The sequence below is a fragment of the Colwellia sp. 12G3 genome (assembly GCF_002836775.1).
In the GTDB taxonomy this organism is placed as follows: Bacteria; Pseudomonadota; Gammaproteobacteria; order Enterobacterales; family Alteromonadaceae; genus Colwellia.
On the sequence record NZ_PJAQ01000068.1, the window covers coordinates 634,386 to 692,056 of the forward strand.

Consider the following 57,671-nt stretch of genomic DNA (forward strand, 5'->3'; position numbering starts at 1 on the left):
AATAAAAGCATTGATGGTACGAGTATCGCCAAAATACTCTCTAAAAGTTTTGGTTACCCTCAAATACAACTTAGCAACTTCGATACGACCCTTGTTCCTGAAGGTATACGAAATGAGAAATTAATATCTAAGCACAATGCTCTCCCACTATTTTTACGTGGTAAAGTGCTATTTGTTGCCATGTCAGACCCGACTAATTTAGATGCACTTGAAGAGATTCAATTTAATACTGGCTATAGCACAGAGTTAGTTTTATGTGATGAGAAAAGCCTGCAAACCTGTATTGAAAAAGTGCTTGAAGATGAAAGTGATGCCCTAAACATCAGTGATATTGATGCTGACGAGTTAGCAGGGATAGATGTCGCAGAGTCCAAAAAAGAGGAAGACAATACCAATAGCGAAGACGATGCACCTATTGTTGTTTTTATTAATAAAATATTACTCGATGCGATAAAAAAAGGTGCTTCCGACTTACACTTTGAGCCCTATGAAAAATCATTTCGCATTCGCTTCCGTATAGATGGAATTTTAAGTGAGATAGCTAGACCACCAGTAAGCTTAGCATCAAGAATGGCAGCACGCTTAAAGGTTATGTCTAAGTTGGACATTGCCGAGAGACGTGTACCACAAGATGGCAGGATAAAGCTGGCATTATCTAAGAAAAAGTCAATTGATTTTCGAGTAAGTACTTTACCCACCATGTGGGGTGAAAAAGTAGTTATGCGTATACTAGATTCATCAAGTGCTATGTTGGGCATTGATATGCTGGGTTATGAACCCGCTCAGAAAAAAATATACATGGAAGCACTTGAGCAACCCCAAGGAATGATTTTAGTTACTGGCCCAACAGGCTCAGGAAAAACGGTGTCCCTGTATACCGGTTTAAATATATTAAACACACAAGAACGTAATATATCTACAGCAGAAGATCCGGTCGAAATTAACCTTGAGGGCATTAACCAAGTCCAAATTAATAATCGTGCAGGTTTGACATTCCCCAGTGCGTTACGTTCATTCTTACGCCAAGATCCTGATATAGTCATGGTGGGTGAGATTCGAGATTTAGAAACCGCTGAGATTTCGATAAAAGCAGCACAAACCGGTCACTTGGTTCTATCAACACTGCACACTAACTCTGCAGCAGAAACTCTTACTCGTTTGCTGAACATGGGAGTGCCTTCTTATAATGTAGCAAGCTCTGTATCGATTATTATTGCTCAGCGACTTGCCAGGCGTTTGTGCCCACAATGTAAAGAAGAAGAACTTTTATCCGAAATGCAATTAGCCGAGCAAGGTTTTCCCGCAGATAAGTTAAGTGAAATAAAGCTATTTAAACCGGTAGGCTGTTCTCACTGCACAGGAGGCTACAAAGGGCGTGTTGGTATTTATGAAGTAATTAAAATTAGCCCAACTATAGCTTCGATCATTATGGAAGGCGGTAACTCGCTTGATATAGCAAAGCAGTGTCAAAAAGAAGGTTATAACAACCTTCGTCAATCCGGTTTAATAAAAGCAATGAGCGGCATGACAAGTTTGGCCGAAATTAACCGTGTCACTAGCGCTTAAGGGTAAATTCAGTTAACTTACCTATACTTAACGAATATTTACACTTAACTATATTTATATATTTAATATCTACACTTTATCTGCTTAAATATAGAGCAATAATAGTGTGATTCATGAATCAAGGTTACCTATGGCTATCACAAATAAAAAAAAATCAGCTAAAGATAAAATAAAAATAAAAGAGCCGGATATATTTATATGGGCTGGGGTTAATCGTAAAGGAAAAAAAATTAGCGGAGAACTTTCCGCGAATAGCATTAACGAACTAAAAACTCAACTGCGTAAGCAGGGTATAACACCCAGCCGAGTTAAGAAAAAAGCTAAGCCTTTATTCGGTCTTGGTGGCGATAAACCGATAACACCTATGGACATTGCGGTTCTCACCAGGCAAATTGCTACCATGCTAGGTGCTGGTGTACCTTTGGTGCAGACTATTGAAATGATAGGTAAGGGTCATAATAACGGCAATATGCGCAAGCTTCTGGCTGATATTGCCATTAAATTATCCTCTGGTATCCCGTTATCAGACTGTCTACGTGATCATCCCATTTATTTTGACGATCTCTATTGTGATTTAGTTGCATCCGGCGAGCAATCAGGTGCCTTAGAAACCATTTATGGTCGTATCGCTACTTATAAGGAAAAAGCGGAGGCGTTAAAAAGTAAAATTAAAAAAGCCATGGTTTATCCTATAGCGGTATTAGTCATTGCTTTTATTGTAACTTCAATTCTCCTTATTTTTGTTGTGCCGGTTTTTCAAGACATATTTGCTGGTTTTGGTGCTGAATTACCTGCATTTACTTTAATGGTAATTGCTCTATCAGAGTTTATGCAAGCTTATTGGTATTTTGGCTTAGCTGCATTCTACATAGCATTTTTCTTGTTTAAACGAGCGCATAGAAACAGTCAAAAGCTACGTGATAATGTCGATAAGAATATTTTAAAGTTACCCGTTATTGGTGATTTGTTAGAAAAAGCCGCCGTTGCCCGCTATGCCCGTACATTATCAACCACCTTTGCTGCTGGGGTTAACCTTATAGATGCCCTAGAATCTGCGGCAGGTGCTGCTGGTAATGCGGTATTCCGTGATGCCATTCTAGAAGTGCGCGCCGAAGTGACTTCAGGCATGCAAATGAACTTAGCGATGCGTAACTGTAATATATTCCCTGATATGGTTATTCAAATGGTTGCCATTGGCGAGGAATCAGGGGCTGTTGATGATATGCTTTCTAAAGTCGCTAATGTCTATGAACAACAAGTGGATGATGCTGTTGATGGTTTAACTGCCCTGTTAGAGCCAATGATTATGGCGGTATTAGGTGTTGTTATTGGTGGTTTAATTATCGCCATGTATCTACCAATATTTCAAATTGGTGCAATTGTATAAACCTATCTAAAAAGTGAAGCAGCAATATCTTTTGCTACTTCTCTTTTAATGTTCAAGTTCAAGTTCAATTCATTTATAACTTCAGTATTAAACGTGGAATCCACTTTGTTATACAATAATTTATTATCGATTATCGACAACTTATCCCAACTATTTATTCAACTTCCGACTTTCTTTTATATTACTGTGGGCTTTATATCTTTGGCTATAGGAAGTTTTCTTAATGTTGTCATTTATCGCATCCCTAAAATAATGGAATATAGCTGGTATCATGATTGCCGCGAGTTTCTAGCCGATGAAGTTGCCGATATTAAAGCAAAAGAACTCACAAAAATTACTTTATCCAAACCCGATTCTACTTGTCCACATTGTGGTCATAAAATACGATTTTACGAAAACATTCCTTTACTGAGTTGGTTAGTACTAAAGGGAAAATGTAGCCAGTGTACAAATAAAATATCTGCTCGCTATCCTTTAGTTGAGCTGTCAACAATGCTGCTAAGCCTTGTTGTTGCCTATCATTTTGGTCCTACAATAACGACATTTTGGGTTTTATTATTAACTTGGTGTTTGATTTCACTCACTATGATTGATTTTGACCATATGTTACTGCCCGATCAAATCACCTTGCCATTGTTATGGTTAGGTTTATTGATAAACATAAATGGAACTTTTGTGCCTTTAACCGATGCCGTTATTGGCGCAGCCGTTGGTTATATGAGCCTGTACTCTGTCTTTTGGCTATTTAAACTCTTTACAGGCAAGGAAGGCATGGGCTTTGGTGACTTTAAGTTATTTGCTGTTTTTGGAGCCTGGCTCGGTTGGCAATTGTTGCCGTTACTCATTTTAATGGCATCGGTAGTTGGCGCAATTGTTGGCATTACTTTAGTGTTATTTAAAAACCATCAAAGAGAACAAGGCATTCCTTTTGGACCCTATTTAGCAGTAGCGGGTTGGATCACGCTATTATGGGGTGAGGGCATTTGGTCATGGTACTTACAAAATATTCTTTGATTCACAAGTTAAGTTATAAGTTACTCTCAATATGTCTGAGTTTTTTTAATCATGTCTAAACTAGTTATTGGTCTTACTGGCGGCATAGGTAGCGGTAAGACTACAGTTACTAATTACTTTGCAGAATTAGGTGTTGATATTATTGATGCTGATATCATCGCTAGAGAAGTAGTAGCGATTAACAGCCCTGCATTAAAAGCAATAGCTCAACACTTTGGTGATGATTATATACAAGCCGACGGTCAACTTAACCGAGCATTATTGCGTAGTCGTATATTTTCCAATAATGACGACAAACTTTGGTTGAATAACCTTTTACACCCTTTAATCCGAAGTCATCTTATCGAGCAAACTAATAAGGCGAAGAGCCCTTATTGTATTTTAGTTGCCCCTTTATTGATTGAAAATAATTTACTGCCTCTTGTCAATCAAGTATTGGTAGTTGATGTTAATGAAAGCACCCAATTAGAGAGAACCATGCAAAGAGATGGTACTTCATTACAAGAAGTTAAAGCGATATTAGCGAGTCAAACAAATCGAACTAAAAGACTTAGCGTTGCCGATGATGTTATTAACAACGACACGACTAACCTAGCTGAAGTCAAAAAAATGGTTATATCATTGGATAAAAAGTATTTAGCCTTGACAAAAATGGTTTAAAAATCAACAATAAAATAATCCATTATTTATTTACACTTCAGGTTAACAGGTTTCAAAACGTTGTATGTCTACGGTCTTATATGAACATCCGCTCAATGAGCGCATACGAAATTATTTAAAAATTGAGCAACTATTCGCTCAGGCATATTCATGCCTTAGTGGAGACATCAGCATAAAGACGAGTCATCAAGTATTTTTTAATGCGTTATTTTCTATTTTAGATACTTTAGAGCGTAACGATGTGCGTGGTGATTTAATTAAAGACTTAGAAAAACTAGAACAAAACCTCGTTGTTTGGTCCAAAGCTCCTGATGTTGATACTAGCGCCCTTGAGAAAAATCTAACTGAGACGGTTAAATTAGTTAGTCACCTTAGAATTTCCCGCCCTACTTGGATGCAACTTAAAGAAGATAAATTGCTCTCCTGTTTGAAACAACGTTTTGCCATTCAAGGGGGAAGCTCAAGCTTTGATCTACCACAATTACATTTCTGGCTTCATCAAGATGAAGAGAAAATTAGACTAGAAATACAGCAATGGCTAAATTTACTGAGTGATATATCCTCTGCACTAGCCCTTGTGCTCAAATTCATCCGTCTACGCGCTGAGTTTGAAACTATTGAAGCTGATAGTGGCTTTTACCAAGATAATGGTGAAGGGCTTTTATTATTGCGAATAAAGTTAGCTAAAGATGCTGCATATTACCCAACAATAAGTGGTAACAAATTCCGATACTCGATACGTTTTATGCTACCTTGCCAACATACAGGTAGACGCTATGCCAACCAAGCAACGGTGTTTCAATTAGCGCGTTGCTAACATTATTGAAAGCAGGCTAATTATTCCATCGCCTAAAATTTCGTGTATAATTAGTATCACTTCACCCTTTAAATAAAATAAACCCATGACCTTAAAAGTTCCCTGTCCTCAATGTAAAACAGCTGTTGTCTGGCAAGAAAGTAGCGAATATCGACCTTTCTGCAGTAAACGATGCCAACTTATTGATCTAGGAGAATGGGCTGACGAAGGACACAAAATCAGCCAAAACATTCAAGTAGACACTGTTTTATCAGAAGAGATGTTAGATGCAATGGAAGATGAGTTTTTACTTAATAATAAGTTTTTTGTTGAACCAGAATAACGTTACCTGCACTAGAAAAAGCCTGCTAGAAGTGTTTTTCTAAGAGCTTGTCGATAATAGCTTTGTTAGCCTCTGGAAAATCTAACGTCTCAAAGTCATTCAATGTATACCAACCTTGACCTTGTCCTTCTTGTGCACTGGGCTCACCAATAAAGTTATCAACAATAAAAACCTCTAAACAGACACTTTTATCAGCCTTTCCACTTCCTTCTTTAGCTAGGTAAGTATGTTCAATTTTAATTAACGGCTGGCAAGATAAGACATCAATCGCCACTTCCTCTTTAAGCTCTCTAGCGAGCGCTTGAGCAACCGTTTCATCTTTTTCCACCTTACCACCTGGAAACTCCCATTTTCCTCCCTGATGAGCCTCTTGCAATCGCTTAGTTAAGAAATAGAGAGTACCTTCTTCTTCACAACATCTTGTAATAACCCCTACCGCAACGTGAACAACTTTATTCATAATTTCTCTACTGTATATAATAAAAAAGCCAGTCTATTGACTGGCTTTTATTGATAACAAGTTTAGCTATTAAGCTAACTTGCCATGACATTGTTTATATTTCTTACCTGAACCACACGGGCAAGGCTCATTTCGACCTACGCGAGGAGATTGAGCTTGCTCACTAGGGCTTGATGCCGATTGATGTTGAAAATCCATAGGAATTTCTTCAGACTTTCGATGTTGCTCTTCAACCGCTTCAACATCTGACTCAGCACGAATTTGTACTTTAGATAAAATGCCCACAACATCATATTTCAAGTTATCTAACATTTCTGTAAACAACTCAAAAGATTCACGCTTAAATTCTTGCTTTGGATTTTTTTGTGCATGAGCACGCAGTCCGATACCTTGACGAAGGTGATCCATCGCTGATAAATGTTCTTTCCAATGCGAATCTAAGCTTTGTAACATGACTGCTTTTTCAAACTGGCGTAAAACATCAGGACCAACAGCTTCTTCTTTATCTTTATAAGCTTGTTCAAATTCAGTAATGATCTTTTCGCGTAAGCTTTCTTCATGAAGTTTACTGTCTTCTTCAAGCCATTTTGCGATAGGTAACTCTGTTGAATAGTCACCTTTTAATTGTTCTTCAAGGCCCTGAACATCCCACATTTCGTCTAATGATTGTCGTGGAATGTGCTGATCAATAACTCCATTAATCACATCACCACGAATAGCACTAACGACTTCGCCAATTTCATCATTATCAAGTAATTCATTACGTTGCTCGTAGATAACACCACGTTGATCATTAGCAACGTCATCATATTCTAGTAACTGCTTACGCATATCAAAGTTACGACCTTCAACTTTGCGCTGAGCATTCTCAATACTACGAGTCACCCAAGGGTGTTCAATCGCTTCACCGTGTTCCATACCTAACTTACGCATCATATTAGAAATACGTTCAGAGGCAAATATACGCATCAATGAATCTTCCATTGATAAGTAAAAACGGGTAGAACCTTCATCACCTTGACGTCCCGAACGGCCACGAAGTTGATTATCGATACGTCTAGACTCATGTCTTTCTGTTGCGACTATATGCAAGCCACCTAACTCAAGTACACGATCATGGTCAATTTTCCACTGCGCTTTAGCTTTCGCTATATCATCTTCAGTAGGGTTTGTTAATTTAGCGATAATCGCATCTAAATTACCACCTAAAACGATATCCGTACCACGACCTGCCATATTGGTAGCGATAGTAACGGCGTTTTCTTTACCAGCATCAGCAACAATTTCGGCTTCCTGTTGGTGGAACTTAGCATTAAGCACTTTGTGTTTAATTTTTTCTTTTTTCAAGAAGTCAGATAAGAATTCCGAAGTTTCGATAGCAATAGTACCCACAAGTACTGGTTGTCCTCGCTTCACGCAATCTTGAATGTCAGCAAGAATAGCTTCAAATTTTTCGTCTGTTGTTAAGTAAATCAAATCAGCCATGTCCTTACGAATCATTGGTTGATTAGTAGGAATGATAACAGTCTCTAGACCATAAATGTGATTGAACTCGAAAGCTTCAGTATCCGCAGTACCCGTCATACCGGATAGCTTTTCATAAATTCTGAAATAGTTTTGGAAAGTTATAGAAGCGAGTGTTTGGTTTTCATTTTGAATATTAACGCCTTCTTTCGCTTCAACTGCTTGATGAAGACCTTCAGACCAACGACGTCCTTCCATCGTACGACCGGTGTGTTCATCAACAATAACTATTTCGTCATCTTTAACAATATAATCGACATCTTTATGAAATAACTTATGTGCACGAAGTGCGGCCATAACATGGTGCAATAAGGTTATATTAGCGGCTGAAAATAAAGTGTCGCCTTCTGTTAATAACTCTTTTTCTACCATGATCTCTTCAATATGAATTTGACCACGCTCTGTTAGATATACTTGTTTAGCTTTTTCATCAATAGTGAAGTCACCCGTGCTCTCTTCACCTTCTTTATCTTCTTCTTCTTGCTGTTCAAGCGTTGGCACTAGGGTATTAATGATTTTATATAATGCTGAACTATCTTCAGCTTGACCTGAAATAATAAGCGGTGTTCTAGCTTCATCAATTAAGATTGAATCTACTTCATCAATAATTGCAAAATGTAGTGGTTTTTGAGAGCGTTCTTGTGGAGAGAACACCATATTGTCACGTAAATAATCAAAACCAAATTCGTTATTAGTACCGTAAGTGATATCTGATTGATAAGCAGCTTGCTTACCTTCAGTTGTCATACCAGCAACGTTACAACCTACAGTCATCCCAAGAAATTCAAATAAAGGACGACTCCAATCTGCATCACGCGTAGCTAGGTAATCATTCACGGTAATAACATGCACACCTTTACCGGTTAGCGCATTAAGATATGATGGTAAAGTTGCCGTTAGGGTTTTACCTTCACCAGTACGCATTTCAGCAATTTTGCCGTCATTAAGTACCATGCCGCCAATCATTTGCACATCGAAATGACGCATACCAAAGACACGTTTACTCGCTTCCCTAACTACAGCAAAAGCTTCTGCTAATAATTGCTCTACCGTTTCACCTTGACTAAATCGCTCTTTAAACTCACTCGTTTTGGCTTTTAATTCTTCATCACTTAACGCTTCTAAAACAGGTTCAAGTGCGTTGATTTTATTTACTTCTTTGCCCATTTGTTTTAGTAATCTATCATTTCGACTACCAAATATTTTTGTTAACAAACTTCCAAACATCTTATTTAAACCATTTAGTGAGAATTATTAGTGGCTATAATTGCCACCATTCTTGAATTTATTATTATAACCGCTTAACGTTTTAGCTGGCTACTTCCCTTTGCGATAAACAAACTTAATTGGGTCAATTTGCTTATTATTTCGTAAAATTTCATAATGAACATGTGGCCCAGTGGAGCGGCCGGTACTACCCATACGTGCAATCTTTTGCCCTTTATTTACGACATCACCGACATTTACCAGTAAATTTTTATTATGACCATAGCGTGTAATTAAGCCATCACCATGATTAATTTCAATTAGATTTCCATAACCATAACGCTTACTTGCCCATGTGATAACTCCAGAAGCAGTAGCAATAATGGCGGTATCTTCTTTGCCTGCAAAATCGACACCTTTGTGCATGGTTGGTTTACCATTAAAGGGGTCTTTACGAACGCCATAGTAAGAGGATAACCAGCCTTTGACTATTGGTCGACCCGATAAGTAACCATTATTTTGTATATGGTGACCAAAGTTTAAAGATTCAAGCATTTGTAGTTGTTTTTCTTCATAATTTATCTTACTTTCAAAATGCTCGATTTCAATAAAGAGTTGTTCTAGTGTTTTATCATTGACTAAAAAGGTATTCGATACAGGGCCACCACTAACGGGTAGCTGATTGAAGTTAAATTCTTTTGCTGGAATGTTAGCGTCATCTGCTAAGCGTTCACCTAGCGCATTTAAACGCAACACTTGGCTTTGTAATTCGGCTAGCTTGATAGTTAAGGCGGTAATTTTTTGATCTTCAACATGTATTGGTGCTGAGTTAACTTGTGCTAAAACTTGGTATTTTTCGCCATTAGGTTGCAATTTATTACTAACAAGTAGATGAACAACTAGCCCTGAAATTAGCGCAAAGGCAAACACCGCGGATAACCAATGCAATTTAGTTAATCGCATTGAAAATCTGACGTTCTTTCCACGGTATAGTAGTGTTAAACTCATAGGACTCTATTTCGGTTAATTTGTTCAGTAGCTTTTATTACTGAATTTTGCTAATTTTTGGTGACAACAATGGCTAGAAAATCAAAAGTCCCTATTAATATGTCAGCCCTATTGCAAACTACGACAGGCACTTTGGCACATATTCAAACAAAAACCAACTCTTTGACTATTTTGGCGGACATTGTACGGCAAATTTGCCCTGATTTACCAGTTGATGCTTGGCATATTGCAAATTGCCGACATGACACCCTAATTATAGAGGTGAAATCACCGGTCTGGGGACAAAGATTACAGTTTGAACGTAATACCATTTGCAATGCATTAATGAAGAGTACTGACGGTACTTTTAGCAAAATTGAAATTAAAGTTAATCCGCAGGGTTTCCGCCAGCAGCGACATCAAGTTACCGAAAAAACGCGTGCTGATCTTTTACAACTTGCTCAAGCTGTGGCACCGAAAAATAATGCCGTGGTAAATGAAAAAACAGCAAAACAGTTTCTTGAAATAGCTAAAAATGCACCAAAAGGCTTGAAGGAAAAACTTGAAAAGTTAGCGAGAGTTGCAGGAAGAAGGTAGCTAGAGTCGACAATTAAACTCTGCGAACATTGTCGTCACTATTATTTAGGAGTGCTGAATGTTCGCATTTTAAAGCAGATTGATAATAGGTTAAAATGCTGTCGCATTTATCTCCTGATATTCTATAGGTGAGGCTTTATCACCTTCATATGTTACCCATTCCCATGAGTCAGTCTGTTTAAAAACTTCTCTAAGTAATAAGTTATTTAAGCCATGTCCAGATTTAAAGGCATTTAATTCACCTAAAATACTCGCACTGCACATATAAAGATCGCCAATAGCATCAAGTATCTTATGCTTTACGAACTCATCATCATAACGTAATTCATTTTTATTCAGCATACGATAATTATCAAGTACTATGGCATTTTCTAAACTGCCACCTAATGCTAAATTATGAGAGCGCAAAAATTCGATATCTTTCATAAAACCGAACGTTCGAGCACGACTAATTTCTTTAATATAAGAGCAACTAGAAAAGTCCATGCTCATGGTCTGGCAAGTTTTTTCTATTACAGGATGTTCAAATTCAATTGAAAAATTGACTCTAAAACCTTCATAAGGCAATAACTCTGCCCATTTGTCACCCTCTTCAACACGAATTGGCTTTTTAATACGTAGAAAACGTTTAGGCACATTTAATGTCTCAATGCCAACCGATTGTATCAAGTAAACGAAAGGTAAAGCACTGCCATCCATAATTGGGATTTCAGCCGAATCAACATCGACAATTAAATTATCAATGCCTAAGCCAGCAAGAGCAGAGAGTAAGTGCTCAACAGTTGATACTTTAACTTGCTGTTCGTTAACTAAACAGGTACATAACGTTGTTTCGCCCACAGCTTCTGGTGTCGCTTTGATATCAACCACAGGGTTAAGATCAATACGACGGAAAACAATACCGGTGTTTGCTGGTGCAGGACGGAGAGTAACCTGCACTTTTTCACCTTTATGTAAACCAACACCAACTGTTGACACACTTGTTTTTAATGTACGTTGCTTAATCATATCAGCCTTGCTTACTTTGCTTTATATTAGTTAATAAATGCAATTACTTAGGTGAAGGTTCTAATTAGCGACTTAAGCTATTTACAACACTTCACTCACCGCAATTTATCCCATCGTTAAGATGAACAAATCACCAACACCATTAAATTTAGGCATTAAGTCGCTAAATTTAATGATTAAAGCCGCTTTGCCACTTTAATCGGCGCATAATATATCAAAAAAAAGCGCTAAAATCAAAAATACCAATAACAACGCGAGTTAATTGATACCTTTTGAGTCATAGTTAGTCAGCTTGCTTACGTAAAAATGCCGGTATATCTAGATAAGTATCTAAGTCTGTTGCCGCTACTTTTTGTGCATTACTATCCGTCATGGCTATAGCATCAGTAGCTATTTTAACCTGCGGAGCTGCTGGTGTATAATCACCACCCACTACTTTTGGTTCTGCCATTGGCATAGGATTAACTAAGGTAATATCAGGTTTACTTTCAGCGCCAATACCCGTAGCAACAACCGTAACGCGAAGTTCATCAGTCATGTCCATATCAATGACAGCACCCACAACAACAGTAGCATTTTCAGAAGCAAACGCTTTAACGGCATTACCAACGGTTTCAAACTCATCGATGCTAATATCCATGCCTGCAGTAATGTTCACTAAAATACCGCGGGCACCTGCTAAATCGACATCTTCAAGTAAAGGACTCGAAATAGCTGCATCAGCTGCTTCTTGCGCTCTATCATCACCAGATGCAGTTCCAGATCCCATCATGGCAGTACCCATCTCAGACATTACCGTTTTCACATCCGCAAAATCGACGTTTATTAAACCTGGACGAGTAATTAGCTCCGCAATACCTTGCACTGCGCCAAGTAGCACATTATTTGCCGCTTTAAAGGCATCTAATAAACTTGTGCCAGGGCCAAGTACTTTCAGTAATTTTTCATTCGGAATAGTTATAAGTGAATCAACGCTTTTAGATAAAAACTCAATGCCTTGGTCGGCATAGTTCATTCGCTTTTTACCTTCAAATGGGAAGGGTTTAGTTACGACTGCAACCGTTAAAATCCCCATTTCTTTTGCAATTGCAGCAACCACTGGTGCTGCACCAGTACCTGTACCACCGCCCATACCAGCAGCGATAAAGACCATATCGGCACCTTGCAAAGCTTGCTTAATTGTTTCTCTGTCTTCTTCAGCTGCACAACGGCCAATTTCAGGATTAGCACCCGCACCTAAGCCTTTTGTTACATCGGCGCCAAGCTGTAGAGTGACATTGGCAGAAGAATTACGTAGCGCTTGAGAATCAGTGTTGGCCGTAATAAACTCTACACCTTCAATCGTTTGTAAAACCATGTGCTCAACAGCATTACCACCACCGCCACCAACACCAATAACTTTAATTGTTGCTTCTGCGCTATGGTCTTCCATTAATTCAAACATTATCTCTCTCCGTTTTACTTACAATAACTTAAAATTTTTAATAAACTGTTGTTAAATGTTACTTTCTTAACGACAACTCGATATAGCTGTTATTTCCATTATACAGCTCTCAACATAATTTCTTTAAAATTCGCCTTTAAACCAAGCATGTATTCTTGACCAAATATCGCCAACACTTTCACGTTTACTTTTAATACTCTCGACTTCACTTGTCGCCTGCATTCCGTAATGCAAAAGGCCAACAACCGTTGCGTAACTAGGGTCGTTTACATATTCTTTTAACCCTTGTACTGCTAATGGGTTGGCAATACGAACTGGCATTTGAAAAATTTCTTCTGCAAATTCAAGTACACCTTCCATTTTCGCCGTACCGCCTGTTAACACATAACCGGCAGCGATTTGATCTTCTAAACCTGACTCTCTAATTTCGTCTTGAATTAGCTCGAACAATTCTTGATATCTTGGTTCAACCACTTCACATAAAGTATGGCGTGACATTGAACGAGCAGGACGACCACCAACACTGGGTACATCTATGCTATCTTCCATGCTAACTAATTCTTTTAAAGCACAGGCGTATTGCACCTTAATATCTTCGGCATGACTTAATGGTGTTCGAAATATTTTCGAAATATCACTAGTCACTTGGTTACCCGCAACAGGTATTACCGCAGTATGTCGTAAAGTACCGCCAGTAAAAACTGAGATATCCATAGTGCCTGCGCCCATATCAACTACACACACACCTAACTCTTTTTCATCATCGGTCAACACAGCATAACTTGACGCTAGCGCTGAAAAAATCAACTGGTCAGCAGTTAAATCACAGCGTTCAACACACTTAACTAAATTCTTAGCCATATCATTAGCACAAGTAACGATATGTACTTTTGCTTCCATACGTACACCTGACATACCAATTGGGCTTTTAATACCGTCTTGACAATCAATACTGTACTCTTGAGGAAGTACGTGCAACATACGACGTTCAGCTGAAATAGGTACTGAGCGTGCAGTATGAATTACATTATCAATGTCTTCTTGAATGACTTCTTTGTCATTAATTGGCACCATGCCATTTTCATTTTGGCAACTAATATGTTTACCAGATATGCCTAAATAAATAGAGCTTATTTGACAGTCAGCCATTAATTCAGCTTCATTAATGGCGCGTTGTATTGCTTGAATAACTAAATTCAAGTCATTGACACCGCCCTTATCCATACCGCGAGCAGGTTGATTACCGACACCAATAATACTTAATTGATTGTCAGGTGTGATCTCCCCTACTGCGACAGATATTTTGGAGGTGCCTATATCAAGACCGACCACTAATTTTCTTTCTGCTGCTTTAGACATTTAACTTAAACTCTTAACTAATTGTGCTAGTTTTAGGTGATTATTATTGTTATTTTTTTGTAATTTATTTTGTGTCTTATGTTGGGTAATACTATCTACTGTTTTCCAACCAACAGCCAATCCAGTATCATACCGCAAATCTATGTAATCAACCGCCTGATTTTTCTGTTTTTCCGCAATTATTTTTGCTTTTAGCTGTGCTTTAATTATTGGATAAACGTCCATAAAGCGTTGAATACGCTCAACTCGCTCTTCTCGACCTAAATTAAGGGTCACGCCATCATTGAGCGTTAACTGCCAAGAGAAGCGTTCACTCAATACTAGTTCATCAATTTCTAGCGTTTCAAAATCAAGCAATGCATTGAAATTTCTATAATTTTCAAGCGCCACCATCTCAGTTCCCTCAGGGCCAAAGAAGTTAGGTAGATAATGATTTATACGTTCAAGATCCGCCTGAAAAACCTGTCCAAGTTGATTGATCAAAAAGTTGCCATTCCATAATGCAACCGGACTTTGATCAACCACATATATCTTTAGCTCATTTGGCCACTGTTTTCTAACGGCTACCGAGTAAACCCAAGGTAAGGCGAGTACATAGTTTTGTACTTCATTCACATCGACCTGAAAAAAGTTGCCCATATCAACCCCTTCTATGGCATTGATGATATCTTTTCGCTCACTATAGGGCATCTCCCCTGAAATGACGATTGAAGTTACTGGCGCACTTTCCTGGCCAATAAAATGCTGAGTAAGCCACCAACTAATCGTTATTAAGCTGAACAACACCACAACAAAAAAGACTAATCCCAAGCCAAACGACAAGGCACTAGCTTGGCCTTGCTGAATTGCTTTTTGAGATATTTTTTGTTGCTTAGTTGCCATAATATCTGTCTTAGCCTTTGACACTTAGTAATAATATTTTAGTCACTAACTCACTGAAATTTAATCCGTATACTTTCGCGGCTTTTGGCACTAGTGATGTTTCCGTCATGCCTGGTACCGTATTAACTTCTAATATCTGCCATTCGCCCTTCCTATTACGCATAATATCAACTCGCCCCCAGCCCTGAGCGCCTGTTGCATTGAATGCTTTAACTGATAAAGCTTTTATTTCATTTTCATCATGCTCACTTAATCCACATGGACAATGATATTGTGTAGTGGTGGACTGATATTTTGCCTCATAGTCATAAAATTCACGTGGTGTCTCCATGTGAATAGCGGGTAAAGCCTTACCACCTAAAATGGCGACAGTATATTCAGGGCCATCAATCCACGCTTCAAGTAATACTTGCGTGTCAAAACCAAAGGCTTCAATGAGTGCATTATGAAGTTCTTCAACTGTCTGCGCCTGCGCCATACCAATACTTGAACCTTCATTGGCTGGTTTTACCATTATCCTACCGCCTAATTCAGCAAGAATACTTGCTAGCGACAAGTTTTCAAAATCCGCTTTATTCACGACAATAAAAGGAGCTGTTGGTAAATCACATGCTTTAAATATTTGTTTGCTACGCACCTTATCCATTGAAAGCGCAGAGCCTAAAACATTAGAACCAGTATAAGGAATATTTAAGTATTCGAGCGCACCTTGCAAGCAGCCATCTTCACCACCTCTACCATGAAGGGCAATAAATACACGGTTTACTTTCTTAATTACTAAATCCGTCAATGGCGCGGTTTTAGTATCAATTAAAACAACATCAAATCCGGCCTCTTCTAAACCCTTAGCAATCGCCTGCCCTGAATTGAGTGAGACTTCACGCTCTGCTGAATTACCACCATAAAGCACAGCAATCTTTTCTTGCTTTAGCAATGCGAGTGCATCATCGATTGTATTAATCATTACTGGTCACCTTTAACTGCAGATTGAACTAAAGAGTTCATTTGCAACAAACTATGAACGGCTAAATTTCGAGCTACTGTACCGATACTGCCAGCTCCTTGCGTAATAACCATGTCGTTATCCTGCAATTGAGTCGCTAATAATTGTGGTAACTTATCTACATCACTGACGTAAACAGGTTCTATTTGGCCACGTTGACGAATTGAACGCGCTAAACTTTTACTATCTGCTGACGAGATAGGTGTTTCACCCGCCGCATAAACATCAAGTAAGAATAGACAGTCAACTTCTGAAAGTACTTCAACAAAGTCCTCATATAAATCGCGTGTTCTAGAATAACGATGCGGTTGGAAAACCATCACTAATCGTTTGTCCGGCCAACCTTGACGCATGGCTAAGATTGTCGCTTTGACTTCACTGGGATGATGACCATAATCGTCAACCAATACCATATTACCGGCATCGGTTGTTAATGTAGCTAGCTGCTCAAAACGTCTTCCAATACCTTGAAAATCAGTTAATGCCTGACAAATTGCGTCATCACTTACCCCTTCGTCTTTAGCAACGGCTACACCAGCTAAAGCATTTAGCACATTGTGCTGGCCTGGTAGATTTACACTCATATCAATAGGTTCTTGCCCTGCGATTTCTACAGTGAAATGACTAACGCCACCCTCTTGTTGATAATTTACCGCCCTTACATCGGCATCTTCGGAGAAACCATAGGTGATCACTTGTCTACTAATGCGTGGTAATAATTCACGTACTACCGGATTATCGATACATACCACCGCTAATCCATAAAAGGGCAAGTTATGTAAAAATTCGATGTAGGTATCTTTAAGCTTTTCAAAATCGCCTTGATAGGTTTCCATATGATCTTCATCAATATTGGTGATAACTGAGACCATAGGTTGCAAGTGTAAAAATGAAGCGTCACTTTCATCAGCTTCCGCGACCAAGTAACGACTGCTGCCTAATCTCGCATTAGTGCCAGCGCTATTAAGCAAACCACCGATAACAAAGGTAGGATCTAATTCTCCTTGGGCAAAAATGCTAGCAATTAAGCTCGTTGTTGTTGTTTTTCCGTGTGTACCCGCAATAGCAATACCGTGGCGAAAACGCATTAACTCCGCCAACATTTCGGCTCGTCTAACCACGGGTATACGTAATTCTTTAGCCGCAATAAGCTCTGGATTATCACTACTAATTGCGGTGGATACTACAATGACACTCGCCTGTGCTATGTTTTCTGCTTTGTGTCCGATGACAATAGAAGCACCTAACGCCGTTAAGCGTTTAACGACTTGGTTTTCACCAATATCTGAACCTGAAATTTGATAACCTTCATTAAGCAATACTTCTGCAATTCCGCCCATACCAGCACCACCTATGCCAACAAAGTGGATACGCTTTACTCGACGCATTTCAGGTGCCTTAGTTGCGTATGAGCTAGTATTATTATGTGAGTTAGTTTGCTTAATCATATTTTCTCTTCATTACTTCTTATTTGTTAGCGCTAAGTTCTGCGCCGTTAGTATTTAAAAGCTGTTGACACAATTTTGCTACGTTCATACTTGCATCACTATTTGCTGCACCAAAAGAAGCTTTAGCCATATTTGCTAAGGTTTCAGGCTGGTCAAATAGTTCGGTAATTAACGCTGTAATAGTTTCTTTATTCAATTTTTTCTGTGGCAATAATTTTGCCGCATCACGCTTAACCAGATAAAGTGCATTTTTGGTTTGATGATCATCTACCGCATGCGGTAGTGGCACAAAAATCGCTGGTTTTGCTGCCATCGCTAATTCTGAAACAGTTAAAGCTCCTGCTCGGCAAATGACAATATCAGCCCAATGATATGCTTCGGCCATATTGGTAATAAATTCGGTAATGTTTAGTTTATCACTCGCTACTTTATACTGAGCATACAACTCGTTCACCTGCTCTTTTTTGCCTTCACCCGTTTGATGCCAAATAGAAAAATGCTCATCACAACTCACTAAACTGGCAAAACTGCTGGGCATTATTTCGTTTAAAACTTGTGCGCCAAGGCTGCCACCAACCACTAATATATTTTTGCTTTTTTTATGCTTATGCCTAACGGACTTGGACAACAACGCTTGTTGACCAATTGATGCACGTAAAGGGTTACCCACTACTTCTGCATCAATTCCACTCGCAAAGGCATTAGGAAAAGCGCAGCATATTTTGTTAGCAATGCGTGCTAATAATCGATTACTTAATCCTGCTGCTGCATTTTGCTCATGCACAATTAGCGGTATTTTACTTAACCATGCAGCTAAACCACCCGGAGCACTGGCATAACCCCCCATGCCCAAAACGACATCAGGTTTCACTCTTTTGATAACACCTCTAGCTTGAATCACCGACCGTAGCAATTTAAAAGGCATAACAAACATGGCCATTAATTTTTTGCCACGTAGACCACTTATACTAATAAAAGAAATATCATAACCATGTTCAGGCACAATGCGAGCTTCCATACGATCAGCGGTTCCTAACCAATGGATATGCCAACCTTGCGCTTTAAGTTCATCGGCAACCGCAATGCCAGGAAATATATGTCCGCCGGTACCACCCGCCATAATAAGCAAGGTTGGTGATTTACCTTTATTCCCTTGGTTATCATTACCGGCCATTATTTATCACCACGTTGGGTAATACTTTTACTTCTTTTTGAACTAGTCGCCTGAATGCTCTGTAATCTAATTTCATGATCAATGCGTATTAAGATAACTAACGCTAATGTCATTATGATCATCGAACTGCCACCATAACTAATCAGTGGCATTGTTAATCCTTTGGTAGGCACAATGCCTGCGCTGGCACCAATATTTACCGCTGCCTGAAAACACATCCAAATACCAATAGCGTAAGCTAGGAACCCTTCAAAATATTTTTCTTTAGCCAGTGCATAACGCCCTAAAATAAGTGCTTTGTAGACCAAGGTCATACTCAGTAGTAACACCACACTTATACCGACAAAACCAAATTCCTCTGCCAAAACTGCCATAACAAAGTCAGTATGTGCTTCTGGCAAGTATTCTAATTTTTGTATACTGTTGCCTAAACCTTGCCCTAGCACTTCACCTCGACCATAGGCCATTAATGACTGCGTTAACTGATAACCACTACCAAACGGATCTTGCCAGGGGTCTAAAAAACTGGTCACTCGTCGCCAACGATAAGGTTCAAAATAAGCGAGCATTCCTAAAGATGTTGCTCCAACTAAGGCCATAGCAATAAATTGCCATAACTTAGCGCCAGCTAAAAATAATAAACCGAACGTGGTAACAAACATCACAATAACTGTGCCTAAATCAGGCTGTAATAATAACAGTGCAGCCATAACGCCAAATACAATTAACGGTTTTATAAAACCTTTTAAGTTTTCCATGACTTGTTCACGACGACGTACTAAATAGGCAGATAAGTAGCAAAAGAAAAACAATTTGGCTGGCTCTGCTGCTTGTAGGGTAATTGGGCCGAGCACAATCCAACGAGTCGAACCATTTACCGAACGGCCAATAAGCAATACGGTAACAAGTAAGACGATGGCAAAACCTAATAAATAACTACTGTTTTTATGCCACCAAGACATAGGGATTTGTAAAGCGACACCTGCTATAGCAAGGCTTAAGCCTATATAGATACCGTGGCGAATAACAAAGTGAAATGGATTATTAAATAATCGTTCAGCTACTGGTATAGAGGAAGATGCGACCATCACTAGCCCAACCATATACATAGTCAGTCCCAATACAATAAAGCTTCGATCAAAAGCGTTTGTGCCATATTGATTTGAGCGGGCCATAAAGCGGTTAATCCACTCAGGTAATGGCGGTACTGTCACTTGTGATAACGTCTTTGTTATTGCCTGTGTTGTTTCTAAAGACATTGTTCTTGCTAAAGTCATGGTTTTTTCTAATGACATGAGTCCTCCTTAGCTTGAACGGCAACAATAAATTGCTCACCCCGTACCTGATAGTTTTTGAACATATCAATACTTGCGCAAGCGGGTGATAATAAGACCATATCACCTGGTTTTGCTATTTTTTTAGCTTGAGCTACGGCCTCACTAAGGGTGTTAACCTCAATGGCACCACTCATTAAGTTGGCAACTTCAGCACCGTCTTGACCTAAGGTAATGAGCTGACTTACTTCACGGTTGAATATTGCTTTGAGTGGTGAAAAGTCAGCCCCTTTACCATCCCCGCCAGCGATCAGGATTAACTTATTATCACCGGTAAGTGTCGGAGCTAAACCAGTAATAGCGGCGAGTGTTGCCCCTACATTGGTCGCTTTAGAGTCATTAATCCATTGAATGCAATCATCACTCACCACGCGTTGACAGCGATGAGCTAAACCGATAAAACCGGCAAGATTTTCTGTCATGGCTGATAAGGACCAACCCGCACTGTAACCAAGGGCTAAAGCTGCCATATAATTAAGCGCATTGTGCATACCAGCAAGTGGTAATTCATCTATTGAAATAAGTGCTTGCTCACCAAACATCAGCATCTGCTTGTTATCAATAACACTCAGACCAAAATCACCTTGCTTTGGTTTCTTTAAGCCAAAAGTTATTGTTTCTTGTTCTGCAACTAAAGTGTTCGTTGCTTGATCTTCTCTATTAACCACAGCGATTTTTGCTTGTGGATAAATACCTTGTTTAATCGCCTGATAATTAGCTAAGGTCTTATGCCTATCTAGGTGGTCATCACTAAGATTAAGTACCGTAGCCGCAATAGCTTGCATACTCGTTAATGTTTCTAATTGAAAACTCGAAAGCTCCAAAATGACAGTGTCAGGCTGATTAGCCCGTTGAGTATCTTCGGCATTTTCTAGCTGTAATAGGTCTAGAATTGGCTCACCAATGTTACCTGCTAATGCAGTATTAGCGCCGATAACTTTAGCGAGATAAGCAAGTAGTGATACGACCGTAGATTTACCGTTAGAGCCGGTTACTGCCAATATACTCATAGGGTTAATACGACTATTATTGACTAGGCAAAATAACTCAATATCACCGATGACTTGGCAGTGCTCTGAAATAAGTGCAGCAATGCCCTCACTAACTAAATCTATCCCTGGACTGGCAATAATAATATCCGCAGTAGAAATTAAACTGTGCTGCCATTGACCAAAAATAAAACTAACTTTTGGATAGTCTTGCTCAAATTGAGCTTGCTCACTTGAATTTTCAAACGGCATAAGTCGTGAATCATTCACAGCAAATGACAAACCTTGTGCGTGCAAAAAGCGTAGGCATGACAAACCTGTCATTCCGGCACCTAACACAACAATATTTTTATCTTTAAACGCTGTTAACCAAGTCATAACTTATTTAAATTTACCTTATTGTACTTAACGCTATTTAACGTGCTGATTTAACGTGCTTATTTAACGTAATTTCAAGGTGGCTAAACCTATCAGTACTAATATCAATGAAATAATCCAGAAACGAACAATCACTCGTGGCTCTGGCCAGCCTTTTAATTCGTAATGGTGGTGAATTGGCGCCATACGGAAAATCCGTTGACCACGCATTTTATATGAGCCGACTTGCAAAATTACCGAGACCGTTTCCATCACAAAAACACCGCCCATAATAAATAACACTAACTCTTGACGAACAAGTACCGCAATTACGCCAAGTGCAGCACCCAAGGCTAGTGAGCCAACATCGCCCATAAAAACTTGTGCTGGGTAAGTGTTGAACCACAAAAAGCCTAATCCTGCTCCGACAATAGCGGTACACACCACCACTAATTCACTCGTTAAGGCAATATGTGGAATATTCAAGTAACTGGAAAAATTAACGTTACCTGTTACATAAGCAAATAAAGCAAACGCCCCCGCGACCATAATGGTTGGTACAATGGCTAAGCCATCAAGACCATCAGTTAAGTTAACTGCATTTGAGGTGCCGACAATAACGAAATAGGTCATCACCACATAAAATATGCCTAACTGTGGTAATAGTTCTTTGACAAAGGGTATTAATAAAGCGGTTTCATTTGGACCTTGCGCAATAAAAAATAAAAATAATGCCGTGCTTAAGCCGATAACGGTTTGCCAAAAATACTTCCAACGGGCGATTAAGCCGTTAGCGTCTTTACGGATCACTTTACGATAATCATCAACAAAGCCGACTATGCCAAAGCTTACGATGACGAATAACACCACCCAAACATAAATATTACTGAGATCTGCCCACAGTAAAACACTGACGACAATGGAAGCGAGTATTAACAAACCACCCATCGTAGGTGTACCCGATTTAGATAAATGACTTTCTGGACCATCATCTCTTACCGTTTGACCTATTTGCATTTTTTGCAAATAACGAATAAGTTTAGGGCCAAAATATAATGATATAAACAGCGCGGTAAGCGTGCTAATAATGGCGCGGAATGTTAAATAGGAAAAAACATTAAACGCTGAATAAAATTGAGTTAAATACTCACCTAACCACAATAACATTACGCAGTACCTTCTTTATTTTGATGTTTATTAACTTCATTTGTACTAGCGATATTCTTCTGGCTATTACCCTTTTTTATACTTGGATTTTGTTCTTGATTTATATCTTGCTGGGCATTCATTTGTTCAAACCATTTAATAATTTCTGTCACTACATGCTCCATATGTGCACTTCGAGAGCCTTTAACTAAAATAGCAATATCTTGCTGACCAGCACAGAACTGCTGATTGAGCATATTAAGTAAATGGGCCATCAAATCAGCTCTTTGATTAAAATGCTGACTGTGCTCATTTTTGTCATTGTCTTTGGCAAAAGCATCACTGGCACTTTGACTTAACACGCCTAATGACAATAAAGTATGTAACTGTAAGTGCTTAGCAAACTCGCCAACTTCTTGATGGTAGCTACGCGATTCGCTGCCTAACTCGCCCATATCACCTAGAATGAGTATTTGCTTACCCGGGTAATTTGATAATAATTGCGCGGCCGCTTTTGCTGATTCAAGATTGGCGTTATAGCTATCATCAATGAGTTTGATGTTACAGCCAGTTCTTGTATCTTTTAATTGATGTAAATTCAGCCGACCTTTTACCGGCTGCATTTGTGTTAAACCTAATTGGATGTCTTCAAGACTGGCGCCAAACTCCAGCGCGATACAAGCAGCAGCAACGGCATTACAAACATTATGCTTACCCGGAACTGTTAGCGTGACTTCACAATTACCTTGATCGGTATGTAAGCTAAAAGTTGCACAGCCATTTTCATCTAAATTGACATTTTCGCTATAACAGTTAGCTTTATTAAAACAAGAAAAAGTACGAACCGTTTTATCTGTTAAGCGCCATTGCCATTTACTGGTGTACTTGGTGTCTTGGTTATATAGGGCAACCCCCTTTTCGCCAAGACCTGAAAATATTTCGCCTTTAGCGCGAGCTACACCGCATAAATCGCCAAACCCTTCTAAATGCGCGGCAGCAATATTATTTATCACGGCAACGTCTGGTTGAGTTAACCCTGTGGTATAGGCAATTTCACCCATATGATTAGCGCCCATTTCTATAACAGCAAAGTCATGACTATGATCTAAACGCAGTAATGTTAAGGGCACGCCAATATCATTATTAAAGTTACCCCGAGTTGCTAATACCTTGCCTAAACGAGACAAAATAGCCGCAACCATTTCTTTAACGGTAGTTTTGCCGCTACTCCCGGTAATACCCACAGTTTTAGGCGCGACTTCTTTTTTAACAAAAGCGGCAATTTTACCTAGGGCAATACGCGTATCATCAACAATCAATTGCGCGACATCAGTCACTTCATTTAAGTGGTGATCAACGATGAGTAACTGACAACCTTGCTGGACAACTTTATTTGCAAAACGATGGCCATCAAAATTAGGCCCTTTAAGCGCAAGGAAGGCAGAAATTTTACCAGCGTTTTCATCAATAGCGCGACTATCGGTGACTAAATCATCAATAGTCAAATCGTCGATAACAAATTCATTGGGAGCTAAATCATCGATACTTAACGAAGCTTGTTTTTCTGGAAATATCAGCTCGCCATCAGTGACTTTAGCTAAAGTAGACAGTGAAAGTGTGATCATGAATTTGCCTCATTAGACAATGTGGCTAAGCCTGCGTGCTTCTGATAAAAAGTTGTCACTACTAAGCGTTCGTTGTAGGTTAATTTCTGTGTGCCAATAATTGCACCATGCTCATCATGTTTAGCAACAATGACGTAATCTTCGTGACCTTTGCCTGCCAATAATACAATATCGCCAGCTTTGGCTTTATTCAGGGTGTGCAATACCGCTTGCTCTCTTGCTAAAATGATCGTTATTTGCTCGGCATCTGGATTGGTAAAACCGGCAACAATATCGTTTGCAATCAACTGGGCATCTTCACTACGCGGGTTATCATTGGTAACGATCAAATAATCGGCATATTTTTCTGCCGCTTGCGCCATCAAAGGTCTTTTACCCTTATCTCGATCGCCGCCACAACCAAAAACGACATAAAGCTCTCCAGAGCAATGTTGACGACAAGCTTGCAGTGCTTTTTCCAACGCATCGGGAGTGTGGGCATAATCAACCACAGCAGTTGCCAGGTTGTCAGCACTGGTTGCTTCCATCCGACCAGCAATAGCACTCACTTGATTCACTAGATTAGGGAGTTCGTTTAATGGTATACCTTGAATAAGCAGTACACTGATAGCCGCCAATAAATTATCAATATTAAAATCGCCCAGTAATGGACTAGTAATGTCAATATCGCCTAAATGACTCGATAAAGTAAAAGAGACACCATGGCTATGACGATTAATAGCTTTCGCGGTAACAAAATGTTCATAGGCATTAATATTGGTATCACGGCCATATAACCAAAGCGGCTGTTGCTCAGGCCAGTTTTCTAACCATTGTTTTGCTTGTTGGTCATCAAAATTAACTACCGCAACTTGTTTGCTATCAGCAGTGAAAATCTGCTTTTTCGTCTCGCCATAACTTGCCATAGAACCATGATAATCAAGATGGTCTCGGCTTAAATTGGTAAAAAGTGCTATATCAAATAAATCTGCTTGCACGCGATTTTGTGATAACGCATGAGAAGACACTTCCATCGCTACATAGCTAAACTTGCCATGGACAGAGTGCTCATCACTAAAATGGTTAAATAATTGGTGTAACTCGCATGCGCCAGGGGTAGTATTTTCGATGGGATGTAAATTATCGATACTGCCGGCACCATTAGTACCTATAACAGCACAAGATTTATCGGAAACACTAAGCATTTGAGCTAATAATTGACTGGTGGTCGTTTTACCATTGGTACCAGTAATGCCCACAAGGGTCATATTATCCTGTGGCGCTTTATAGTAATTTTTTGTTAAGGTAAATAAATGCTGATTAAGTTGATAAAACTTAACAATCACGACGTCCTTTTCCGTTGACGACAAAACAACATCACCATGTTCAGTACTATTTTCACACTCAGCAAGTACCAACTTAGCACCTTGTTTTATTGCCTGTTCAATGTATTGGCGACCATCTTGATCGTGGCCAATAATAGCGCAGAAAATATCACCTTCAACAATGGCTCGACTATCGTTGTGAATATCACCATATAACCCAATAAAGTCATTTGGATTTGGTAACGTAATTGAGAACTGAGTTAAACAACTGATGATATTTTGGCTAGCAGGTTTAGGCATTATGCTCTCCTACTAAAGCTATTGTCTGCTCTGGATGCGTGAGCTTAATGTGCTTACTCGCTGTTCGTGATTTTTGAGCATCAGGGGCAACATTAAGCACACGTAAAGCACCTTTCATTACCCGTGAAAATACCGGTGCGGCGACTTCGCCACCATGATAAAGGTCACCACTGGGTTCGTTAATGACTACAACGACAACTATTTCAGGGTTAGAAATGGGGGCAATACCGGCAAATAAAGCGACATAATCATTACCATAACCACCCGCAACGGCTTTAATTGAAGTGCCTGTTTTACCACCGACACGATAGCCATCAACTTTAGCTTTTGGTACATGTTCATCGACCACAGCTTCGAGCATATGAGTAATAGCGAGACTATTCTTAGCAGAGAAAATTCTTTCCTGATCTCCTGGAGCAGTCGTTTTATCGCTATTTTTAACAATCGTTAATCTACGTTTTATGCCGCCATTGCCAAGCGCCATATAAAAGCGTGTTAATTGTGCGGGGGTTATGGCAAGTCCAGCGCCCCAAGAGAGTGTTGCTAATTCAAATTGTGACCAACGACTTCTATCATGCATCATGCCTGCGCTTTCACCGACTAGGTTAGTACCTGTGTCATCGGCAAAGCCAGCATCAAAAAACTTAGTTAACAGATAATCTTTTGGCACAGACAGCGCCAACTTAGTTGTGCCCATGTTTGATGAGGTGACCAATATTTCTTCAACAGATAATTTGCCACGATTAATCGGATCACTGACTCGGCGTCCGCCTAAACGCATCCATCCTGGGCTGGTATTTATAATCGAATTAGCTTTAGCTGAACCAAACTCTAACGCGGTTAACGCGGTGAGTGGCTTCATAGTAGAACCCGGCTCGTAAATATCAGTAATAGCACGATTTCTAAAGCGATGAATTGCGGTATTACGGCGATTATTTGGGTTATACGATGGGCTATTGGTCATTGCCAATATCTCACCCGTATGAATATTTGCCACCACTACCGTGCCAGAAGTCGCTTTAAATGCCTGTACCGCACCTTTTAGCTCTTTATAGGCAATGGCTTGAATACGTTGATCAATACTTAAGGTAATATCTTGTGCTTGCTCTGGCTCTTCAACTGAAATTATTTCAATTTTTCGCCCTTTGGCATCTTTTCTAAAACGTTTCGCACCACCCGTACCTGTGAGTAATTCATCGTACATACGCTCGATGCCTTCAATGCCTTTATCATCAACATTGGTAAAACCAATCAGGTGAGCACTAATTTCACCGGTAGGATAAAAACGCTTTGATTCTTTACGTAAATGTATCCCCGGGATTTTTAATTCTTTGATGTAATTTGCCATGGCTGGCGAAATTTTACGCTCTAGATAAATAAAACGTTTACTCGGACTTTTAACCACTCGAGCAATCAATTTATTGATATCTTGATCAAGCACATCCGCAAGGGCTTGCCAATGCTTTGTCATAGCGAGGGCATTATTGTCCATGATAATCTTAGGATCTGCCCACACCGTTTCAACCGGTACACTAATGGCAAGTTCTGCGCCGTTTCGATCAACAATAGAACCGCGTTGAACCGTATTAGCAGCAACGCGCAAAGAACGTAAGTCGCCTTGTTTCTTTAGCATTTCTGGTTCAATGATTTGTATGTAGGCCGTTCGTGCCATCAAACTGAGGTAAATAAGAGCAACAACAGCCAGCACTAAATAATAACGCCATGGAGCGGTATTTAGTGGATTGTTGTTTTTGGCTGCTTTTTTCTTCACACCGCTCTCATTTATATTATTTTTTACGCTTGTCTGACGAATATCCGACTAAAGCTGTTTTATTTCAAAGTAACAATCACTTCAGAATTTCCATTCGGGCGTTTCATATTCAATAATTTTGTTGCTTTACTCTCAATTGCACTGTGCTCGGCCAAACTACTTTGTTCTAATAATAAGTTGCGCCACTCAATATTTAATTCATCTTTTTTTGACAGTAAGACTTCTAGTTCACTGGTTGTTTGTCGGTTGACATGACTATAATAAATCACAGAAAACGCCGACATTACGACAAACAACAATAAAATATAGGTAACGCTATAACGGACAATATCTTGCCAAATATCAAAAACTAAGGCACGAGCAGCCATAACTAATCGATGTTTCTTGCTAAACGTTCTGCTACACGTAATACCGAACTACGCGAGCGTACATTTTCCTCAACTTCCGTTTGGCTTGGCTTTAATCTACGGCCAACTAAAGCAAATTTCTTACCTTTATTTAATTCTTCTTCACTAATAGGCAAGCCTCGTGGAACTTTTTTACCTTGTGAGTGCTTTTTCATAAACTGTTTAACCAAACGGTCTTCAAGTGAATGAAAGCTAATAACAACAAGACGTCCGCCTTCGGCTAACACATCAAGCGAAGCAACAAGCGCTTTTTCAATTTGGTCCAACTCACTATTGATATACATACGAATAGCTTGAAAGCTCCGTGTCGCTGGGTGCTTTTTTATTTCCCGTTGAGGGGCAGTGGTTTTGATAAGCTTTGCTAATTGACTTGTTCTAGTTAATGGTGATTCTTCTCGCGTATCTACAATCGCATTGGCAATTCGCCAAGCATGCTTCTCTTCACCAAAAGTACGTAATACCCAGGTAATATCTTCAACATCGGCAACAGCTAACCATTCTGCAGCTGTTTGACCCTTGCTGGTATCCATACGCATATCAAGTGGGCCATCTTTCATAAAACTAAAACCACGTTCAGCTTCATCTAGTTGCGGAGAAGAGACGCCAAGATCAAGCAATATACCGTCAACCTTACCGGTTAACTGGTGCTTTTCTGCAATTTCAGCTAGAGAGGCAAAGCCTTCATGTTCAATCAAAAAACGCGGATCATCTTTGAATTTTTCAGCAGCCACTATTGCTGTTGGATCACGGTCAATGGCAATTAAACGTCCATTAGGTGATAACTTAGAGAGAATTAATGACGAGTGTCCACCTCGACCGAAAGTACAATCGATAAAGCAACCGTCACCGGTTATAGCTAAGCCATCAACGGCTTCATTGAGCAGCACTGAGATATGAGAAGTGTCTAATTCCATGTTATTATTTTTATAACCTTTGTTCGCGAAAGTGTTAACGCATTTATTTTTATAAATCAACGACGGTAAAGACTAAAGAGATAAGTCTAGTAAGCGTTCTGTCAATTCAATTTCACCCGATTGTATTTTGCTAATGCCTTGTTGCATTTGCGCTTGCCATGCTGTGTCATGCCAAATTTCAAATTTTTTCAATTGGCCAACAAGCATGACATTTTTTCCTAAACTGGCATGTTGTCTTAAAGGCCCATTTATTAATAATCGACCATTTTTATCCATCTCGCAGTCACTAGCATTACCTAAAATAACTTGCTGCAATAAACGCTCTTGTGGGTTCATGCTTGATAAATTACACAGTTTTAGTTCAATTTCTTCCCATTCGGGCAGCGGATAAAGTAATAAGCACGGATGTTGAATATCAACCGTACAGACCATTTTTCCTTGGCAATCAGCAAATAGCTCTTCACGATACTTAGTTGGTATCGTGATCCTATTTTTGCTGTCAAGCGTGATTGCGCTAGTGCCTCTAAACATATTGGTTGTTACTTCACTCTTTTAAACGATAAATAAACAAGTGTTCGATAATGTGATTGTAAGATCCACATTTATCCACTTTTTTCCACATTGCTACAGTTTAGTGAAAAAAGCAACGTTCTGTCAAGTGAGTAAAACGAAAAATGAAGGTCTATACACTGGCTATAACACCAGTAAAATTAAGGCTTGTGAGGAAGTGGATGAAATTGTGGACTTTTGTGGCAAGTAATCCCAAAAAAGGACTAAAAAATAATTATTTTAACTGAAATGGTGTCTATTATTAGCGACAGGGGTGATAAAGGAGGTGTGTTAGGGGGCGTTTTTCCCAGAAAGAAAAATCGGCCCCTAACAGAAGTTATTTTAAACGTTTAAAATAACTCATCATCAATAGCAAACAAGCAATCACTGCCTGATTTTGCTGAGGCAATTAACGAAAGTCGACGTGGTAATAATCGCGTAAAGAAGTAACGAGCCGTATGCACTTTACTTTGATAAAAATCCTCACCGCTTTCACCATTACTGTGTTGCTGGGACAAAGAAACCTGTGCCATTTTCGCCCAAACAAATGCCATTGCCGTATAACCGAACACATGCAGATAGTCATTTGCTGATGCGCCTAACTCATTTATCTCATTTTGTGACTTAGCTAATAAATCAGTGGTTAAGTCGGTTAAATCAGTTAACGCTTCAGCTAACGGGGTAATAAATTCATTCATCGCTTGATCATGTGTATTACTTTCGATGAAAGTATGCACTTCATCAGTAAACACTTTTAACATAGCGCCTTTTGAACCCGCTACTTTTCGCATTAATAGGTCCATCGCTTGAATACCATTGGTGCCTTCATAAATTTGGGTAATTCGAGCATCTCGCACTAATTGTTCTTGACCCCATTCACGAATATAACCATGACCACCAAAAACTTGTTGACCAGTAACCGTATTTTCAAAGCCTAAATCGGTAAAAAATGCTTTAGCAACAGGTGTCATTAATGCCGCTAAGGTTTCACCTTTAGCTTGCTCTTCACCGGTGCCATAAGTAGCGTAATCAAGTTGCATAGCAATATAACTAGAAAGTGCGCGTGAACCTTCATTCAATGCTTTCATATTTAACAGCATGCGACGAACATCACCATGTACCATGATAGAATCGGCTTCTTGTGTAGGGTTTTTAACACCATTGGTTTTACTATCAAGTGCTCGACCTTGTAATCTGTCTTTCGCATACTCTAAGGCATTTTGATAAGAGCGTACTGCCGCACTTAAACCTTGAATACCTACACCAATACGTTCGAAGTTCATCATAGTGAACATACAGGCTAAGCCTTTATTTAACTCACCAATTAAGAAACCTTTTGACTCATCAAAATTCATTACACAGGTTGCCGATGCATGAATCCCCATTTTATGTTCTATAGAGCCACAACTAACATTGTTACGCTCACCCAGTGTTTCATCATCATTAACATTAAATTTAGGCACTAAAAACAAAGAAATACCACGAGGGCCTGCCGGCGCATCAGGTAATTTAGCTAAGACTAAATGAACTATGTTTTCAGTAAGATCATGCTCACCACCCGTGATAAATATTTTATTACCGGTAATATTATAACTACCATCCTCTTGTGGGATAGCTTTGGTGCGAATAAGACCAAGGTCAGTACCCGAATGTGATTCAGTTAAGCACATAGATGCAGACCAATCACCTGCATACATACGCGTTAAATAGCGCTGTTTTAATTCTTCACTACCATGCTTTGCTAATGATAGCGCAGCACCTGCGGTAAGCACAGGATAAAGCGCAAAAGATATATCGGCGCTACATAACATTTCTTCATGCATCGCAGTTAACATTTTTGGCATACCCATGCCGCCATACTTAACATCACCGCCAAGAGCAGTCCAGCCTCCTTCAGCATAAGTATTAAATGCTTCTTTATAACCAGGAGCAGTGGTAACGACACCGTCTTTAAAACTCACACCAATTTCATCACCTTGACGAGAAATAGGCGCAAGTTCTTGTTCGGCAATTTTGGCACACTCTTGCAAAATAGCTTGAGCAGTGTCTCTATCGACTTGCTCAGCTAATTTAGGTAATTGCTGCCACATCTTATCGGCATTAAACACCTGATATAGCAAAAAATTCATATCAGTTAATGGCGCTCTATATTCAGCCATGATGACCTCCTTTTTGAAGTTTGGATTACGTTTGGAATACCGTGTGGCAAACACACAATTAAAACACTTGTTTGAATATAGTATAAATGATGGCAATGTAACAGCGCTATTCATCAATAGCCCAATATTTTTTACTTGGTGGAGAGCTTATTCGCCTAAATCATTGGATTTTCTCGCTAGAACGATGCTAGTGTTTTGCTATTCTATGCAAAACTAAGTTAATGTGTTCTTTAGGGTTTATACTACTATTATCCGTATAAACTTTGTTTGGACTAAGCAAATTGGCAAGATGTGTCTGACAGAGCGTAGACTTTATGAAAACTAATCATAGGGATAGTAACGTTACTAACACCTATACTAACGAGTAAAAATACGTGACCTCTGACTTACCTTATTCATTGCTTAAAAAATATCAACTCCCTCTTGGGTTAGTTGCCTTTTTATTATTGTTTCTTGCTAAAGCACAGGCGCAGCAATTAAGTTTTAGTAAAACACAAGTAGAGCAAGGCTATAGCTTTCAATACCAATGGCTCGACCATACCAAGACTGAGCAAGCGATAAGCTTTACCTTAAATAATGAAGGCCTATTTGAACGCTTTAGAAATTTTAAAACCTACCAAAATAGTTATGCACAAAAAACAATCCTCCGGCGTATTAAGAAAAAAATGCAGCGAAATCCTATCCCCGGTGTGCAAATATTTTATCGACAACAACATGATAATTTTTTAATTGAAGCCAAAGGCTTAAATAAAGAAAAGGTAGAAAAAGCTTACCAAGCGTTAACTAGGCTTGAGAGTGAGGTTACGCAAACGTATCTTGAGGAAACTTACTATCAAGCTTTTACCAATCATGAACAGATAAACGGTATTAAAGTAGATCATGTCAGTATTGCGAATAATTCGGTTGCTGATTTAAAGACGTTAAAACCTTTAATTTTAGACCATGTCTCTATACAGAATATTAGGAAGGTCACCAATTATGTATTGAGCTTTGTACAAAGCATTCCTTATAGCACCTTAGAATCTCGCATTACCTCTTCCGGTGCAGGTTTTAATCCGCCACTACAAGTATTGTGGGAAAACCAAGGCGATTGTGATAGTAAGATGACGTTAACAGCGGCTTTATTACGGGCTTTAATGCCACGCATTGATATGGCGTTAATTTATATTGATGGCCATGCTTTTATTGGTATCGATATTCCAGGGGAACCAGGCGAAATAAGCATTGAGCATAATGACGTGACATATTTATTAGCTGAGCCTACAGGACCAGCATTGCTGCCTTTAGGTACACTCGCGCCAGAATCAGAGCTAGCAATTAATCAAGGGCACTATATTGCCCAAGATTATCACGAAATTTCATCTGAACAGCAGACAGAATAAGCATTAAAAAGTAAGCTAGAGCTCCTTTAGTACACCTTATTGCCGTTAGGAATTAGACGTTAGTCAATATCGGTCACCTGAGCAAGAAAGGTTAAACTGGGTGCAAAAAATGCACTTCCCGTTTCGGCTTGGGTATATTTAAGCAAATGGTCAGAGTTACCGTGGCCATCTCCATGAATCATACTCTTGAGTATTATTTCAAAGGGTTTAGGTGACTGACAATATGAGCTAAAGAATAAGCCTTTACGTTTCATGTCTCCATAAGGCATGCTTTGCCTTACAATTTCAATGTTTTTTCCTTGATCATCTTTAAGGTTGGCACGCTTAGTGTGTGCTGTTAACGCTTTATCAGCACTATCATATTCAACATTATCTAGCTTAGTCCGGCCATAAACATCTTCTTGTTCATGTTCAGCGAGAGAGTTCCAAAGCGTTAAATTATGCTGATAGCGTTGAGTATGCAAATAACTACCGCCAGCAAAGTTAAAATCATCTTGCTCTTTAACCAGCGCAACTTCTCGTCGATGAAGACCTTGGGGATTTTCAGTACCATCGACAAAGCCAGTTAAGTCTCGACCATCTAAAAACCTGAAAGCTTGTACTTGCTCTATTAATTCAACACTATCACCAAACAACTGGCAAACCTTGGTACTGACAATATGGTTAACATCGGCACGGTCACTGCGAATTTCGATATAAATATCAAAGCTATTTGTCGGTGCAACTCGATCATCACTATGCATAGCAGGAAATGGCGCTAACAAAGCAGGACGGGCTTGCGGATAAAACTCATCCCAATAAGCCTCACCTATTGCGACAACACCAATAAGATTCGCCTCCGAATATTGCTCTGCATAATTATCAAATAGCTTGGGTAAACGAGAGGTCGCAGCACGAATAAAGGCATTCTTATCATCGAGTACATTAAATAGTAGATAATTTCCATGTAAGTTTGGTTCAGCGCAGATACCAAATTGTTCTCTAGCCATTTTCCGTTCCTGTTAACATATTTTATGTTGCAAACTTATATTGTCGGTATTGTACACAATAAATATTGTCTTACCATGCTGATTTTGGTGATAAAAATCACATCACCTTCCATAGCCCTTTGTCGTCAATGCACATTAGCTCTGTGAGTGTTTCCTTCTCATTGCCAAAATGATTATTAAAAATGACATTCATACATTGTTGTTTGTTCCGCGTGGTGGTTTTTCCTTTCAGTATAGTGCCGCGATTACCACTCTTAACATTTTGCCAAACCGACTTAGTTTGATTGCTATCACTGAGTAAAACGACAACTTTTTCTTGCATCAGTGCGACATCTTGGGCGGTTAAATACTTAGCAGAACGCGAGTCAACATCAACAATACCCGTTAAACCTGAGACCATTTCAAAGGGCAGAGAGAACACGCCTTTAAAAAAACCAGAAACTAAACCGCTACTCGCTTCGGATCCAACAGTTTTAGCATCAACAACGGTATTTTCAATACGTGATAGATATTGAGGAATATACTCCCTGGAGAGTTTTACTTCTTCCAAATATCGAGTGGAATGCGGTCGCCACTGCGCAACTTCTGCAGTGGTATTATTTGTGGTTTTAACAACGGCATCAACACGCTTTAGGATGGCCGGCATAGATTTTTGCAATATTGCTACTTGCTGTTCAATACGCGCAAGTTGGCTTAGTATTGCTGGTAATTGCCTTGAATAATTTTCGCTTTCAACGACAACTTGCTGTACCACAGGAAGTGATGCTTGGACTTGCGATAAAATAGCAGGTGTTTGTTGGGAGACTAATTCCCTCACTTTGCCAACCTCAAGTCTGACGAGGGAAACTTCTTGAATGATATCTTCAACCCTAGGACTGACTAAATCGACTGTTCTTGTGGTCTTTTCGATAACACTGAGCATAGCAGGAACATGTAAAGTAAACTTAAATAAAGAAAAAGCTAAAAAGGCAATGGCTAAAGCCAGTAACGCCTGTGAATAAGAAAACTGTTTCATCATGGAAATATCACTGCTGCTCGATTAAATTAATTTCATCAACTAAACAATGAGTTAAATCACTAATCATTAAGTGGTCTGGTTTATCTGTCATTGATTCTTTTTTAATTATAGTCTCTAGCTCTTGTGCTGCCTGATTAAGCTCAATAAAGCCAAACATTTGTGCAGCCCCAGCCAAGCGATGTGCCAGACAAGCAATATTTTTAATATCGTTATTATCGCTATAGAGAATAAGACCTTGTTTATCGCGACTAAGATTAGCTTTAAACTCAACGACTAAATCACTCAAATCAACTTGAGAAAGACTCTCTTCAACTTTATTAACAAGTTCATTTTTTATTAAAGTTTGCTGTTTTTGCCTACCTAAGGAGTCAGTGAGTGGACTTTCATGGGGTTTAGTAGTGAAATATTTAGCTATGACGGCAATAAAATGTTTTCTTTCAATAGGTTTTTTTAAATGCCCGGTAAATCCCAGTTCTAGATACTGGCTAACTTCATGGGACATAGCGTTCGCCGTTAAAGCATAAATGGGTTTGTTACAGCCCAAAGCACGTAAAGCTTTAAAAGCTTCAACGCCATCCATTTCTGGCATTTGAATATCTAAGAGTACCAAGTTGGGTTGATGTTCAACGCAAAATTTCACCGCTTCCTTTCCATTACGGGCAACAATAACTTCTAAACCTAAACTCCTCAGTAAACGGGCAATCAATCGTCGGTTATCATCATGATCTTCAGCCAATAGGATTGTTCCGCTAAAGAATATGTCACTACTATCGAGAAGTGAGGAATCTGGTAATAGATTTACCTTATCATCAATATTATGCTGACAAGGTAGCGTTAAACAAAAGCGACTACCTTCGCCTAACACACTGGTTGCTGCAATATTACCTGACATTAATTTTGCTAACTGATTTGATAAAGTCAGCCCAAGACCTGAGCCACCAAAACGTCTACTGATACTATTGTCTGCTTGAGTGAATATTTCAAAGACTTGCGCTAAATGCTCTTTACTCAAACCAATGCCGGTGTCGGTTACCGTAAAAATCAGTTGCTCGTTTTGCCAATTAATATTTAGTGTTACCTTGCCTTGTTCCGTGAATTTTATCGCGTTGGCACATAAATTAAGTAAAATTTGCTTTAAACGTAAACTATCAACTTGAATAATAAAGGGTAAGCATAATTGATGCTCTATGGTAAAGCTTAGATGTTTCTGCTGAGCTTGTGCGCTAAACGTATGAGATAAATCTTGAATCAACTCACCTAAATCTAATGGCTGTATTTCTAACTCAAACTTATTAGCTTCAATACGGCTTAAATCCAAAATATCATTGATCAGTTCAAGTAAATGCAAGCTATTGCCGTGGATTACTTCAATATCTTCTTTTACTTTATGTTTATCAATATCGTCATGAATAATAGCTTCTGCATGACCAACAATAGCGGTGAGTGGTGTACGAATTTCATGACTCATATTTGCCAAGAATTGGCTTTTAACTTTGTCAGCTTTTTCTAGCTCTTTAGTCAAATTTTCAAGCTCACGAGTACGTTGCTTAACGCGTAATTCTAATTCTTGTGTTAAGCGTTGCTCAAGGTAGCGACGATAGATAAAAAACACCACAACAAGAATGAGCACCAAGGTTAAAATAATAACATTACGTTGCTGTTCGGTTTTAGCCGATTGTAATATTTGCAGCTTTCTGCGCTGCTCTAAATCCACTATTTTTTGTTTTAGTTGCTCAGACTCAAACTCTGCCAATTTAGCATTAAGGGTATTATTAGAAGTGCGTGAATAACTTTTTTCATACTGTTGCTGCTCCCTTAGTGCTTTAATAAACTGTTGGTTACTGGCACTGATCAAGGCAGAAATAGCTAAATTTTCGGTGAGTAGTATTTGGTAGTCAATTTTTTTACCTACGGCAATAGACCGTTCTATGTATTGCTCAGCTTCTATTAAATCACCGGAATAAAAAAAGGCTTTTGCTAAACTTTGTAAGCTACCTGCATAGGCTTTTTGGTGACCAACCTCTTTACTTATAATTAGTGCTTTTTTACCATAAAAAATTGCCTGCTCCACATTAAACATATCATTATAGAGCTCAGACATATTATGCAGCTGTGCAGCAATATCATGCTTTAATCCATGTTGTTGAAAATATTCTAGTGCAGCTAATAGATTCGCCTTAGCTAACTTAAATTGTCCTGAATGTTTGTAAGCTATACCTAAGTCAGCTTTCGCTGAAGCGACACCATGATTATCTTTTAACTGCTGACGTTTTTCTATTACCACCCTCAGCATTCCAATCGCACTATCAAAACGCCTTAAGCTAATATGCAAAGCAGCAATATTATATCTAACATCAATTTTGTCTGTTTCATCGCCATAACGGGCATATAAAGGTTCGGCAAGTTGATAATTTATCAAGGCTAAATCTGATTGCCCTAATGAGGTATAAACAAGGGCAATATTATTTAATAAATTTGCCCGTTCAATGGCAAAATCATTTATGTCCTCAGCTTTGTGGACATCATAATAATCAAAAGATAATTGATAAGCATTTAATGCTTTTTGCAACTCACCCTGATAATAAAACAACACGCCAAGCATTTTGTTTGTTTGTGCTGTTAAGCGGTATTCTTTTGCTTCATTCGCGATATCCCTAGCCTGTAATAAAGCTTCAACCCCACGATTGTATTGATAAAGAGTAGATAAAACTTTACCTTGCTGAAGCAGTATTTCCGCTTGGTCAGTCCCATTAAACCTATTCGATTTAATTAATATCGACAATTCTGCTAGTACTTGTTTTTTATCTTCTTTTTGATTTATTTCGTTTAGCTGTATTTGTAATGGGCTATCCTGCGCCCAAGCTTTATGGATGATCCCTAGATTACTTATGGCGAGTAAACAAAATAGCAATATTGTTTGATTTATTCTTACCATCATGGGTACTTAAGGCTCATTTTCGCTATTACGGGGTACTGCATTTTATAAACAGTAATAAAGGTCATTATTTATAACATTAATTGCTATTAAAAAACATCATATCAATATATTGCATCTTACTCGCTTATACTCAAGTAATACCAGTTTCATTAAATAATTGTTCTACTTTTTGGTGAGGAAAAATGGATAAGAACAAGGCATAAATTTTACTAAGTAGTTATTCTACTTATGAAATTTATAACGCTGTTATTATTTATTTTAACCATCAAAAATGATCACTTAATTAGTGAGATTGGTATAAGTTAACTGATAGCAATTGCATTAAGCTTCTTTCCATTCAATGATATTTAAAAACTTAAACACTAGGAATTCATTGAAGATAATGGTTAATCAAGAAAATATCCTCCTACATTATCTAATAAGCTACATGCTAGTGGAGCTATGCAAGATATTGGTATTAATTGGAATTATCCCTTTTGACAACAGTAAGTTCATTACCTAAAATTCATGCTAAACAGTAGTACTGACTACCACCGACTCATTTAAGGATAATCTTATGATTAAAAAACTTACGCCACTGATATTCATGTTAATGGGTACCATCAGCTCTCTTTCCTTTGCACATAATGATCAAAGGCAGTTTGAAGAAATCGAAATTCATTCATTAGATGACTTAATGTCTTTGTTCAAGAAGCACCATTACACCAGCAAAGACTGGCAAAATGGTAACAGAGAAGTACCAAGATTAACCTTTTCAGGAGTAAGTGAAAATTGGAAAACAACCTCTAATCAAATTACAGTAAAACAAAAAAAACAGGTGTTTTTCCGGTTAATGGCCCCCTTAGTTTTAATTTCTAATGAAAACATTACTGCTGAACGAGAAGTTATAAAGTCTGCACCTTTGTCATCAAAAATTTTGCTAGCCATAGCCAAAAAGTACCGATTAATTAACACTACAACTGCAAGTTTAACAAGTGATCAGCGCCAACAGTTGTTGCAACAAGTAGACATTATGCCGCCATCTCTTGCCTTGGCTCAAGCGGCAGAGGAAAGTGGCTGGGCTAACTCACGGTTTACCGAGGAAGGCAATGCTTTTTTTGGTCAGTGGGATTTTTCTGGTAAAGGCATGACGCCTAAACAGCAACGTAAAGAGTTAGGCAATTATGGTTTAGCGCGTTTTGACAGTCCATTAGCTTCTGTTGAAGGTTATATGTTTAACATCAATATTACTGGTGCTTATAAAAAACTTCGCGTATTGCGGGCTAAGTTACGCCAAGAGAATAAAGCGATTACGGGTTTAGAATTAGCGGGAACGTTAGATAAGTACTCTGAACGTGGACAAGCTTATATTGATGGCCTGCGCTCAATGATCCGCTATAACAAACTAGAAGATGTTGATGAGGCATTCTTATCAGATACTATTTTAATTAAACTGGTATCGCCTAAATCATAAGTTTCTAGCTATACATAAAGATTCACTATCTCAGTAACAAAAAAGGCAATGTTAAATAACATTGCCTTTTGTTTTTTAAAGCTTAGCTTTACGCCAAATGATAACTTCAACTATTAGCTTGAAGGTAACTCTTTCGCTGTAACCATATCCGCTTCATTCTGTTTATTTTTCTTCCTAGAAAATACACGTTTAATATCTTCAATAATCATATATAAACTTGGAATGAGTACTAAAGTTACAATCGTAGCAAACAGAACACCAAAGGACAGTGATACCGCCATTGGAATAACAATCATCGCCTGCATACTGGTTTCAAAAAAGACAATAGGTACTAGGCCAACAAAGGTGGTGATTGACGTTAGCATGATAGCGCGAAAACGTTTAGTACCTGCATGCATAACTGCATTCTTCAAGGTTTCTCCACGTTTTCTAGCACTGTTAACATAATCCACCATTACCAAAGAATCATTTACTACAACCCCCGCAGCGGCGAGAATACCAAATACGGAGAAGGTATTTAAATCCATACCTAAGATTAAATGCCCTAATACTGAGCCGATAACCCCAAACGGAATGACTATCATAATCATCACAGCTTGCGCATAAGACTTTAACGGTATTGCCAATAATGAAAAAATAACCATTAATGAGATCATAAAATCACGGAGTGTCTTGCTAGCACTTTCCATTTCTTCTTGAATTCGGCCCGACACTTCGCTTTTCACTAGTGGATATTTACGCAATAACTGTGGCACAAAGTTATCGCGAATATCTTTGGTGACTTCAAAAGGTTCGACTTGTTCTGCATCGACACTAGCCCAAACATTAATAGTACGATTGCCATTTTCACGGCGTATACGAGTAACACCATCGGTAAGTATAATTTCAGCTAATTCAGATAATGGTAATTCTGCACCGTTTGGTGCTTGAATCATCACATCATCAACATGGCCCACAGAACTACGTTCTGCTAGTGGGTAACGCACCATAACCTTAATTTCTTCACTATCACGCAGAATACGCTGCGCTTCTAAACCATAAAAACTGTAACCCACTTGCGAGGCAATATCTGCCAAGGTCAATCCCATAGAATAAGCTAACGGTTTCAATTCAAATTGCACTTCTTTGGCGCTAGTTTGACGAGAATCATTAACATCACCAACACCTTTCAGGGTATTAAGTTTTGCTTTTAGTTCTCTAGCGGCCAGTAATAGCTGCTTGTCATTTTGGCTTTCTAATCTAAAAGCAATATCACCATCATCACGGCCACCACCAAAGAGGTTATCGCTAATAGTTAACGACTTAACACCTGGGTAGTTAGGTATCGCATTTCGCCATTTATCGGCCAAAGCAAAAGTATCCATAACACGTAATTCAGGGTCTACCAGTTTAACCATAATTTGTCCGCGGGTGCGACTTCGTAGGTCAACTTGCATATCAGAAATCATAGATTGACCCTGTTCAGCTTCAATTTCTTTATCAATACGATTGATAACGCCTTGAATGCTTAACAGCGTACTCAACGTTGCTTTTTCAGAAGCATCAACATTCATTTCAACTGTGATGCGAGGAAAATCATGTGGGATTTTTGGTTGTCCGACAAAACGCACTAAACCACCGCCGAATAATCCGGCACTAATGAGCATTATGCTGATAAAAAACATCAACACCGCATAACGATAGTTCAGAAATACCGCCAAGCTGGGACGATATTTATTTTCAATAAAGTTTTGTAATGATTTATCAATCCAAGCTCGTGCTCTGTCTAATGGATTTTTAGGGTTAAACGGTTTAATTTTCATTTTTACCAAATGCGCGGGTAAAATAAGTTTTGATTCGATTAAAGAGAAGATCAAACATAAAATAACGACAAAACCAATAGACTTACCAAAAGCTGATTCAGGACCATCACCAAGCACGAACGGAATAAATACAGCGATGGTAGTTAACACACCGAAAGTTGCTGGCATAGCAACACGTTTAACACCGCGAATGACATTATCAGTAGTATGACCATGTTGCTCAATTTCTTCATGGGCACTTTCACCCATAACTATTGCATCATCAACAACAATACCGAGTACTAAGATAAAAGCGAACAAGCTGGTGATGTTAATAGTGACATTAACAAACTCCATTGGCATCACCAATAATGTTCCTAAGAAACATACCGGTAAGCCCATCATTACCCAAAAAGCTAAACGTACACGTAAAAATAATGCCAGCATCAAAAACACTAATACAGCACCACTTTTCATGTTGTCCATCATCATGGTTAAACGCCCTTCAAGGTAATAGGTCATATCAACCCACGTTTCTAACTTAACACCTTGAGGTAACGTCGCTGACTTCTCTTCAACAAACTTATTCACTACGGTAGCGACATCAGTAATGCTTTGATTATCTGCAGCACCGATAAAAATAGTAATTGAATTTTTACCGTTAAATTTTGAATATTGTAAACCTTCTTCAAAACCATCAATGACAGTAGCTAAATCGCCTAGCAATACCTTAGTACCATCTGCAAGGGTCACCACTGGAATTTGTTCAAATTCATGTCCACGATAAGCTTGGTTTTCCACGCGCAGGTTGATATAACCATTTTCCGCACGAATTTGCCCTGCAGACATATTACGAGAATTACCACGTACTGCATTAGCAACATCTCTAAAGTTTAAATTATATTCACGTAATTTATCTTTACTGACTTCAATTGATATTTCATAACTTAAGCCGCTAAATAAATCCGAAATATTTACGAAAGGTAATTGTTGCACTTCATCATGAATTTTACGGCCAAGTTCTTTCAGCTCACCGTTAGTTAAATCACCATATAAACTGATATACATGACTTCTTGACGAAACTTTTCTCGTTCAACTTTAATGCGCTCCATACCTTCAGGAAAGCTGGAAATAGAATCTATCGCTGATTTAACTTCTTCAAGCACTAATTGCGGGTCATAATCTAAGTCAACTTCAAACCAACCATTAGAATAATTACGGTTTGAGTAAGTAATCACTCGCTTAAGACCTTGCACCGTTTCCAATGCTTCCTCAATTTTTATGGTGATGCCTTCTTCCACTTCTTGTGGTGCGGCACCAGGATAGGGTGCGGCAAATGAAATCCAGTTGATTTGCACTTGCGGGAACATTTGTTTATTAATAGTGTTTATCGTTAAAAAACCACCCACTAAAATAAATATCATTAGTAAGTTTGCGGCAACACTATTACGCGCAAACCATGAAATTAAACCGGTATGAGTATCAATATCATCATGAGGCCTGTTGAGGTTCTCATTATCATTTTTCTCATTGGTTATACTGTCATGAGAACTCATTACTATTCTCCTGACTCTTTGTTATTTGCCATTTGTGTTTCGCTTTTTTCAGTCTCAACATCTTTTTCTTCAAGTTGAGTTTCATCACCTAACAAGGCTAATTTCATACCATTTACGGGGAAGTCTAATGCAGAAACAATGAGACGATCGCCATTTGCTAAGCCATTGGCAACAATAACATTACTACCTTGTTGGCGAACAATATCAATAGTCACATAATGTAGTTTGGAATCGCTGTCTAGAATAGCGACTTTGCCATTAATAACTAAATGTCTCGATACCACAGTTGCTTGTGCAACATTATTACCGACAATTTTAGCGTTAACATAACTGCCAAAGCGAAGTGGTGCTGACGATACTTTAGTTTTATTTTTTAACTGATAAGGATCATTTAACTCAGCGACTAAGTATCCCATACGACTCTTACTATCAATAACGCCTTCATTACGCTTGATAGTTGCGCTCCACTGCGTTGCTTTACCTGCGTAGATACCCACAAGGTTAACTTTCGCATTTACACCTTGGTTAGCTAAAAATTCAAGCTGATTATCGGCTACAGGCAAACGTACTTCAGCAATATCTGTAGCAAGTACATGACCTATTTTGCTACCCACACCGACAAAAGATCCTAAACCAATATTGCGGCTATCTATCATGGCATCATAAGGCGCTCTAATTTCAGTGCGCTCTAAATTACGCTCTGCACGTAAAACTGAAGCTTGTGCCGCTTTAACACGAGCAAGTTCCTGTGCCAGTTGTGGCTTACGTAAGCTCAGCTCTGTTGGAGATGTATCTGTTATTTGCTTCCATTCACTCTCTGCAACTTTACCTTGCGCGACTTCTTTTTCAAGTCCAGCTCTGGCTGTTGCCATAGAGGCTTGCGCATCAATTAAGGCTGCTTGGTAATCGTTAGGGTCAATTCGAGCTAGCAGCTGATTCTTTTTAACAAAGCCGCCCCGAAGGAATGTATCACTCAATTCAACAATTTCGCCGTTAACTTGGGCAATCAACTCAGTTTCATATTTAGGTGTCACCATGCCATAAGAGTTTACTTCTAATGTCATTGGCGCTACTGAAATTTCACTTACGGCAACAATTGGTGTGTTATCTACCTTAGCTTTTTCTTCTGGTGGTTTTTTCAAACTAGAAAAAACAGCCATGGCAGCAATGCCTGCAGCTAAGATAACGATAGGTATAATAATTTGTTTTTTAGTGGCCACTTTTAATCCCTTATTTCTTTAAAAGTTTTATATTTTTTATTTGCTTTATTGACTGGCAAATTTATCTTAATTTTAATTGCGCTAGAATAACCAATTATTCATTACAAGTATTAACAAAGATGTAACTCGTTATTACAAGATATACGCCAGATAAATAAAAAAAGGTCAACAGAGACAAATAGAATATAAAAATCAATAAATTACAATTAGTTAAAAACCAAAAAACTTACTTAATATTTTTTAACCCTCAATTTTTAATAAATATTTATTTTTTCATTGGTTTTTTTCACTATTTATTAAGGTGTATATAATTAATGTTGTCAAAAACACTACAAGTAAGTAAGTGTTCAATCAAATTGAAATCGTTGGGTATACCAGATTGAATGCGTTATAATAGGGGATACTTTATTTACGGCACTCCCCATGACAGACTCACACATACCCACTCAAGCTACTCTTGGTAAATTCAATATGCTCACCATTGTTGCCTTACTGGACAAAGGCGCATACCTTGATGGTGGGGATTTAGGTGAAATTTTATTACCTAAACGCGACCTGCCAGATGCCTGTAAAGTTGGTGAACAAATCAAAGCATTTCTTTACCTCGATTCTGCTGAAAGGCTTATAGCGACAACAACGACACCTTTAGCCCAAGTAGGTGAGTTTGTCTCTTTGAAAGTTGTCCAGGTAAATAAAATTGGTGCTTTCCTAGATTGGGGATTACCTAAAGATTTATTAGTTCCTTTCAATCAACAGCATTCCGAAATGGAAGTAGGTAAGTATTATCTCGTTAGAGTATTTCTTGACCAGCTGACTAATCGTATTGCTGCCTCAAGTAAGATAGATAAATTCCTTGATATTTGGCCTGCTGAATATCAACAAGGCGATAAAGTGAATTTAATTATCGGTGGCAAAACTGATTTGGGTTTCAAAGCTATTGTTAATGACCTGCATTGGGGCTTACTTTACGATAATGAAATTTTTCAGCATCTTAGAGTTGGTAAAAAAATTCCTGGCTATATTAAGCAAGTGCGTGAAGATGGCCGTTTAGATTTACTTTTAACACGCGGTAGTAAAAATAAAGTTAATGATTTTTCTGAAAAGTTATTAGCACATATTGCTGACAGAGGTGGTATAACGCCACTAAATGATAAAAGTGCACCTGAATTGATCCAAAGAACTTTAGGGGTAAGTAAAAAAACCTTTAAAGCGACGGTAGGAAATTTACTAAAGAACGGTAAAATTGCCATCGTTAAAGAGGGTATCAAGTTAGTCTAAACAATCTAGTTAACTAATAGTGCAAATAAAAAGAGGTATATACCCGTCCCACTTGAAGATGCATGATTCAGCTGGAATTATAAACGCCTTTAGGCAAGGCATTGATTGAAGATAATAGTTATTCTATTGTCGAAATCAATAACGCAGCATAAAGCGTTTATAAACCAGCCCTTTGGGGAAGACTGAGCAAATCATACTCGTCGTTACATTTGTTTTTAAGGGAATGACCCTTAATAAAAAAATGTGCCTTGATTATGAATCGCTCAGACTTCCTGAAACGAGCATCTTCAAGTGGAATGGGTATAACAATGTTATACCTCTTTTTTTTACTGCCAAGTCCTATTTATAATGACAGTACTTATTCAATGTACAACCGCATCTGTCATGGTAATAAAAGATAAATTAACCGCTAATGATTAAATCCAATACTTGACTTATATAGCCTGTGATCTGCTTCGAATAACACTAGTTGAGTTTCATTGATAAAAGTTTAAAAGCTACCACGAATTCCTACACTAAAATTACGCCCTGGCAATGGTGCAACTTCTTTTAGAAATGAGGAGTGCACGCGGGCATGTTCATTTGTTAAGTTTTGTCCCTTTAAATACAAGGTCAAGTCATCACCAAAACCATCAACATAATAATTAACGTGCGCATCAACCATAGTGTAGCTATCGGTATTTGTCTCGAGGTCTGCAATATTTTCCTGTTCGAAGTAATGACTTACGCTTAGTTCACTATCGAACTTATCTGCTTGATAGTTGATAATAGCACCAACCCGCATAGGTGGGATCCGAGGTAAGTTATCGTTTTCATTCACTAACCGAGCTCGAATATAATCAGCGATTAAACTTGTTTTAAATCCTGATGATACTTGATAGATAAACTCAGCTTCACCACCGTACATCTCAACATCATCTTGCTGGTACACTAGGATTGGTAAGCCAAATTCATTTTCAGCCTCATCCGCATGGCCGTGATCTTCTACAAAAAATAAGCCGGTATCTTGTTGATAATAGTAATCATTAATACGGTTATAAAAAGCACTAATGACATAACCAAAATCACCATTAAATTTCCGGAACGTTATATCTATGTTAAGTGAAGTTTCAACACTGGGCGCTTGTTCAGCCAACTCAACATGAATTTCATCCCCCTCTTGATGAACATCAAACATAGCACCTACTTCAAAGGTATTTGTACCTATATGCGGCCCGAATGAAAATAACTCTCCAGAAGATGCTGCACGTTGTGATAATGCCATTGAAAACCCTAAATTATATCCTGACTGGTAATCCCACACTAAACCGGCTGAAGCACTTATTGGCGTAAATGACTGCTGATCGAATGAGACCAATGTTTCATGGTGTTCAGTATGTGATGGATCGTTAGGTAACACATCTTGAGCTTGATGAGAACTTTCAAAACCAATTAAACTATCATCAGCCTCTAAATTAACTTGCTCTACCCTAGCACCTAATTGCAATAAAACTGGGCCAAAATGCTTTTCTTCTAACCAAGCAACTGCAAACATTTCCGATGTAGATGGTGGAGAAAAAGCTTCTTCGCCCAAGGCTTTAAAGTCTGACGATTTATAATGAACTGTCCATGCACCTTGCCATCCAGAAGTATCCTGGTGGAATAGGTCAATACGTGCTTCGGTACTTTTATTGGTAAAAGTGGTGCCTACTAAGCCTGACTCAATCTCTTGATGTTGGTAATCACTATAAGCAAATTTAGTCGCTACCTTATTAATAAATTGTTGGTCGAAATTATACTCACCTAGAACCTGCCAGCGATCTTGCTGCATTTTGGCATACACACCGACTTCTTCATCATGATCATCAGCTGAATGTTCATCGATATGTTCTTCTTCATGACTATGTCCAGGAATACCATATTCCCTGTCCATAAACCCATAAGAAAAACCTATAAAGCCATCTTTAAGTAAGTAACTTGAACCCAATGTTGCCCCACTGGAAGTACTCGCACTATTTTCTAGGCGCTGTTCACCCGATACTTCGTGACCTTCATCTTCTTCATGAATATCAGCTTCTCCAGCAAGTTTGTAGTTCTTAGAGTCTCGCCAAAAACCGTCTAAATGAAAAGCGACATTATCGGTACCGGTTTGGATATTAATTGATGCCTGCTGCTCATTAGATACATCGTTATACTGTAACAAGTAATCGACTTGTTCATCACTACTCGTTGGAACGCGTTCATCAACTACATTAACTACACCACCAATAGCACCACTGCCATAAAAAAGAGTTGCCGGACCACGTAACACCTCTATTTGAGTCGCGGTACTCGTTTCAGTAGCCACAACATGGTCTGGCCCGACCCGGGAAGCATCACCAACATCTAATCCATTTTGTGTAATGAGAACTCTAGGACCATCCAGACCTCTAATTATTGGTGTGCTAGCAACAGGGCCATAATAACTGGAGTGCACGCCGACTTCGTTTTTCAAGGTTTCCCCTAAAGTCGCCGCTTGTTTCATTTTCAATTCATCTGCACTGAGAACATTAATAGGCAGCGCAGATTCAATTGAAGAACTATGTAATGGCGTTGCATGTACATCAATCACTTCCATTACTGATGTAGCTAAAACTATATTCAAGTCAACAATATCTTCTTCGCTAACAATAACTTTATGGTTACTATGCCCATGATTTTTAGCACTAATATGTATTTCAAAAATACCTTTAGTAACATCTGTAAAGCTAAATATACCTTGAGAGTTTGTGCGGACCTGCTGTGAGTCTAGCCCTAATTCGACCACGGCATTATAAATAGGTTGGCCATGTTTGTTTAATACAACGCCTGATATCTTCTGGGCGAGGGTGTTAGCGCTAAAACATAATATTGTGCTAAGTGTCGATAGTACCGTGACATTAGCAATTTTTTTGAGAGGTGATTTTACTTGAGTATTGATACTCTTTTTAGTCACAAAAAACATAAACGGGTTTCCAATAATTTTTTAAGGGATGCCGACCTATCTGCTAATTTATATTCGCAGGCAGACAGCTAAGGGAAGCATTGCTTATTTTGAGGAAGCACTTCACTATAAAAAGATATAACTAACTTAATATCTTAATAAATAACTAAATAAGAAATTACAGAAATGTTGGTGGTGCTCTTAGCGGAGGATATACATGGGTAGCTGAAATAAACACGGCATTGATAATAGCAACGTTGCTAATATTAATTATCGCTATGGAAACTGGGTATAAAGCTAACGATCTCGGCGGAGAATCAATGCCTTGTTGGCATAAATGACAATCATGCAATTCAATATTAGCAAGACCGTCAGATTCAACTTGTGCATAATGCTCACTATGGACAAACAAAGCTGCGCAAAAAAGCAATAGCGTCAAAACACTCTGACGAATGTGTCGCTTATTAAGTTGCTGTTGGGATAAGGCAGAGTTCATGATTGTGATAATATAACACCTAACAAGTAAATTCAATCATAGTCCACCTACTTATTTCAAAATATCATCCCCTCATCAAACACCGAGATGTATGTATATCCGTTACCATTTAAGATGCATGTTTGAGAGTGCTTGAGTAATTTCAATTCAAGGTACTGTGATCAAATAATGGTTGTTCTGGAGAATATCTCCTACATTCTCTAATAATCACTCTATACTGCCTTAAATACTTAAACCATATAATGACTATGGTTAAAGTATTTCCCTTGCCTAAAGTTATTTTAATTCCCTCTGAAATCCGCACTTTGATTGGTAACGAGTATATATGTCCAAAACATCTAACTAAACAATTTCACTACGCTATACTTTGTACAATTACCAATAAGCTATTGCTTTGAATAGCTATTGCTATCTTATTAGCATAAGGATACCTTTATGGCCCCATTTACAAAATCTCCGTTAAATAAAGTAGGTATACTGACATTTAAACAGACATTGTTATTACTAACCGTAATGGGTGTCACATTACCGAGTTATAGCGAAAGTTTTACCGTTAAACGTGCAGGGCAAGGCTTTACTGGCTTAGCCCAAGACTTCACTTCATCATTAAGTAATCCTGCGCTACTTACCACGTTTGACAACGACGATGACATCTTCTTTTCCTTGAACATAGGAAGCATCGCATCTGACAAATATAATGTTATTGATACGACTGAAGATATTAGTGACAACCTAGATACATTAGCCAACGATATTAACGGCATTCAAAATTTTCAATCCTTAGAACAAGCTAAAAATTATTATGATGACTTAAATCTGCAAGTAGATAATATCATTGCTGATTTTGAAAATATCGATGAAAAAATAGTAAAACTACGTAATGGTTTGAACTTACAGATACTTATTCCGAATAAATATTTAAGTTTTGGCCTTTTTACCAATCAATATGGCCGTATTGGTGGAACAATGGATTACAGCGAAGGCGATGAAAAGATTTTAAATGACGCCATTTTATCGGCTGAGTTAGACTTAAGTGAACTCGAGTCAGCAACCATAACCGTTGGCTACTCAATTGCAGAAGCAGGTTTTATGGCTGCTTACCCTGCCGTTAAACACGCTAATTATGATGTAAGTGTCGGTGCAAAATTAAAATACCAACGTATAGACCTTTATTATAATCGCGTGAAAATCAACGATTTTGAGGATAATGACTTCGAGATTACCAATGAAGAAAATATCACAGATAAAAGTGGTACTAATGTTGATTTAGGCTTATATATAAATTGGGGCGATGAACGTCAATGGCATGCAGCATTAGTAACAAACAACTTAATGAAACAAGTCGTTCATCATATTGAACAAGATATAACGTTCACTCTAGTAAATAATACAAGTCTTGGCTTAAGCTATCAAAATAGCTGGGTTAGCTTAGCGACAGAAATAGATCTTACCGATAGGGAAAAGCTTTCGTCGTTAGAGGCTAGCAAATATGCGGGTGTAGGCGCTGAATTTCGTTTCTATGAGCATATTCAATTTCGCTTAGGTTATCGTACTGACTTAAATGATATTGATGATGATATTTACACAGCAGGTATTGGTATTTCACCTTGGGATGCTTTCGCATTTGATATTGCCGCCTTTACTGGTGATAACGATACCATTGGTGCGGCATTGCAACTTAGTTTAAAAATTTAAATTAGATGGACTAAATTAGCTCACTTATCGTCTTCTAATTTAACATCATTTACACCTTTTAAACTTTTACACATAGACAACTGAAAGTAAAAAGCAGCCATTGATAATATTCAACAGCTGCTTTTTAATGGTGTATTTACTATGCTCCGTTGCTAGTACACATTAGAGTTCAAAGTAATTACAAAATACTTTATACAACTCGGTTCCCTGGTTAACACTGGCAGAGGCAAAATGTAAAATAGGGATAACTTCCTGCTCAAGAGACACATAATGCAATGCCTCACCATCACCATAATTATCCATGCGAAGAATTCGAGCTAATGGCTGGCCTGCAGCTAAAGGCTTTCCGAACTCCGCAAGATAATCTACCATGCCACCCATAGGTGAATACAAAGCCTTATAATCCTTTAGATAACAAGCGTACCGAGTCATTTTTTGTGGCTGATACTGTTTATTATCAATAACCTTTTGATAGGTTAAATAAGATAAAATACCTAGTGCATCTTGCTTCGCCACATCTAAGTCTATTTGCTCTTGAGAGCCAAGTTCAACCGTAAAGCTTTCTTTCTTAAAAGCCCCCTCTCCCATAGTGAATTTTCGGCCTGAAGCTTGATAGGCCTGTTGTAAACTCCACCATGGACAAAACGTTGCCTCGTCCATTGCGCCATCAAAGTCATTTTGAATCAATATTGTATGTTCAATATCGAAATATTCCGCACTCGCTTGTGCATATTCAGGGCAATATAAGTGCTTACTGGAAATAGGACCCGTATGTAAGTCCAACACTATATCTGCTTGATGGGCAAGTCGCTGTAACTGATAGGCAATTCGTTGCCCCGTAGTTATACCCCAGATATTGTGTTCTAATTTTTTTTCAATTTCAGTAAGTAAAAGTTGTTGGAATTTAACTTTTATTTCTTCTTCACTGGCATCAATATATTGTTGAACGAAAGGTTCAATAACAGTTGGATCGAAATGATACATTCGATTCCAGTTAACACCGGTAATAGGGTCAAAGCGTCCTAAGGTGTACTCACCATTTTTATGATTACAAGCAACAGGATTAGCATAAGGGACTAAGGTAATATTTGCCTGTAAATCACAGTGTTGCAATAGTTCAAGTAATTGGAAAATTACAGCATTACCTTGTACTTCAGCGCCATGCATATTAGCCTGAATATAAACGTTGGGCGCAGAGCTATTTTCAGATTTAAAAGCGTATACAGGTACTGTTAGCTTAGCGCCACTTGCCATTTCGCCAACAGACATAACCTCTTTGGTAAATTTATTCATTACAATTCCTCAACTAAGCCATATAAGATGAAGCAGGCTGAGCTGCTCTAACTTGAGTAAACGTGCCATTTTGGTATACATATTCAGCGGCTAACTCATGACATAAGAAAAATGGCATGCTTTCTGTAAAGCCATAAGCGCCACAATAACCGAACACTAATCGCTCACCGATGGCAATGTCTTCGGGTAAAAGTAAATGCCCCAGTTTATCCATGCTGGTGCATAATGGCCCATGAAGATCAAACGCTTGCATAATCGACTTTTCAGCAGAAAAACCTTCACGTAAAATTTGTACCGGAAAAGGCTGTTCAGTGATCGCGGGACGTAATAAATGGTTTATACCAGCCGCCAACACTAATTGCTCTTGACCATAGTTTATTTTTCTATCAACCACAGGCACGACATAATAGCCGCACTCTGCAACAGCAAAACGCCCTAACTCTAACCATAACTCTTTGACACCAGATTTTTCTTTGATAACAGCCAGGTCTTCAATAACTTGAGACCAGGACAACGCTTGCCCCTCACCTAAATAATCAATACCTAAACCACCACCCAAATCGAGCACATCTAAAGTCATACCAATGCTGTTAGCCAAATCAGTTAAAGGCGTTATCATTTGAGACCATAATGAAAACATTTTTTCATTACTCAGCATATTTCCCCATTGGAAAATATGTAATCCACATAAATTTAACGCTGGATAACTATCTACATGGATATTCTGCCACTCGGATACTGATAGACCAAAGGGTGTTAAGCTATTGCCACCCAGTGGATTTTTCTCACCTTCATGCCATTGCAGTTGAACCCTAAGTAGTACTTTTGGCTTTTCATCATTAGTCAATGATTCGGCTTGCTCGAGCACCACTTCATTTAACCAATTAAGTTGATTTAAGCTTTCAACCACAAAAGTGCGAACACCTTTTTTCACAAAGGCATCAAGCTGTTTCTTTGATTTAGCGGGTCCAGTATTTAATACTCGACTCGGATCTATGCCTTGCGCTAGAACTTGAGTTAATTCACCCGTACTAGCAACATCAAAGTTGAAACCTTCACTATCAAGGGTTTGAATAATTTTAGATAGTGGATTGGCTTTAACGGCAAACCATAATTTAATCACGTCTTGCTGCTGTAAAGTTGCTAAATGTGTTTTAAGCGCATCAAGTTGATAAACATAATAACCTTGTTCATCTTCCGGTGACTGATGGGTAACTAAGGCATGTTCAATACTGGTGTCAAACCAAGGAGATTTAGTCATCATACTTTTCTTTATATTTGTCTTTATAGTTTTCTTTTAAATGTCAGAACTCAATCAAGTGAGTATATTAATTATTCAGCTTTAAGTTGTATGGTGCAAACTAAAGGAAAAAGCACGGAGTTGATGACTATCAAGATTCCGTACATCCTGTACTTCACCTTTCAGGCCACCCTTCGGATGTTCAAATTAATTCCCGAAGAATTTGTGAGTACTTTTGACGCATAGGTTGGACCATACAACGACAAGATGATTAATTAACGTAGAATTGATTCTAATTCCAGTGAGGCATCGCTTTTTTCATCACGATATTTAACGATAAGCGCACAAGCCATGCTTAAACCTTGTTCTTTTGCCCATTCACCTTTAACTGGACGGGTGCCAGGCACAACAACTGCACGTTCTGGAATTTCAGCACCTTTTTCACGCATAACTTGATTAACACAGTCATAAACGGGTACTGATTTAGAAAGAGATACGCCAGGTGCTAATACTGCTCCCTTCTTAACTACAATGCCTTCAACGACAACAACACCGGCACTTAAAAAGGCACCATCTTCAATAATCACTGGGCTAGCACCTATCGGCTCTAATACACCACCAATTTGAACCGCTGCTGAAATATGGACATTTTTACCTATTTGCGCACACGAGCCAATTAAAGCATGGCTATCAACCATAGTCCCCGTATCAACAAAGGCACCGACATTAATGTAAGCTGGTGGCATGATGATAACGCCTTCAGCAACGTAAGCACCTGCACGTACAGATGATCCACCAGGGACTAAACGAACTCCATCTTGTGGTGTAAATTGACGTGCGGGTAAGTTGTCTTTATCAACAAAACCTTGATAATTATCGTTAAAAGCGATGTTTTTTCCCGCTTTAAAAGCAGCTAAAATACCTTTTTTCACTTCAATATTGGCATGCCAGTTACCGGCATCATCTTGATTTGCCGCCCGTAAACTACCTGATTCTAACTGTGCTAATACATCTTGCCAGTTCATTTATTACTCCGCTTATCTGATAAAAGTCTATAAAAAATAATGAGTATTCGTGTTATTAAAGAGATGCGTAAACATACTTGATTAATAAAACTAAATACTTTGTGCGGAGTACTGGGCGTTGACAAAGAAGAGCATAACATCAGCGGAGCTGGCATTTTGGCTAATATGCAAAGACCAGAAGCTCCCCACTTAAACAGCCAAATATGGCTATTATTTAAAGTGACAGTTGTTGGGATTCAGCCCACTACTTTATAAAGGTATAAAGTACACAACCGATAAACAGCTTATCAAATAGCTATTTATCTCGGCGTTAATCCCCCTCATTACCATCTACAGAGTTTGATCTCTGCTGTTGAATTGTTCATAACAATACAAAACAATGGTAATTACCTGGTTAACGCTCCTCTTCTGGCCCTATTAAAATTTACCGGTTAATTAACCATTAAATTTGAATTAGGGACATTTGCTATTTAAGCATTTTTTTTACCTAGGTACAATTAACTTCCCACAAAATAACCCTATTCCCTTATACTTATTTACCGTAGAATATAACCATTATTCTTTGTCTATTTATTACCCTGTGTCCTGCCTTATGTCTTTGTCGAATCCTAGCCAAGTTTTATTACGCAATAGTGAATTACTTAACGCAAAATCGCCTTTATTGATTAATTTACCTGAAGATGGTTTCATTGATGCTTACTTAGATATCCATAAGCCCGACAACATTAGTTGCTTTAATACAAATTTTATTGATTATCAGGCGATTAGCAAAAAACACGTCAATACATCTAATAGCAAAAGCATTCAGACAACATTCGCCAGCATATACCAAACAAAAACATGCCACGATCTCGTCATAATAACGTTCCCAAAAAGCAAGGCGGAACTGAATTTCACTCTCGCTATGATTGCTCCTTGCATAAACGAGACAACAAAAATTTTATTCGTTGGCGAGAAAAAAGGCGGTATTCAATCGGCAGAAAAATTAACAAAAGACATACTATCCTGCTGCCAAAAAGTCGATGCTGCTCGCCACTGCCTGCTTTTTGTTGGGCTATTTAAACCAGAAAAATTATCTGTTGTTTTCAACTTACAAGATTGGTTTAAAAAATACCATATTACTATTGAAGGAATAGAGCTGACTATAGCCTCATTACCTGGGGTTTTCAGTCAGCAAAAATTGGATGTAGGCACTGCATTATTACTGCGTAACTTACCCAATAAGATGGTAGGAAATGTGCTCGATTTTGGTTGTGGCGCGGGTGTTATTAGCTGCTTTATCGGCAAAAAATTTATTGGTGTAAAATTATCCTTACTGGATGTAAGTGCCTTAGCGTTAACTTCAGCACAAGAAAGTTTGGCTTTAAACGGTCTGTCGGGTAATGTATTTCCTTCAAATAGCTTATCTGATGTTAATGACCACTATCACCATGTTGTTTCAAATCCTCCTTTTCATCAAGGCGTTAAAACACACTATCAAGCCAGTGAGGACTTTTTAGCCGGAATAAACAAGAAACTTAACAAGCAAGGTAACATTACGATAGTAGCCAACAGCTTTTTGCGTTATCAACCCATCATGGAAGCACACATTGGTACTACTCGGGTGATAACAAAAGAGAAAGGGTTTACTATTTACCAAGCTCAGCTATCATCTAAGTAACAAGAAACTTTTTTTTGGGTACCATGCCACATTTAATCAACACCATGTCACTGCATAGTCGCCTAGTGCAAAGCATTATGGCTTTAAGTACAATAATATTACTCACAGTTTCAATGAGTATTATTAAGTTAGTTGATGAACAGGGTAATCAAAACATTGCCAGTGAAACTCGTGCGTGGGCAAATATTCTGGCAAAGAGCAGTAGCCCCTTTTTACAAAGCGACAATGATAATAGTCAAAGTAAACTTAAAAGTGAGCTGGTAAAATTAATTTCCACTCCCCTCATTAATCGCATACATATTTATCGTACTAATGAAGATGGCAGTATTGAGTATTTTAGTAGTTATAATAAAAATCATAAATTTCCTGCTATCAGCGACAAAATAGACAAAATATCACAATTAAGTACTATCCAATATGAAGAAAACCACCTAGAACTGATTGTTAAAATAACTCAAGACCAGCGTGTTTTAGGCTACTTATTTATCCAATCTAGCTTGCTTGAAAAGCAGAGTTTCATCAGAAAGTTAATCTATATAACGCTTGGTTTTCTACTCTTTGCTTTACTCTTTTCTTTTGCTGTTTCGCAATGGTTATTTGATAAATCCAACCAGCCTATCGGAAAATTAATCGAAGATATTGGACAAATCTCACAAAATAAAAATTATCAAACTCAATTAGCGATTCAACCCTATAAAGAACTTGATATGCTGGCTAAAAATATCAATATATTATTACTTCGCACTGATAAACATATCAATACCATCATTGATGAACACCAATATGCCTTATCTCAAAACCAAGCATTAGAAAATAAGCTCAGCGCAAGAACAAATGCCTTGAAAGAATCCAATCAAGAATTACTTTCTACATTAGAAAAACTGCATGAATTTCAAGGACAATTGGTCGAAACAGAGAAGATGGCCTCACTCGGCGATTTGGTAGCCGGCATAGCACATGAAGTAAATACCCCTATTGGTTTAGGTGTTACTGCTTCAAGCTTATTAGCAGATAAATTAAGCGAAATAAAAACGGCTTTTGAAGATAAAACATTAAAATCTAGCCAATTAAAAAAATTCTTAACTGATGGTGATGAAAACGTCTCGATAATATTCCGTAATTTAGAACGAGCAGCAAAATTAATATCAAGTTTTAAAAAGGTTGCGGTTGACCAATCCAGCGCTGAATGTCGTACTTTTAATGTTAAGGGTTTATTAGATGAAGTTCTATTAACACTCTCAGCAAAAATAAAATCGGCCAATGTCACTCTATCGGTGATTTGCCCAGATGATCTCTACATCAATAGTAAACCGGGTCCTATCAACCAAATATTAATAAACTTGATCTTAAATTCAATTTATCATGCTTTTGAAGGGCTAGATCACGGCACTATCACTATCAATGTGATGAACTTAAGTGATCAATTACATATTAATTATAGTGACGATGGTATTGGTATTGATGATACTATGAAAACCAAGATTTTTGATCCTTTCACGACTACCAAGCGAGGCAGCGGTGGCAGTGGCTTAGGCATGCATTTAGTATACAATTTAGTAACCCAAGCGCTAGATGGTCATATAGTACTTGAAGATGATCTTGAACATGGAGTGAGTTTTGATATCACTTTTCCGGTAGAATTAGCATCAACTTAATGAAATAATAGCCTTTAAAAATTGTTTTTTCATTTTCTCTTGACTAAAATAGTTAAATAATTGTAAATATATTACACACACGTCACTCATTAAAAAATAATCGCAATAGCCATTTAAATATTAGGTAAATTCCAACATGCAGACTTATCAAATCTTAGTTGTCGAAGATGAAGACGTCACCCGCTTTAACTTACGCAATTTATTTGAAGCAGAAGGTTACGAAGTTTTCGAAGCTGTTGATGGTAATAGTATGGCTGAGCAGCTTAGACTACATACCATCAGCCTTGTCATTATGGATATTAATTTACCCGGAAAAAATGGCTTGTTATTAGCACGA

44 protein-coding genes and 1 riboswitch (2 of these 45 cut by a window edge) are annotated in these 57,671 nt (G+C 38.4%); of the genes, 14 read left to right on the forward strand and 30 right to left on the reverse strand.

The features are described from left to right. The 6 genes from pilB to yacG form a co-directional block, all read left to right on the forward strand. Positions 1-1,566: the 3' portion of a type IV-A pilus assembly ATPase PilB gene (gene pilB, locus CXF71_RS20385; protein ID WP_101234747.1), read on the forward strand. Its footprint begins 135 nt before the window's first position; 1,566 of the gene's 1,701 nt are visible here — the last part of the coding sequence; the start codon falls outside the window, past its left edge; the stop codon is at positions 1,564-1,566. A 130-nt stretch (positions 1,567-1,696) separates the two neighbouring features. Beyond that, complete coding sequence (locus CXF71_RS20390) at positions 1,697-2,953, forward strand: type II secretion system F family protein (RefSeq protein WP_101234748.1); 1,257 nt, start codon at positions 1,697-1,699, stop codon at positions 2,951-2,953. Between the two features lie 132 nt (positions 2,954-3,085). Next, positions 3,086-3,967 (forward strand): prepilin peptidase, encoded by an 882-nt coding sequence (locus tag CXF71_RS20395; RefSeq protein WP_442871945.1) that lies wholly within the window; start codon positions 3,086-3,088, stop codon positions 3,965-3,967. Positions 3,968-4,018: 51 nt separating this feature from the next. Continuing rightward, on the forward strand, positions 4,019-4,627 hold the full coding sequence (gene coaE / locus CXF71_RS20400; RefSeq protein ID WP_101234750.1) for a dephospho-CoA kinase: 609 nt from the start codon (positions 4,019-4,021) through the stop codon (positions 4,625-4,627). 64 nt (positions 4,628-4,691) lie between these two features. Then, complete coding sequence (zapD, locus tag CXF71_RS20405; protein ID WP_101234751.1) at positions 4,692-5,444, forward strand: cell division protein ZapD; 753 nt, start codon at positions 4,692-4,694, stop codon at positions 5,442-5,444. 85 nt (positions 5,445-5,529) lie between these two features. Beyond that, a complete protein-coding gene (gene yacG / locus CXF71_RS20410; RefSeq protein ID WP_101234752.1) occupies positions 5,530-5,766 on the forward strand; it encodes a DNA gyrase inhibitor YacG in 237 nt (78 codons plus the stop codon). 25 nt (positions 5,767-5,791) lie between these two features. Here yacG and mutT read toward each other — a convergent pair whose 3' ends face one another. The 3 genes from mutT to CXF71_RS20425 all read right to left on the reverse strand — a co-directional run bounded on the left by mutT (position 5,792) and on the right by CXF71_RS20425 (position 9,964). Next, positions 5,792-6,226 (reverse strand): 8-oxo-dGTP diphosphatase MutT, encoded by a 435-nt coding sequence (mutT, locus tag CXF71_RS20415; RefSeq protein WP_101234753.1) that lies wholly within the window; start codon positions 6,224-6,226, stop codon positions 5,792-5,794. 69 nt (positions 6,227-6,295) lie between these two features. Beyond that, positions 6,296-8,977 carry a preprotein translocase subunit SecA gene (gene secA / locus CXF71_RS20420; protein ID WP_101234754.1) on the reverse strand — a complete coding sequence of 894 codons (2,682 nt, stop codon included), beginning with the start codon at positions 8,975-8,977 and terminating at the stop codon, positions 6,296-6,298. Between the two features lie 90 nt (positions 8,978-9,067). Further along, positions 9,068-9,964 (reverse strand): M23 family metallopeptidase, encoded by an 897-nt coding sequence (locus CXF71_RS20425; RefSeq protein WP_101234755.1) that lies wholly within the window; start codon positions 9,962-9,964, stop codon positions 9,068-9,070. A gap of 69 nt (positions 9,965-10,033) precedes the next feature. Here CXF71_RS20425 and CXF71_RS20430 point away from each other — a divergent pair, with 69 nt between their 5' ends. Further along, positions 10,034-10,540, forward strand: coding sequence for a DUF721 domain-containing protein (locus CXF71_RS20430; RefSeq protein WP_101234756.1), 507 nt, complete (start codon positions 10,034-10,036; stop codon positions 10,538-10,540). Positions 10,541-10,630: 90 nt separating this feature from the next. Here CXF71_RS20430 and lpxC read toward each other — a convergent pair whose 3' ends face one another. The 17 genes from lpxC to CXF71_RS20515 all read right to left on the reverse strand — a co-directional run bounded on the left by lpxC (position 10,631) and on the right by CXF71_RS20515 (position 31,713). Beyond that, a complete protein-coding gene (gene lpxC, locus CXF71_RS20435) occupies positions 10,631-11,548 on the reverse strand; it encodes a UDP-3-O-acyl-N-acetylglucosamine deacetylase (RefSeq protein WP_101234757.1) in 918 nt (305 codons plus the stop codon). A gap of 283 nt (positions 11,549-11,831) precedes the next feature. Further along, positions 11,832-12,992 (reverse strand): cell division protein FtsZ, encoded by a 1,161-nt coding sequence (ftsZ, locus tag CXF71_RS20440; protein WP_101234758.1) that lies wholly within the window; start codon positions 12,990-12,992, stop codon positions 11,832-11,834. 123 nt (positions 12,993-13,115) lie between these two features. Continuing rightward, positions 13,116-14,351: a cell division protein FtsA gene (gene ftsA / locus CXF71_RS20445; protein ID WP_101234759.1), complete on the reverse strand. Its 1,236-nt coding sequence runs from the start codon at positions 14,349-14,351 to the stop codon at positions 13,116-13,118. Beyond that, positions 14,352-15,233 carry a cell division protein FtsQ/DivIB gene (locus tag CXF71_RS20450; protein WP_101234760.1) on the reverse strand — a complete coding sequence of 294 codons (882 nt, stop codon included), beginning with the start codon at positions 15,231-15,233 and terminating at the stop codon, positions 14,352-14,354. It abuts the gene before it with no gap. Between the two features lie 10 nt (positions 15,234-15,243). After that, positions 15,244-16,197 carry a D-alanine--D-alanine ligase gene (locus CXF71_RS20455; protein ID WP_101234761.1) on the reverse strand — a complete coding sequence of 318 codons (954 nt, stop codon included), beginning with the start codon at positions 16,195-16,197 and terminating at the stop codon, positions 15,244-15,246. Next, positions 16,197-17,684, reverse strand: coding sequence for a UDP-N-acetylmuramate--L-alanine ligase (gene murC / locus CXF71_RS20460; protein ID WP_101234762.1), 1,488 nt, complete (start codon positions 17,682-17,684; stop codon positions 16,197-16,199). Before murC ends, CXF71_RS20455 begins: the two co-directional genes overlap by 1 nt. Before the next feature lie 19 nt (positions 17,685-17,703). Then, a complete protein-coding gene (murG, locus tag CXF71_RS20465) occupies positions 17,704-18,858 on the reverse strand; it encodes an undecaprenyldiphospho-muramoylpentapeptide beta-N-acetylglucosaminyltransferase (protein ID WP_101234763.1) in 1,155 nt (384 codons plus the stop codon). After that, on the reverse strand, positions 18,858-20,153 hold the full coding sequence (gene ftsW, locus CXF71_RS20470; RefSeq protein WP_101234764.1) for a cell division protein FtsW: 1,296 nt from the start codon (positions 20,151-20,153) through the stop codon (positions 18,858-18,860). The genes murG and ftsW overlap by 1 nt, the downstream gene beginning before the upstream one ends. Continuing rightward, the gene (gene murD / locus CXF71_RS20475; protein WP_101234765.1) at positions 20,144-21,559 is read right to left on the reverse strand and encodes a UDP-N-acetylmuramoyl-L-alanine--D-glutamate ligase; all 1,416 of its coding nucleotides are present in this window, start codon (positions 21,557-21,559) and stop codon (positions 20,144-20,146) included. The genes ftsW and murD overlap by 10 nt, the downstream gene beginning before the upstream one ends. A gap of 63 nt (positions 21,560-21,622) precedes the next feature. After that, a complete protein-coding gene (gene mraY / locus CXF71_RS20480) occupies positions 21,623-22,705 on the reverse strand; it encodes a phospho-N-acetylmuramoyl-pentapeptide-transferase (protein WP_101234766.1) in 1,083 nt (360 codons plus the stop codon). Continuing rightward, positions 22,705-24,309 (reverse strand): UDP-N-acetylmuramoyl-tripeptide--D-alanyl-D-alanine ligase, encoded by a 1,605-nt coding sequence (locus CXF71_RS20485; protein WP_101234767.1) that lies wholly within the window; start codon positions 24,307-24,309, stop codon positions 22,705-22,707. The genes mraY and CXF71_RS20485 overlap by 1 nt, the downstream gene beginning before the upstream one ends. Next, on the reverse strand, positions 24,306-25,913 hold the full coding sequence (locus CXF71_RS20490) for a UDP-N-acetylmuramoyl-L-alanyl-D-glutamate--2,6-diaminopimelate ligase (RefSeq protein WP_101234768.1): 1,608 nt from the start codon (positions 25,911-25,913) through the stop codon (positions 24,306-24,308). Before CXF71_RS20490 ends, CXF71_RS20485 begins: the two co-directional genes overlap by 4 nt. After that, positions 25,906-27,684, reverse strand: coding sequence for a penicillin-binding transpeptidase domain-containing protein (locus CXF71_RS20495; RefSeq protein WP_101234769.1), 1,779 nt, complete (start codon positions 27,682-27,684; stop codon positions 25,906-25,908). The genes CXF71_RS20490 and CXF71_RS20495 overlap by 8 nt, the downstream gene beginning before the upstream one ends. Positions 27,685-27,743: 59 nt before the next feature. Further along, positions 27,744-28,052 carry a cell division protein FtsL gene (gene ftsL / locus CXF71_RS20500; protein WP_101234770.1) on the reverse strand — a complete coding sequence of 103 codons (309 nt, stop codon included), beginning with the start codon at positions 28,050-28,052 and terminating at the stop codon, positions 27,744-27,746. Positions 28,053-28,054: 2 nt separating this feature from the next. Beyond that, positions 28,055-29,005 (reverse strand): 16S rRNA (cytosine(1402)-N(4))-methyltransferase RsmH, encoded by a 951-nt coding sequence (gene rsmH / locus CXF71_RS20505; protein ID WP_101234771.1) that lies wholly within the window; start codon positions 29,003-29,005, stop codon positions 28,055-28,057. A gap of 72 nt (positions 29,006-29,077) precedes the next feature. Continuing rightward, entirely contained in the window at positions 29,078-29,536 is a 459-nt protein-coding gene (gene mraZ / locus CXF71_RS20510; RefSeq protein ID WP_101234772.1) for a division/cell wall cluster transcriptional repressor MraZ, read from the reverse strand. A 368-nt stretch (positions 29,537-29,904) separates the two neighbouring features. Beyond that, positions 29,905-31,713: an acyl-CoA dehydrogenase C-terminal domain-containing protein gene (locus tag CXF71_RS20515; RefSeq protein WP_101234773.1), complete on the reverse strand. Its 1,809-nt coding sequence runs from the start codon at positions 31,711-31,713 to the stop codon at positions 29,905-29,907. 374 nt (positions 31,714-32,087) lie between these two features. Here CXF71_RS20515 and CXF71_RS20520 point away from each other — a divergent pair, with 374 nt between their 5' ends. Beyond that, entirely contained in the window at positions 32,088-33,095 is a 1,008-nt protein-coding gene (locus CXF71_RS20520; protein ID WP_232771560.1) for a hypothetical protein, read from the forward strand. Between the two features lie 59 nt (positions 33,096-33,154). Here CXF71_RS20520 and CXF71_RS20525 read toward each other — a convergent pair whose 3' ends face one another. The 3 genes from CXF71_RS20525 to CXF71_RS20535 form a co-directional block, all read right to left on the reverse strand. Then, positions 33,155-34,084, reverse strand: coding sequence for a Dyp-type peroxidase (locus tag CXF71_RS20525; RefSeq protein ID WP_101234774.1), 930 nt, complete (start codon positions 34,082-34,084; stop codon positions 33,155-33,157). Between the two features lie 97 nt (positions 34,085-34,181). Further along, positions 34,182-35,102: a hypothetical protein gene (locus CXF71_RS20530; protein WP_101234775.1), complete on the reverse strand. Its 921-nt coding sequence runs from the start codon at positions 35,100-35,102 to the stop codon at positions 34,182-34,184. Between the two features lie 7 nt (positions 35,103-35,109). Then, on the reverse strand, positions 35,110-38,040 hold the full coding sequence (locus tag CXF71_RS20535; protein WP_232771561.1) for a tetratricopeptide repeat-containing hybrid sensor histidine kinase/response regulator: 2,931 nt from the start codon (positions 38,038-38,040) through the stop codon (positions 35,110-35,112). 556 nt (positions 38,041-38,596) lie between these two features. Between CXF71_RS20535 and CXF71_RS20540 the strand changes: the two genes are divergently transcribed. Next, positions 38,597-39,493, forward strand: a complete 897-nt coding sequence (locus CXF71_RS20540) for a glucosaminidase domain-containing protein (RefSeq protein WP_101234777.1) — start codon at positions 38,597-38,599, stop codon at positions 39,491-39,493. A 113-nt stretch (positions 39,494-39,606) separates the two neighbouring features. Here CXF71_RS20540 and CXF71_RS20545 read toward each other — a convergent pair whose 3' ends face one another. Next, entirely contained in the window at positions 39,607-42,831 is a 3,225-nt protein-coding gene (locus tag CXF71_RS20545; protein WP_101234778.1) for an efflux RND transporter permease subunit, read from the reverse strand. 2 nt (positions 42,832-42,833) lie between these two features. After that, on the reverse strand, positions 42,834-44,051 hold the full coding sequence (locus CXF71_RS20550; protein WP_101234779.1) for an efflux RND transporter periplasmic adaptor subunit: 1,218 nt from the start codon (positions 44,049-44,051) through the stop codon (positions 42,834-42,836). Between the two features lie 423 nt (positions 44,052-44,474). On the opposite strand from CXF71_RS20550, the gene CXF71_RS20555 reads away from it, so the two are divergent. Next, positions 44,475-45,329 (forward strand): CvfB family protein, encoded by an 855-nt coding sequence (locus CXF71_RS20555; protein ID WP_101234780.1) that lies wholly within the window; start codon positions 44,475-44,477, stop codon positions 45,327-45,329. 490 nt (positions 45,330-45,819) lie between these two features. On the opposite strand, the gene CXF71_RS20565 is transcribed toward CXF71_RS20555, so the two are convergent. Continuing rightward, complete coding sequence (locus tag CXF71_RS20565; RefSeq protein WP_101234781.1) at positions 45,820-48,291, reverse strand: TonB-dependent receptor; 2,472 nt, start codon at positions 48,289-48,291, stop codon at positions 45,820-45,822. A 157-nt stretch (positions 48,292-48,448) separates the two neighbouring features. After that, positions 48,449-48,802, reverse strand: a complete 354-nt coding sequence (locus CXF71_RS20570) for a hypothetical protein (protein WP_101234782.1) — start codon at positions 48,800-48,802, stop codon at positions 48,449-48,451. A gap of 399 nt (positions 48,803-49,201) precedes the next feature. Here CXF71_RS20570 and traF point away from each other — a divergent pair, with 399 nt between their 5' ends. Next, complete coding sequence (traF, locus tag CXF71_RS20575) at positions 49,202-50,461, forward strand: conjugal transfer protein TraF (protein WP_101234783.1); 1,260 nt, start codon at positions 49,202-49,204, stop codon at positions 50,459-50,461. A 162-nt stretch (positions 50,462-50,623) separates the two neighbouring features. Here traF and CXF71_RS20580 read toward each other — a convergent pair whose 3' ends face one another. The 3 genes from CXF71_RS20580 to CXF71_RS20590 all read right to left on the reverse strand — a co-directional run bounded on the left by CXF71_RS20580 (position 50,624) and on the right by CXF71_RS20590 (position 54,019). Next, a complete protein-coding gene (locus CXF71_RS20580; protein WP_101234784.1) occupies positions 50,624-51,754 on the reverse strand; it encodes a succinylglutamate desuccinylase/aspartoacylase family protein in 1,131 nt (376 codons plus the stop codon). 13 nt (positions 51,755-51,767) lie between these two features. Continuing rightward, positions 51,768-53,015, reverse strand: coding sequence for a PLP-dependent decarboxylase (locus tag CXF71_RS20585; RefSeq protein WP_101234785.1), 1,248 nt, complete (start codon positions 53,013-53,015; stop codon positions 51,768-51,770). Between the two features lie 254 nt (positions 53,016-53,269). Further along, entirely contained in the window at positions 53,270-54,019 is a 750-nt protein-coding gene (locus CXF71_RS20590) for a 2,3,4,5-tetrahydropyridine-2,6-dicarboxylate N-succinyltransferase (RefSeq protein ID WP_101234786.1), read from the reverse strand. A 170-nt stretch (positions 54,020-54,189) separates the two neighbouring features. Then, positions 54,190-54,435, reverse strand: a riboswitch (Lysine riboswitch). A 47-nt stretch (positions 54,436-54,482) separates the two neighbouring features. On the opposite strand from CXF71_RS20590, the gene CXF71_RS20595 reads away from it, so the two are divergent. The 3 genes from CXF71_RS20595 to arcA form a co-directional block, all read left to right on the forward strand. Continuing rightward, positions 54,483-55,679: a methyltransferase gene (locus CXF71_RS20595; protein WP_232771562.1), complete on the forward strand. Its 1,197-nt coding sequence runs from the start codon at positions 54,483-54,485 to the stop codon at positions 55,677-55,679. A gap of 23 nt (positions 55,680-55,702) precedes the next feature. Then, a complete protein-coding gene (locus tag CXF71_RS20600) occupies positions 55,703-57,334 on the forward strand; it encodes a sensor histidine kinase (protein ID WP_232771563.1) in 1,632 nt (543 codons plus the stop codon). A 136-nt stretch (positions 57,335-57,470) separates the two neighbouring features. After that, positions 57,471-57,671: the 5' end (the start) of a two-component system response regulator ArcA gene (arcA, locus tag CXF71_RS20605; protein ID WP_101234787.1), read on the forward strand. It continues 501 nt past the right edge of the window; 201 of the gene's 702 nt are visible here — the first part of the coding sequence; its start codon is at positions 57,471-57,473; its stop codon lies off the right edge, out of view.

Excerpts from the sequence above, each read along its gene's own strand:
- ftsW (WP_101234764.1), bottom strand. The coding sequence starts at position 20,153 with ATGTCATTAGAAAAAACCATGACTTTAGCAAGAACAATGTCTTTAGAA.
- CXF71_RS20580 (WP_101234784.1), bottom strand. The coding sequence starts at position 51,754 with ATGAATAAATTTACCAAAGAGGTTATGTCTGTTGGCGAAATGGCAAGT.
- CXF71_RS20490 (WP_101234768.1), bottom strand. The coding sequence starts at position 25,913 with ATGCCTAAACCTGCTAGCCAAAATATCATCAGTTGTTTAACTCAGTTC.
- yacG (WP_101234752.1), top strand. The coding sequence starts at position 5,530 with ATGACCTTAAAAGTTCCCTGTCCTCAATGTAAAACAGCTGTTGTCTGG.
- rsmH (WP_101234771.1), bottom strand. The coding sequence starts at position 29,005 with ATGGAATTAGACACTTCTCATATCTCAGTGCTGCTCAATGAAGCCGTT.
- CXF71_RS20430 (WP_101234756.1), top strand. The coding sequence starts at position 10,034 with ATGGCTAGAAAATCAAAAGTCCCTATTAATATGTCAGCCCTATTGCAA.
- murG (WP_101234763.1), bottom strand. The coding sequence starts at position 18,858 with ATGGCCGGTAATGATAACCAAGGGAATAAAGGTAAATCACCAACCTTG.
- mraY (WP_101234766.1), bottom strand. The coding sequence starts at position 22,705 with ATGTTATTGTGGTTAGGTGAGTATTTAACTCAATTTTATTCAGCGTTT.
- CXF71_RS20545 (WP_101234778.1), bottom strand. The coding sequence starts at position 42,831 with ATGAGTTCTCATGACAGTATAACCAATGAGAAAAATGATAATGAGAAC.
- CXF71_RS20530 (WP_101234775.1), bottom strand. The coding sequence starts at position 35,102 with ATGATGAAACAGTTTTCTTATTCACAGGCGTTACTGGCTTTAGCCATT.
- mutT (WP_101234753.1), bottom strand. The coding sequence starts at position 6,226 with ATGAATAAAGTTGTTCACGTTGCGGTAGGGGTTATTACAAGATGTTGT.
- lpxC (WP_101234757.1), bottom strand. The coding sequence starts at position 11,548 with ATGATTAAGCAACGTACATTAAAAACAAGTGTGTCAACAGTTGGTGTT.
- CXF71_RS20425 (WP_101234755.1), bottom strand. The coding sequence starts at position 9,964 with ATGAGTTTAACACTACTATACCGTGGAAAGAACGTCAGATTTTCAATG.
- CXF71_RS20485 (WP_101234767.1), bottom strand. The coding sequence starts at position 24,309 with ATGATCACACTTTCACTGTCTACTTTAGCTAAAGTCACTGATGGCGAG.
- CXF71_RS20535 (WP_232771561.1), bottom strand. The coding sequence starts at position 38,040 with ATGATGGTAAGAATAAATCAAACAATATTGCTATTTTGTTTACTCGCC.
- CXF71_RS20565 (WP_101234781.1), bottom strand. The coding sequence starts at position 48,291 with ATGTTTTTTGTGACTAAAAAGAGTATCAATACTCAAGTAAAATCACCT.
- murC (WP_101234762.1), bottom strand. The coding sequence starts at position 17,684 with ATGATTAAGCAAACTAACTCACATAATAATACTAGCTCATACGCAACT.
- CXF71_RS20390 (WP_101234748.1), top strand. The coding sequence starts at position 1,697 with ATGGCTATCACAAATAAAAAAAAATCAGCTAAAGATAAAATAAAAATA.
- ftsA (WP_101234759.1), bottom strand. The coding sequence starts at position 14,351 with ATGTCTAAAGCAGCAGAAAGAAAATTAGTGGTCGGTCTTGATATAGGC.
- murD (WP_101234765.1), bottom strand. The coding sequence starts at position 21,559 with ATGACTTGGTTAACAGCGTTTAAAGATAAAAATATTGTTGTGTTAGGT.
- CXF71_RS20555 (WP_101234780.1), top strand. The coding sequence starts at position 44,475 with ATGACAGACTCACACATACCCACTCAAGCTACTCTTGGTAAATTCAAT.
- ftsL (WP_101234770.1), bottom strand. The coding sequence starts at position 28,052 with ATGGCTGCTCGTGCCTTAGTTTTTGATATTTGGCAAGATATTGTCCGT.
- CXF71_RS20455 (WP_101234761.1), bottom strand. The coding sequence starts at position 16,197 with ATGATTAATACAATCGATGATGCACTCGCATTGCTAAAGCAAGAAAAG.
- secA (WP_101234754.1), bottom strand. The coding sequence starts at position 8,977 with ATGTTTGGAAGTTTGTTAACAAAAATATTTGGTAGTCGAAATGATAGA.
- CXF71_RS20515 (WP_101234773.1), bottom strand. The coding sequence starts at position 31,713 with ATGGCTGAATATAGAGCGCCATTAACTGATATGAATTTTTTGCTATAT.
- CXF71_RS20590 (WP_101234786.1), bottom strand. The coding sequence starts at position 54,019 with ATGAACTGGCAAGATGTATTAGCACAGTTAGAATCAGGTAGTTTACGG.
- CXF71_RS20600 (WP_232771563.1), top strand. The coding sequence starts at position 55,703 with ATGCCACATTTAATCAACACCATGTCACTGCATAGTCGCCTAGTGCAA.
- mraZ (WP_101234772.1), bottom strand. The coding sequence starts at position 29,536 with ATGTTTAGAGGCACTAGCGCAATCACGCTTGACAGCAAAAATAGGATC.
- zapD (WP_101234751.1), top strand. The coding sequence starts at position 4,692 with ATGTCTACGGTCTTATATGAACATCCGCTCAATGAGCGCATACGAAAT.
- ftsZ (WP_101234758.1), bottom strand. The coding sequence starts at position 12,992 with ATGTTTGAATTAATGGAAGACCATAGCGCAGAAGCAACAATTAAAGTT.
- traF (WP_101234783.1), top strand. The coding sequence starts at position 49,202 with ATGGCCCCATTTACAAAATCTCCGTTAAATAAAGTAGGTATACTGACA.
- CXF71_RS20450 (WP_101234760.1), bottom strand. The coding sequence starts at position 15,233 with ATGGCAACTAAGCAACAAAAAATATCTCAAAAAGCAATTCAGCAAGGC.
- coaE (WP_101234750.1), top strand. The coding sequence starts at position 4,019 with ATGTCTAAACTAGTTATTGGTCTTACTGGCGGCATAGGTAGCGGTAAG.
- CXF71_RS20525 (WP_101234774.1), bottom strand. The coding sequence starts at position 34,084 with ATGGCTAGAGAACAATTTGGTATCTGCGCTGAACCAAACTTACATGGA.
- CXF71_RS20540 (WP_101234777.1), top strand. The coding sequence starts at position 38,597 with ATGATTAAAAAACTTACGCCACTGATATTCATGTTAATGGGTACCATC.
- CXF71_RS20585 (WP_101234785.1), bottom strand. The coding sequence starts at position 53,015 with ATGACTAAATCTCCTTGGTTTGACACCAGTATTGAACATGCCTTAGTT.